We start from the raw sequence: 57,671 nt of genomic DNA, 5'->3' as shown, positions 1-57,671 counted from the left end.
GATCATGCTCGACGACAATTACGGTATTGCCCTTATCGCGCAGCTTTTGCAGCAGCTCATTTAGCCGGTGAACATCGCGCGGGTGCAGGCCGACGCTGGGCTCATCGAAGATGTAAGTGACATCCACCAGACTGCCGCTCAGGTGCTTCACCATCTTGACGCGCTGAGACTCGCCGCCGGACAACGTATCCGTCTCACGGTCCAACGTCAAGTAGTCGAGTCCGATATCGACCAGATGCTGTAACCGCTCCGTCAGCGACTTGACGATCGGCGCGGCGATTGCGTCGTCAATTTCTCGAATGACGCGGATGAGCTGTCCGACCTCCATCGAGGACAGCTCCGCAATGTTGAATCCATTGATCCTGCAGCTAAGCGCTGCCTGACTAAGTCTCGCGCCGCGGCAGCTGGAGCAGGGTCCCTCGGAAATGAACGGCGCGACAGCTTTTTGTGTGCGCTCGGACTTCGTCTTCACATCCTGCTTAATGTATTTGTTGGTAAACTTCTCAATAACGCCTTCCACTGTAATGTTTATAGTCTTCCCCCCGAACTGCGTCGCCACTTTTCTTGCTTTCGCATACAGCAGCTGCTCCAGTTCCTCATCCGAAAAATCGCTCAGCTTCTTGTCGAGATCAAAGTCCCCCGACTGTACGATCATGTTCCATTCCCAGCCGTTCACCGAATAGTCCGGCAGCATAATTGCCCCTTCATTCAACGACTTTGACATGTCCAGCGCCTTCTTCATGTCGACGCCCAGCCTGCGGCCGATTCCGTTGCACTCGGGACACATGCCTTGCGGATCGTTGAAGGAAAACATGTGGGCTTGTCCAACATAGGGCTTACCTACTCGGGAGAAAAGAAGACGGAGAATCGGAGAGATATCGGTAATCGTGCCCATTGTGGAATGTGAACCGCCGCCAAGCCGCTTCTGGTCCACGATAACAGCCATGCTCAAGTTTTCGATCGCGTCCGTATCCGGCTGCGGAACGCGGGGCAAGAAATTGCGAACGAACATGCTGAAGTTCTCATTCAGTAATCTAGTAGATTCTGCGGCGATCGTATCGAAGACGATGGACGACTTACCGGATCCGGAAACTCCGGTGAAGATCGTAATCTTCCGCTTTGGAACGCGCAGTGACACGTTCTTGAGATTGTTTTCCCTCGCACCCGAGATTACGATATACTCCTGATTAGATTCGCTCATGCGTAACATCCTTCCGATTGTAAATTTATTCTTATTTTCACATTGTACCATTCATTGTGTTTAGAATGTGTTCGAAGCAGTAATAAACCGGCTGCAACATGCAGCCGGTTTGTGTTGATTCGGGTCAAGCGGATGGGGATTTCCACCCGCTTTTTAAACCCGGACTTCTTCTTCTTAAATACAATTGCATTCTCTTCGTATTTAATACAGGCCTGAATTTGTCTTTGAAAAGTCTTAAACCCGAAGCGCCTTCTTTACTTCTTACGCCGGAGTCGCTACCAAGGTTAATAAGCTCGGCTTTCGGATTAAGCCGGTTGACCTCCTTTGCGATCTCAAGATACATGATTGTGCTAACGCCCTCATAATCATCCAAATATTTCATGATCGCTGCCCATCCTTGACCGCTTGGAGTGAGGCCCCCGGTCCCCAAAGCGACAATTTTTCCATCAACCTCGAGCACCTGAATGAAATGATTCAGCTGTTCGTGGTATTTAAGAATCTTTTGGTAAAACAGTTCATCCCAAATTCCCTTATACTTTTCTCCGGATGAACGGTTCCACTCCCGCTTTAAGTCAAGCAGCGGCTGTAAATCCTCGCTGCTCATAGGTCTAACTAGCGCGCTGGGATAATTTCTATAAAATTTATTTCGTGTATATCGGATCGGACGGAAAGCTTCCCCCGGCAAGGTAAGAAGATTTTGAACGGAAACGTGCCGATCCATCCCTTCAAGGACTTTAATTCGGATATGTTTACGAAACAGATAAGATTTTCTGAGGAACTCATACTGCAGCTCGTCGATCACACGAACGCCCACTATATTCCTCTTGTTCCATTCGCGACAAAAACTCAAAGCCTTAATCAGTACAGATGCAACTTGCTCCGGCGACCCTTTTCCTAAGGGAAGGATAGGAAGAGTTAAGGTTTGGGATTTACTGTTGTATTTAAAAACGGCAAGCATTCCATCCATTTCTCTCCATATGGCGAAATTTCGATGACCCGAATTTCCCCAAATAAAATCGAAATGAGAACTAAATACAGTGGTAGGATATTCGGATTCCATGACGTATCTCGAGTACATTTCCTTATCGGAAAGAACCAGACGTTGAAATGTCCACCCCCCGATCGTTATTTGCCGCAGTTCATCTTTGCTTTGCATCCGATCACCACCACATTACATTTCAGACTGATAACATCATATGTCTGCGAATATGGACAGAGTGTTGGGTAATTGCTGAAAGTGAGGCGGAAACAGACCTCTGTCTAAACCGTCCCATACGATTTACATATAATAAATGTATCCCTAAGCAGAATGGAGGTTAGTAGAATGAGTGACCGTCTATCCCTCATCGGCCCCGCGATTGATGTGTTGATCCCTGTAATTGATAAGGATGTACGAACGCTTCCGTATGTTATAGACAGTGTTCGCACGTATGTGATGCACCCGATACGTGATATTGTAATCGTTGCCCCCGAAAGTGAACTCATTCGTGCGGTATGTATCCAAAAAAATTGTAAATTCGTATTGGAAGACACCGTGCTGCCAATCACGAAGCAGCACATTAATTATCGATCCGGGAATTTGGAGCGCTCCGGCTGGCTCTACCAACAGCTGCTCAAATTGAGCGGAGATACGATATGTGAACGAGACTTTCTTGTAGTGGACGCTGATACCGTCTTTATTCGCCCTCTTCATTTCCGCATTGGGGACAAATATGTTTTCTATTGGAAACACTTCAGTGTGCCTGAATATTTTTTAACTTACGAAAAATTGCTGGGTCAAGAGAAATCCGCCCCTCGTTTCCTGGTTACTCATTCCATGTTTTTTGAAAAATCTCAATTAGAGCGGCTCAAGCTAACCATTGAAGCACGAAACGGCAAGCCGTGGTACCGAGCCATCATTGAAAGCATAAACACAGAAGATCCAAGAGCCTTCTCTGAATATGAAACTTATGCTAACTTCGTCTATGGACAAAATCCGTCCAAATACATCTTGAAACCGGCGCGAAATAAACTGATGAGAACCGATCCCACAAAGATATCTTCCCAGAGCGTAAGACGTCTGGCTAAACAATATCGCTCCCTTTCTTTTCACCAACGTCATGCATATCTTCTAACTGTTTCCGTTCAGTCACCTGATTCATGAGGGGGGTATTCTTTGCACATCATTCTATTGTCCGGCGGATCCGGTAAAAGACTATGGCCTCTCTCCAATGGGGTTCGCACGAAAGTGTTTCTCCGGCTCCTTGAGGGTCCGGACGGCCATGCGGAATCGATGATAGAAAGAGTTTTCCGCCAGTTAGATGCCGCCGGTTTACTGACATCGGCAGTTGTCGTTTCTCATCACAGCCAAACTGAAATGACGCGAAATCATATCGGTGACCGGATTCCGATCATCAGCGAGCCCTTTCGACGGGGGACGTTTCCTGCAGTCTCACTTGCAGCCGTATACCTACATTCCATTACAAATGCCAACTCGGATGACATCGTCTGTTTTCTTCCGGCAGATTTGTTTGTAGATCCAAATTTCTTTGAAACGATAAAACAACTTCCCGCGATTCTCAATCACTCCGGGGCGGATTTGGCTATAATCGGAACTACGCCTCTACATCCTTCCAGTCAGTTCGGATATATTGTGCCGAAGAAAAGCGGCTATAGAAACTTTTATCGTGCCGTCTCCCAATTTATCGAGAAGCCGGATGAACAGAATGCACGTCGCCTTATTAAGAATCAAGCGTTGTGGAATTGCGGTGTGTATGCGTTTAGGCTCGATTTCCTTCTTTCGGCACTAACCAAACGTAATCTCCCGTTGCGTTATGCCGACTTCATCTTGCAAATGAAACAAATGCCTGAATTAAGCTTTGATCGGGAAATTGCCGAGCACACGCGGAACATGGTCGTCGCTCCATACGACGGGTTTTGGTACGATTTGGGCAGCTGGGAAGCTCTCACCACGAAGATCGGAAGCAACGTGATCGGCAAGGGCACTGTCTCGGAGCATTCGAACAATTCGCATCTGATCAATGAGCTTTCTATACCGATTCATGTGATCGGCGGTAAAAACCTGATCGTAGCGGCGGGTCCGGACGGCATTCTGGTAGCAAATAAAGGAATCAGCCATCTGATAAAGGATGTCCTGCATCACAAAGAGAACAACCCGCAAATCATGTATGAGGAGAAGCGGTGGGGCTCGAAGCAGGTGTTAGACCATCTCGTTGCCGGGGAAATGGAAACCCGCACGGTAAAAATCAAGATCGCTGCCGGCATGCAGACGAGTTATCACTATCATATTGAGCGGAACGAAGCTATTATCGTTCTCGATGGGTTAGGCGAAGTGGTGAAGGATGGCACTACAAGTCCAGTGATGGTCGGCGACGTTTTGGAAATTCCGCATGGCTGCAAGCACGCCATAAAGGCGATAACTGCACTCACCTGTATCCAAATCCAAAATGGCCGCCGTGTAAAGGATGACGATCATTTTCAAGTTTTTTAAAAAGTAGGCGGAACATACGTCTACTTTTTGTATTTCGGAAACAAAAAAGCATCCCCCGGATGCTTGAGATCGGATTTTACGGCATGAAGTCCTCTCGTTCAGCTTGATTCGGTTTATGGAGTATGCTCCTCCGCTTCGCTCTTTAGTCCGGGACTTCCTCTCCTTAAATACAATCGGATTCGCTTTGTACTTAAGACAGGCCTAAATTTGCTTTTGAAAATGCTTAAACCCGAAGTGCCGTCTTTATTTCTTACACCGGCGTCCGTTCCGATGTTAATAAGCTCCGCTCTCGGATTGAGCCGATGGAACTCCTTTGCAAATTCAATATACATTACCGTACTGGCACCCTCATATTCATTCAGACATTTCAAGATGCCCGCCCATCCTTGGCCGCTTGGAGTAAAGCCTCCGGTCGCCATAGCGATTAATTTTCCGTCTATCTCAATCACTAGTATTAAATGATTCAGCTGCTTATGATATTTAAGAATCTTTTGGTAAAAATAGTCATCCCATACTTTTTTATATTTGGTTCCCGCTGTACGGTTCCACTCTTTCTTTAACTCAAGCAGCGGCATGTAATCCTCATCTTTTACGGGCCTGACCAAAGCGTTCGGAAATTTTCGATAAAATTTATTTCGTGCATATCGGACATCATTGTAAGCTTTTCCCGGCAAAGCTACAGTATTTTGTACGGAAATATGCCTTTCTAATCCAGGAAGGACTTTATGCCGGATGTGATTTCGAAACATAGTAGAAAGACGGAGGAATTCATATTGCAAATCATCGATCCCGCGTACGAATGCCATATTGTTCCCCTTGTTCCATTCGCGGCACAAAGTCAAAGCCTTCACAAGCACATTTGAAATATGGTCCGGCGAGCCTTTTCCTAAAGGAAGGACCGGAAGGCTTAACGACTTGGATCTTCGGTTATAGTTGAAAACAACAAGCATCCCATCCATTTCTTTCCACAGGGCGATATCCCGAAAGCCGGAGTTTCCCCAAATAATGTCGAAGTTGGAAAAATAAAAGGTAGTGGGATATTCGGTTTCCTTAAAGTATTTGGAAAACAATTCCTTATCGGATAGAGTCAAGCGTTGAAATGTCCGGCCCCCGAGCGTTACATCCTTGTTAGACATACGATCACCTCCACATTACAAACCGGATGAGGGACGCGGCGGATTTGGCGTTTCTTTCGGCTTCTTCTTCGGTGTCGCCATTAGCGATCACATATGCGTAACGATCATACATCGAGAGAGGAGGTCTTAGCCGTCTTCCTTTAACCGAACTTACGAAAACTTGTCGTACACCGGGACATTCCCTGGCTTCAGACACTCCAATGATATCTTTGCAAAGCCCGCTTCTTGGCGCGGTAATAAACTGGTTATAGGTATGCTTGCGATGTTTGGGTGAAAGATTCGGCTTTTCTCCAAGCCATAACTTTATCGTTTCTTCCAATAAATTAATGCCATAAGCGTATTCGATCAATTGATTCATTCCGGATCCGGACATCCTGGAATTGATCTCGATCACTTTCCACTCCCCGTTCACAAGGCGAAGTTCCATATGGAAGGAGCCGTTCGCCAGTCCATGGCGTTCGACGATCGATTGAACGGTCTTCTCGGCACTTTGAAATATTTCCGAACTCCGGTCGAGGATTACGCTGTACCCGGTAATAATAAAACGACTCTGACCGTTGAATTCGACTTCCTGTCTTATAAAGGCAACAATATGTGTCTGTCCCGAATAAACGATTACTTCAACTAAATATTGGGGGCCGTCCAAATATTGTTCAACAATAACCGGATGATGCGGTTGAGGCGATATTTTGCTTATTACGGCTTCCAATTGAGCTTTGCTTGTTACTTTGAAAACATCTTTTGATCCGACGGATTTGGGCATTTTAACAACCAATGGCAATTGTTCGGCGAGCGTATTCAGGACTTGAGGATCGGAATTTGTAAGGATCGTATAGAACGGAGAATAAGGGGTGCCCGAGAGTAAATTTCTTGTCATGATTTTACTGCTCATGTGCTTATAAGCCGGTATCGATAATCGGTTTACATGGAACTCATCTGCCAGCAAGCATGCGGTATACGTATAAAACTCCACGAAGCTGATAATAGCGGCAATTTCAAACCCCTCCGATTGAAGCCTCCGAATGAGTCTTCTTAACGGGTAATATCGAATGCTGCGAATATAAATCATTTTATGGATTTGCGGAAATGGTTCTTGATATTTAGCTAAAGAGGGTATATTCGTAAATACAACGGTTGCATAACCTAATTTCGACGCGAACCGAACCGCTTCTCTCCAAGTGCCGTAACTTGTGATTCCAAGGAACACAACGGTTTTCATCCTCTCTCACCCCCTCTTACTTCAAAAACAATCTCAATCGATCGGTAAATAATACCGGTCTTAATTTGTTTTTATATAAGCTGAGCCCGTCGCCCACGCCGATATCGCTGCCGAGGTTAATGAGTTCGGATTCCGGATTCAATCTATGGATTTCATTGGCAAGTTCAATATACATCACAGTGGAAACGCCTTTATAGCTGTTGTCATATTTTAATAAATTCGCCCATCCCAAGCCGTCGGGATTGATCGCTCCGCTAATCATTGCGATGACCTTCGAATCGACTTCGATAAGCAGAACGATATGGTTTAACTCATCGAACCGGTTGATGATCCTGCGATAGTATTCGTCATCGAGAATTTTCGGATATTTGGCGCCGGCTGTTTGGTTCCATATTTGTTTTAAGGCCCAAAGCCGTTCTTCATCTCCTTTGACGGCTTTTCTGATGACGGCATTCGGATACTCTCTCATGAATCGATTGATTGTTTTTCGGATCGAGGCGAAGGGTGTTCCTGTGAGGTGAACGAGATGTTGAACGGAAACGTAAATTTCCCGCCCGACTAAAGTAATACTGCGAAAATATTTGCGATAAAGGGGAGAACTGCGAAGATAATCAAGCTGCATATTGTTGAGAACCCGTACCATCGCTTTTTTTCCGTTCCAAGCGCTGCAGAACGTTAGTGCCTTAATTAGAACTTGAATCACGTGCTCCGGCGACCCTTTACCCAATGGGAGAAAGGGGAGGTAAAGAACATTTTTTCGTCGTTCATACTTAAAGATCGTAAGCATTCCGTCGATTTCTTTCCACAACGCAAGATCGCCGACCCGTGATCGCCCCCATACAAAATCAAAGAAAGACTTTGAGTAGTTCATCGGATATTCCGTTTCCGCAACATATTTCAAGTACATTTCTTTATCGGAAAGAGCGAGCCGATGAAAAGTCCAATCCTTCAGTTGGATGGGCGGTGAAACTGCCTTGCTTTCATTCATTGTTGATCTCCCCCGCAGAGCGCAAATATTCCAACTGTTTTACGTATTGTTCCCATAATGTGCGTGCGATGGGGAATTCCGAACGTGTGAGAAGGTTGTGAATGTTATGAATCGGCGTAATACCCGCACCGGTATTTGTTATGAAGATTTCATCGGCTTTCCGCAATTGTTCCAATGTGAATATTTCCTCTCGAACGGGAAAGCCGAGGCTCTTTGCCAGCTCCATGACGTATCGCCGGGTAAGTCCGGGAAGAATCCCGGTTGAAATATCAGGTGTTATTATTTCACCTTTGTAAACCATGAAAATATTCGTATCGATCCCTTCCGCAACGACTCCTTTGGCGGTGATGAACAATCCGTCGTAAAACCTTTTGCCCCACAGCTCCCTTCTGGCTTTAACCCCGTTGGTCCGATTCACTGATTTGTAATGGACATTCGGCCGTTCATACGGGGTCTTCAATACGATGATGGATTTGGGAATCATTCGTGTCGGAGAAGCCATGTTGCGGGTAAATATAAAGAAGTTGGGCTTTGAATAAGGCGCTCGCGGCATACGCCAACCGACATTGCCGGCTGTAATGTTTAATCGGGCCACCCCGCTATTCATTCCGTTGGCACGAATCGCTCTATGGATCTCGGACTCCCAATCAATGCCGTGAGCGTGTAAGATTCCGAGATCATTCAGGGCGTAATTAATTTTCTGCAGATGATCGTCAATCAGGAAGATGTGTCCTTTGCAAATGCGCATAGTCGTATAAAAGGCGCAACCGTACAGGATGCCGTGATCATAGATGGAAATTGCTGCGCGTCGTTCATTTACCAGACTCCCGTTAAGATTCACGACTCTCATCTTGCTTCTGCCTCTCTCCCTAATAACGGCTGCATGCTCTTTTATAATATAAGTCACGCACGATCATTGCTTGGACGTCTGTCGGCCGAACCGGGCTTTACCTATGAAAAAAATTAGCGTGTCATCAACTAAACAACCGGATAACATGCGTCATCCCGGTCCGAACGGACCGGGATGATGTGTTATATCGCTACGTATTTTTTGATTCAACCGTTATTTCCAACAGACGATTGTCTCGCCGGATAATGCATCGGATTGCGGACCGACAAGAAACATCACGATGTCGGACATATCTTTAGGCTTCGCAATACGCTGCAAGCGCGAACGGCCATCTTCCTCCGGCACATTGCGTGTCGCCAGAAATCGACCGGTGTAGGTCGGCGCGGGAGAAATGCAATTGACGTTGACGTCATACGGCCGAAGCTGCTCCGCCAGGCTGCGTGTATATTGCGAAATGCCCATTTTTGCCGCTGCGTAAATAATTCCCTCCCGAACGGCAACATGTCCGGCAATTGAACCGACATTCACGATTTTGCCGGATCTTCGTTCCCGCATATGCAGACCTGCAAATTTGCAGGCGAACATCGTCGCTGTCAAATTCCGATCCACAACCGCCTGAATGTCTGCAACGGAAATGTCCAGCGCATCGTTCGGTTCGGGGCGCGGCGATTCGGCACCAATGTCGCCTCCGGCGTTGTTGACCAGAATGTCGATTGAGCCGAGCAGTTCAATCGACCGGTCAACCAACGCTTTCACTTGTAAGGGATCGCGCATCTCTGCCGCGATGAAATGTGCTTTCACACCGTACGTTTCAGCGATTTCTTGAGCTACGGCGCTTCCGGACACAGCTTCGTCAAACTGGGCCGCAGCCTCTTCGTTGATATCGTGAATAATAACGTTTACCCCCGCGGCCGCAAGATCGAAGGCATATTGCTTGCCGAGCCCTCTGCTTGAGCCGGTTACGATCGCATTTTTTCCCTTTAACTCCATTGCCGTCATTCAGATCACCTCAATGGCTTTATTGGTACTCTGTAAAGCTTCACGGATGGTTAAGATGTTTATCAAGCGTATTTCTTTATGAGAGTGGACAAAAAGGCAACTCCGCGGTTCAATTCGTCGATTTCATAAGCGGCAATTTTTTCCGGCGACTCGCCTTTCTCGTAAGGTGTCCGCCAATCCCCTTTTGTTCTTGCGCGATCTTCAACAAAACGCAGCAAACGGATGAGCTGGAGAGCGGTACGCGGCGGATATTCCGTCCAGTAATCTTCCATCAACACCCGAATATGACGGGCTTCTAAAGCGCCGTGTTCTATCGATAAGGTCAAGTCGGGATTGTGCTCTTTAAGGATGTCGAATAATAGAGGAAAATCGATGACGCCTTGGCCGATCGGGCAGCGAGCTAGCCGGTATCCTTCCTCCGACCAGAAGATGTTATAATCTTTCAGATGCGCATTTTTTACAAACGGCGCGACTCGCCGGAAGAAATCGTTCGGCTCCTCAGCGGTTGCGAGCGGATTCCCGGTGTCAAGCGTAATGCCGAAGCGATTCGATCCGATGCTTTCGCACAGCCACAGCAGTTCTTCAGAAGTTAAGTCCTGATGATTTTCAACGCCGAGGTTTGCGCCATTCGGATCCGCTGCGTCCATCACCTCCTGAAAATTCCGAAGCAGCATTTGCAGGAACGGCCGCCACTCCCCTGCCATATGCCTGCGGTCACCGCCGATTTTCGCCCCTCCGACAACCGTGCGGACTGTAATGGCACCAATACGGTTTGCAAGCTTCATTGCTTCCTTCAAATTCGCATGCTCGTAACCGCTCGCTGCGATATTGATAAACATACTTTTGCTTCGCGCATAATCGGCCGCTTCATCGGGATCGCTTTCCCTAAGTATGTCGAACGGAATTTCAACGCCTTGCAACCCGTAAGCTTCCGCCATGTCGATTTGATCTTTCGCCGTAAACCGCGAACGGTTCGAAGCCGGCGCAATGCCCATGTAATACACCGTTCCGTATGCCGTCAATCCGAACTTCATACCTTCCTCCTCCTTTTTACAGATTGATAGAATTATTCGGCGGTCCAGCCTCCATCAATCGTGATGGCGGAACCGGTCATGAAACTCGACATATCGGAGGCCAGATAAAGGATGAGTCCGGATAGCTCGCTTGGATCGCCCCATCGTTTTACCGGTAAGTGATTCATGAAATATTGATTCGCCTCCGGGTTATTAATAACAACTTTGTTAAGCTCCGTCGCGAACGGGCCTGGGCAGACGGCATTAACCGTAATGTTGTGGGCCGCCCATTCGAGAGCCATCACCTTTGTCAGCTGGATCAGGCCGCCCTTGCTCGAACAATATGCGGAACGTTCGGGCAATGCGACTTGTCCCAGCATGGAAGCAATGTTAATGATGCGGCCGTAATGCTGCTTAATCATGTAAGGGACGACCGCTTTCGCGCAGAGGAACGGCGCTTTCAGATTGGTCGTCAACACGAGATCCCAGCTCTCCTCATCATATTCCAGAATCGGCTTGCGCACGTTAATTCCGGCATTGTTGATCAATATGTCGCAACGGCCAAAAGTGCTTACGACCTGATCCGCCATCCGTCGAATACTTTCGGAATTCGTCACATCAACCTTAACCCCTAGCACTTTTCCGCCAGTTCTCCCGCTTATCGCTTCAGCCGCTTCCTTCGCCTTTCGTTCATCGCGGCTTGTAATCGCCACCTGTGCCCCGCAGAGCGCTAATTTCTCGGCGAACTCCATTCCGAGCCCCTGGCTTCCACCCGTAATTAATGCGACCTTTCCATCCAAGTTATATCCGTTCAAAGATCCATTCCCTCCGTTTACATATTTTTGGCTAATGAGTATGCGCTTACAATTACAGTCCAAGTCCTCCGTTAATGGCAAGCTCCGTTCCGGTAATCTGACTGGCTTCGTCCGAAAGTAGGAAAATCGCGCCGTATGCCATATCCTCCGGTGTTTGCATGCGTCCGGTTAACGTAGCCTTTTTGGCCAGTTCATTTAATTCGTCTTCGGATCTTCCGTAATAATTTTTGTGCAGCTCAATCTCTCCTTCCGACGCGACCCAGCCGACCGTGATCCAATTGGAGCGGATATTATCCCTTCCGTAATGAGCGGCGATATGACGATTCAGAGTCAGCATAGCTCCTTTGGAGCAAGCGTAGGCTGCAAGATCCTTGCTTCCCTTGTAGGCGTTCGTAGATCCGATCTGCACAATGGAGCCGCCGCCTGTCTTTAACATGGCTTGGATCGCATACTTGCAGCAAAAGAACGTTCCTTTCATATTCACCGCAAAAATCGAATCGAAAAGCTCTTCCGATGTATCGACCATACTGCCGCGAGGAAATATCCCGGCATTGTTTACCAGACCGTCCACCTTCCCGAATCGCGTAACGGTTTCTTCAATCAGATGCTTACAGGCCGCTTCCCGACTCACGTCGCCCTTCACGAAAAGCGCCTCCGTCCCGAATCGATCGCTGATCTCGCGAACAACCGATTCCCCGTCTTGTTCATTGCGGCCGTTTATGACTACTTTCGCTCCTTCCTGCGCTGCCCTTAAAGCAATTCCTTTACCGATCCCCTTAGTTCCGCCGGTGATGACAACCACTTTGTCCAATAAACGATTTGTCATTGCTTTCAACCTCCCAGGTTCGCATTGTATGTCAGGAAGTGTTTTTAGAAATCGCTCGTATAAAGTCTTCCAAGCCGTCAAGGTAGTTTATGCTCCATTCCCAGCCATATATGAAAACCTTGATGGGCGAAATGCCAATCAAGGTTTTCGTGCTAAGGTTTCCAGGTTATCATTAGTCCTGCTGATTCCTTACAATGAAACGCCGAGATACCCGCGTGTTAATTGGAAATCAACATTCCCCTGACGATAGAGTCGCGGAATATGGCTATGCTCGATCACTTTCTTGCAGCACTCCAATATTTGCCCGGTCCAATCGTTCGGGTTTCCGGTCAGCGACAGGTCCAATTCATGGGTATGGTTTGCTTGCATTGCGGGATCCGACGCCATCTGAATCATTGGCACGAACGGGTGCGTCTGCATCGGCCGGCGATTGACCAAAGCGATCATCAGCTCAACGCCCGTAGCCGCTAATCCCGTGACCGTTTCCACCCAATGCTCCGTCGGCGCCTCCATCATGTGGAAACCGTTGCGGCGGGCAGTTTCGCCGTAAGCCAGTGACGGCGAAACATGCGCTGTAACCAGTACATTCTCACGATATGCAGGCGTTGAAAGCAATCCGCTATTCTCGGGAATGACAACCGTCCCGCCGGCGCCGACGATCGTTCTCGTTACCTTCGCCAGCTGTTCTCCGGCCGCATCGTCAACGGGGCCGTCGCTTACTATCCCGACGCGTAAGGCTTCAAGCCCCGCTAATTCCTTCACGGCTTGAGGAACCTCCGTCAATCGGTTGGCAAACCATGCCTCCGCCTTCCGAACGACATTCTCAATCCCGCCGTCAAGTTGAATGCTGGCAAAGCCGAGACGGCTGTGGTCAATCCCCAATTGTTCCATCTCATTGCGCATGTAGTCATTATGCGTCTTTTCGCAACCGTGCTCCAACAGCAGACAAAGCTTTACCGACGGGTGGGTGACATAGCCGAGCATCGTCCTGGAAAATATACGCTGCTCTTGTCGGCCGTCCGAAATACCGCATCCTTCCGTATGGGCCAACGCCACAAACCGCGAAAGCTCCGGCTTGCCGACACCCTGATCGTTCAGTCGCCGAGCGATCATATTCGCCACCTGCCCGGAGCAGAGACTTGTGGGAAGAATGAGACCGATCCGATCGCTTGCCAGTCGGTCTTGATCCCTCGTTAACGCGAAGCGAACGCGGACTTCGGCGTCCGCCGGATCCTTGCGAATCGCAATCGGCTCCCCCGTCGGCATCGGGGCATGAAGCAACGCTTCCAGCCGGCTTCCGTCGCTCTGCCGCCAGTTCCGCCAAATTTGCACCTGCGCATGGCCCGCCTTCTCGCCTACACTGCGTTGACCGGAGGCGATTTGCAACGTCAATTCGAATGCCTGCTTGCCTAGCTCCTCCATGGATATGCCGTCTAAATATTGACCGGCATTGATGTCCATATCGTTCTTCAATAACTGATATCTTTGCGTCGTCGTCACGACCTTAATGGTCGGCACGAACGGAAAGTTGGTAATCGAGCCGTTGCCCGTTGCGAAATATATTAAATTGCAGCCTGAGGCCACCTGACCGGCAATGCTCTCTAGGTCGTTCCCGGGGCTATCCATGAAATAAAAACCGGGTTGTTTCATCGGCTCGGCGTAATCGATAGCAAAGTCAAGGCGCGTGGACGGATTTTTCTTCATGGCCGCGCCGATGGATTTTAAATATATGTTGTAAAGGCCGCGGTATTTGTTGCCGCCGGACGGATTCCCTTCCGCATTGGCGCCGTGCCAAGCCGCGCGCGTTTTGAATCGGTCGAGAAGCTCCAGAAATTTGCGGGCGGTCTCTACATCGCGGACCTTCTTTAATACATAAGGCTCGGCGCCGATCAATTCGTCGGTTTCAGCCAAATTCGCGGAACCGCCGTATCGAACGAGCTCCTGCGTCACCCAGCCGAGCAGCGGATTCGCGGAAATGCCGGAGAAGGCGTCCGAGCCGCCGCACTGCAGCCCGATCTTGAGATGGGCCAGCGATTCCGGCGTTCGCTCGAAGCGGTTGACGATCGGCAGCCACTCGTTAATGATTTCTTCTCCTTTCGCAAGATTCGGCACAAATCCGTCTTGTATCGACAGAAACCGGTGAAGCACCTCATCGATCGGAACATTATGGTCGCGCATATAAGCTTCCAGCATTCGGTTGGTCACGGGCTCGGCGCCATGGTCCACGATGAGGACCGCGCCAACGTTCGGATTTACGATGAATCCGGCCAACGTGCGCAGCAGCAATTCCAAATTGTTCGGCTGTTCGGTCCCGCCCTCGGTATGAGCCACAGGGACAATCCCGTCCACTTGTGGAAAGTTCGCCGCTTTCCCCTGCAGACGAGCGGCAAGCACCTTAACAAAGCTGCCCGTGACGGAGGACGTCCCTAACAAGACGATCATGTTGCGGGTGCCGACTCCGCGTGACGAACTTCGCCGATAGCCTTGGAAGGTGCGGGTTTCCGTATAATCGGGGATCGCCGGGGCCGGCTGGAAATCAACCTCATTCAGAACAAAAGGATGAACCCGATCCGCAAAGTTAGGCGCCGCCGGAAGTGTAAAATCCAAATGCCGGATTTTAAGCGCCTCCAGTACGGAAAGGTTGATCACATAATTGCCGGGCTGAATCGGCCGAATCGCCGTTCCGAAGGGCAGCTCCCAGGAAAGCAAGGGTTCGCCCGGAGCGATCTCCTTCACGGCAAAGCGATGCCCTTCCATGACGGCATAATCCAGTGTTAGCAATTGATTACGATAGCGAATGATCGTTCCGGCGTCCATCCGGCGAATAGCGACGGCGACGTTGTCCCCCGGCAAGGGAAGCCGGCCTACTTCGTCAAAGTCGAAAGCTGCATGCATCTGTGTTTGCATTCCCTTCCATTGAATTTACCAGCCTAAGGCTTTCTTGCCCGCTTCCAATGCCGCGACGATGCGATCGACATCATAGATGCCTCCGCGCCACGTTCCGCCGCTCACCGATTGCAGCGCCGCCCATAACCGCGTATCGTCCGGAAGCTCGGGGTCTTGCATTAGGTCCGGATGCGCCGTCCGCAGCGCTAATCGGCGCGTACCTTCTTCGGCGTCGAAACGCTCTTCGCCTTCTCCGATGAAGTCAATCCGTCCTTCCAGACTTTCCCGATTGATCTCGATGCGTATCCAGTCTCCGTCTTTCAGCTTTCCGACGGGCCCTCCCGCAAGCGCTTCGGGGCCGATATGTCCGATACATGCGCCGGTAGACACCCCGGAGAAACGGGCGTCGGTCAGAAGGGAAACATGCTTGCCGAACGGCAAATGCTTTAAGGCGGATGTCAGCTGATACGTCTCTTCCATTCCCGTTCCGCTCGGTCCTCGGCCGATCAATACCATAACGTCGCCGGCTACGATGCCGCCGGTCTTGATCGCTTGGATCGCGGCCCGCTCCGTCGTAAACACTTTCGACCGGCCGATATGGCGATACACCCCGTCTTCTCCAACGACAGCAGGATCAATGGAAGTCGACTTGATTACGGAGCCTTCCGGAGCGATGTTACCGGTCGGAAACGTAACGGTCGAGGTCAATCCGGCCGATCTCGACCTCTCGGGCGAAAAAATGACGGTGTCCGGATCGATCCCGACGGTTTCCCTCAAATGCTTCCTCATCCGATGTCTTCGTTCGGATCCTTCCCACCAATCCAGAACGGTTCCGATCGATTGTCCCGTTACGGTGAGCGATTTCTCGTCTATTACACCAAGCCCGCGAAGTTGGAGCATTACCTCGGGAACGCCGCCGGCCAAAAAGACATGCACGGTCGGATGATGGATCGGACCGTTCGGAAGGACGCTGACCAGCCTCGGCACCTGGCGATTAATATCGGTCCAATCGCTAACCGCCGGAACCGTCAACCCGGCGGCGTGAGCCACACACGGAATATGCAGCAGCAAGTTGGTGGAGCCCCCGAATGCGGCGTGAATGACCATCGCATTGCGAATGGCCGCATCCGTTACAATTTGTCCCGTGGCAAGTCCGATTTGGGCTGCATGAAGCGCGGCGCGGGCCGACTGGCGCCCGATTTGTTCCCACACGGGCTGACCTGACGGAGCTAGAGCGGCGTGCGGCACCGTTAGGCCAAGCGCCTCGGCGACGACCTGGGCCGTTCCGGCCGTACCGAGAAACTGGCAGCCTCCGCCAGGTGTCGCGCATGCGCGGCAGCCCAAATCCGCCGCATCTTGCAGCGACATTTCCCCATTCGCATATCGGGCGCCGATCGTCTGAATTTTCCCGGCATCTTCTCCGTAAGTCGGAGGAAGCGTTACGCCGCCGGGGACGATGACCCCGGGCAGACGCGTCATGCCCGCTACGGCGATCATCATTGCGGGCAGACCTTTGTCGCAGGTCGCTACCCCGATAACCGCGTTGCGAGTCGGAAGCGAACGGATGAGACGCCGCATGACGATGGCCGCGTCGTTGCGATACGGAAGCGAATCGAACATTCCCGTCGTCCCTTGCGACCGTCCGTCGCACGGATCGCTGACGTAACCGGCGAACGGGATGCCGCCGGCCTTCGTGACCTCTTCCGCAGCCGCTTGCATCAGCAGCCCGATTTCCCAATGTCCCGTATGATATCCGAGCGCGACCGGCCGTCCTTCCTCGTCACGAATGCCGCCCATCGTACCTAAGATCAATACTTCAGGGGCACCGAGGCGTTTGGGCGTAAGGCCCATGCCGACGTTCTGCGACCAGCCGAACAAATGTCCGCTCGGGGCGTTGCGAAGCAGCTCATCCGTAAGCGGCAGCGAACCGGCCGGTCCGGCCGCATGCGTACGAATGCGGAACAAATCGTCGTCATCCGGGCCCATGATGGATAACAAATCGGAGTTCACGGCATGCACCAGCCTTTCGGAAGCCAAGTTTATGGCTTAATGAATACGGTCTTAATGGAAGTAAAAAACTCGATGGCGGCCTGACCTTGCTCGCGGGAATGCGAGCTGGATTGCTTCATGCCGCCGAACGGAGCTTGCAGCTCGACCCCGGCCGTTTCCGCATTGACGCGGACAAGGCCGGCATCCATTTCCTGTACGAACGTTAACGCGTTGCCGATGTTTTTCGTGTACAACGAGGCGCTTAGACCGAAGTCGACGTCGTTGGCGAGCTCGATCGCCTCCTCTATGGATTCCGCACGGATGAGGGCCAGCACCGGTCCGAAAATTTCCTCCTGCGCGATCGACATACGTGAGGTGACGCCTTCAAATACGGCGGGCGTCACGTAGAAACCGTCTTTCAGCTGTTCCGCTTCGGGCTTCGTGCCGCCATAGATCAACCTTGCGCCTTCTTCGCCTCCCCTCCGAATATAGTCAAGAACGGAATTGTACTGGCTTTCATTCGCACAAGGACCCAGCCACGTATCCGGGTGCATTCCGTCGCCGACCTTCAGTGTCGAAACTTTATCAATCAGCTTCGCTTTGAAAAGTTCATAGACGTCTTTCACCACGATCACTCGGCTTGTCGCCGTGCACTTTTGGCCGGTCGAACGAAGACCCCCGCTGATCGTGGCGTCCACAGCCAAATCGAGATCCGCATCCGCTGCCACGATGATCGGATTTTTTCCGCCCATCTCGAGCTGGAACTTCGCTCCTCTTGCGAACGCCGCTTGCCCCACTTGTTTGCCGACTTGATTGGAGCCGGTGAAGGTAACCCCGTGAATGCCGGGATGTTCGGCAATGCCTTGTCCGATCTCCCGGCCGCTGCCTACGACCATATTCAGCACGCCGGCGGGAAAACCGGCTTCATGAAAGCATTCCGTCACCTTTGCAGCCGTAACGGCGGTTTCCGTTGCGGGCTTCCAAATAACGGTATTGCCGAAGATGAGAGCGGGAGCGATCTTCCAGATCGGAATGGCTACCGGAAAGTTCCACGGCGTAATCGCGCCGACGACACCGAGCGGCGCTCTCGTCGTGAACATGAAGGCGTCCGCATCCGTCGCCGGAATGACGTCTCCAATCTTGCGCATGCCTTCGCCTGCGTAATAACGTAATATGGCAACACCGCGTGCAGTTTCTCCTTTTGCCTCGGGGAACGTCTTCCCCATCTCCCTCGTCATCGTTTCGCCGATCTCATCGATCCGGCTTTCCAAAATATCCGCCGCTTTGAACAGCAATGCTCCGCGCTGGGAGCCGGCAAGCTTCCTCCAAGTCCGGCGCGCTTCGTTCGCCGCATCGACCGCGCGATTCAGATCGTCTCTTGTCGAAGCCGGCACCAAGCCTACGATCGTGTGGCGGTTGGCGGGACTGATGCTCGGTACGGTTTCGCCGCTGCTTGAAGGCGACCATTCCCCGTTAATGTAGTTGGCATATCGGTTTGCATCGTTCCGGTTACTCATCGAGTACAACATCCTTTCGGTTCGGGAAATAGCGATACGGTTCAAGCTACGCGACAACGTGGTTTACTAAAGTGCCGATGCCGGTAATGTCGATTTCGATCCGGTCGTTCGGCCGGAGCGTGAAATCGTTTGGCGGGACGACACAAGTTCCGGTCAGCAGCACCGTGCCGTCAAACAACAGGTTGTCGCGTTTCAAGTAAGCTACAAGCTCTTCCAGCTTTCGTTTCAGCTGTCCGGTGCTCCCGCGTTCCTCCACGACGGCCGCTCCGTCACGGTATATTCGAAGCGCGATTTCAAGCGAATAAGGATCGGGCGTCGTTTCCGCGAGTCTGACGGCCGGTCCGATGGAGCAGGATTGCTTCCACAGCTTCGCCTGGGGCAAATATAACGGATTCTCGCCTTCAATATCGCGGCAGCTCATGTCGTTGCCGATCGTATAACCGACAATACGGCCGTCTGCATCAAGCACCAGGCCGAGCTCCGGCTCCGGCACCTGCCAAGAGGAGTCGCTTCGAAGCGAGACGTCTCCGCCGGGACCGACCGTCCGTGCCGCAGTCGATTTGAAAAAAATTTCGGGTCGGTCCGCGTCGTACACTTTATCGTAAAAGGTGCTTGCATCGAGCTTTCCGGCAGTCGCTTCGTAGTTGCGCGCTTCGCGGCTTCGTTGATACGTTACCCCTGCAGCCCAAACCTCGGGCGCTTCGATCGGCACCGCCAGCTTTAATTCCCGCCAGTCCCGGGTCAGCCTTGAAGCTTCAGCGATCGAGGCTTGAACCGCTGCAGAGAGCGACATCCCTTGTTCCCCTGCCCGGCGAAGAAGGGAAAACAGATCCGACTCGGGAAGCGCGTATGCAGCGTCGTCATCCGTCACTGCTGCAAGCGCGTACTCGGTTCCGTCGTTATACCGGATGATTCTCATAGACATCAGCTCCTTTGATTTATTACATGCGGAACCTGTACCGTGTATCCACTACAGGGGTATTCCCCGTCACCTGAAATCCTCGCGGGTTCCGGCCTGCTTTATTTCTTAAAGAACCGTGTCGTCCAGCTCCATATTCAGCTTTTCATACAATTTTCTGCGGCTGACTTTATCGTTCGTCAATTCCTGAAGGGCGTATTTCGCTACATCATACGCCTTTTCGATCGGTACGACTACGATCCCGTCTCCGTCGGCAACGATCACATCGCCTGGACGAACCAGCGTGCCCGCAATGTTTACAGGAATGTTGTGCGCTTGATATTCAACACGGCCCTGCACCATCGTTTGCGACACGTATCGGGAGAAAACAGGAACCTGGTTCAATATAAGTTCATCGGTGTCGCGGGCTCCGCCGTTCGTTACGATCCCGCGGCAGCCCTGACTTTTGTATTCCAGCCCGTTATTTGAGCCGATGATGCCTACATCGGTGTTGCTTGCATCTAGCACCAACACGTCGTCCTCGCCGATTTCTTTTCCCCAATGGTAAGTGGCAATGTTTCCGTACCAATGATTCGAGAAGTTCGTATATTCATCTCCCGACATATGAGGGATGATCTTTTCCGTCGGAACAAAACGAACGGTTTTGGCGAATCCGCAAAACCGCGTGCGGTATAACGGCGTAATTCCCGAAGAGATCGTAATGCTGCCTCTATGATGCATCATGTTCCAATCCATTCCGTCACGCACGTCCGCTACACGGAGCTTGCCGTACATTTCCATCAGTTCTTTTCTGTTTACCTCGGTCATCCTTATCATCACCTCTATATGTTTTTCCGACTTTTACCACCTCATTATACAAGAATCGCCGAGGCGATTGGAAGCGATTTCACCAATTTGATTGCAGGTGAAAGGATACAAAAACAAACTCCCGGATTTCTAATGGAAACCCAGAAGTTTGTTAGATAACTTTATTATCTTACAATACCGTGCGGGTCGATAACGTACTTCCGGGATGCTCCTCGATCGAACGCATGGTAGGCATCCGGCGCCTGATCCAACGAGATGACCGTTGCATTCACGGCCTTCGCAATTTGCGCTCTACCGCTCAAAATGGCGGACATAAGGTCTCGGTGATACCTCATTACCGGTGTTTGGCCGGTGACGAATGTGTGCGCTTTCGCCCACCCAAGTCCGATCCGAATCTTCAAAGTACCGATTTTAGCCTCCTCATCGATCGCGCCGGGATCGCCCGTTACGTAAAGTCCGGGAATGCCAAGCCGGCCTCCCGCGCGCGTGACCTGCATTATCGAATTCAATACGGCAGCCGGCGCTTCACCTTGATCCGCTCCATGGCCGCTTGCCTCAAACCCAACGCAATCAATGGCGCAGTCCACTTCAGGAACACCAAGTATTTGTTCGATTTGCTCGGACAAGTTCGGATGCTCCCTTAGGTTCACGGTTTCGCACCCGAAGCTTCTGGCTTGCGCCAATCTCTCGCTGTTTAAATCCCCAACAATGACAACTGAGGCGCCGAGCAATTGCGCGGAATGGGCGGCAGCTAGCCCGACCGGTCCGGCCCCCGCGACGTAAACGGCGGCGCCCGGTTTCACGCCCGCACTTACGGCTCCGTGGTAACCGGTCGGGAAAATATCTGAAAGCATGGTCAAATCCTTGATTTTCTCCATTGCTTGATCTTTGTCGGGGAACTTGAGAAGCTGGAAATCGGCATAAGGGACCATGACGTATTCCGATTGTCCGCCGACCCATCCGCCCATGTCTACATAACCGTAAGCGGAGCCGGGCCGGTCCGGATTTACATGTAAACAAATGTGCGTGTTTTGTTCTTTACAATTGCGGCAGCGACCGCAAGCTATATTAAAGGGAACGGAAACGAGATCGCCTTTTTTTATAAATTCTACGTCTCTTCCTACTTCAATGACCTCTCCGGTTATTTCGTGCCCCAAAACGAGACCGCTTGGAGCTGTTGTGCGCCCTCTTACCATATGCTGGTCGCTGCCGCAAATATTGGTCGTGACCACCTTCAATATTACGCCGTGCTCGCACTTTCTTCCGACATTCAACGGATTGACTCCCGGTCCGTCTCGAAGTATTAAATCAGGATAATCAATGTCTCGGACTTCTACTTTTCCCGGGGCGACATACACAACCGCGCGATTTCCCGCCATACGCATCAACCTGCCTTCATTCTTATGTGGTAAGAGTCATCCTATGATAGCTGCGATCAAAGTCCCTTTTACAAAGTATTTCTGTAAAAACAGGTATATGCAAATAATCGGCAGTATGCAAAAAAACAGGCCGATCATGGCGGTATCCGACCATAATCAACCTGTTTGATGTAACGTTTTTCAAACCGCCAACTGTTTATTCAGCCATGCGTTCAGCTCGCGAAAGCCGTCTAACGAAAATTGAATTTTTTGCGGTTCCAGCCCTTCGCAGTTCATCTCCACTACAAATTTGTTTTCATCCTCTGTAACTACAACCGAATAAGTCGTTTTCTGGCCATGAATCTCTTCCTTCCAATTACACATGTAACTCGTTACAAAGACCGGTCTATTCAATTTTTGGACAGCCTCTTCCAATGGTGCTTCCTCCTTAATAACTACTTTTTCCGTTTCCGATTCATCTTCCGTTTCTTCTTCCATTACCGTTGCCGCAACTTCTCGTTGTGCATCGGATTCCGATATTCCATCCGGATCGGCGTCGCGTTCATCGTCTACCAAGTACGGAAGCGCATCTTTGGTTATGACTTCATTCAACTGCTCCGCATTGAACGGTTTTAGTACGTACCCTTTCGCGCCGGCGTCCAATGCTTCAAAGATAAGATCTTGCTGATTGCTTGCAGAACAGACGATGATTACGGCTTCCGGATCCAAGTCTATAATCTCCTTAATCGCTTCGACCCCGTTCATCTCGGGCATCGTCAAATCCATCATGACGACGTCCGGTCGTAAACTTTTATACTGAAGGACGGCTTCCCGGCCGTTCGCCGCCTCGCCTACTACAAGGTGTCCATACTGTGTTACATAATCGGAAGCCATCTTTCGCATGAAATGGGTATCGTCAACGATCAAAATGGTGATTGGCATCTTTTTCTCGTCCCTTCTTTAGGTTAAAACCTCTTCCAGTGTGGTGATTCCGTTCCTTGCTTTGATCAAACCGTCGTGGAGCAGCGTTTTATGACCGATCTGCTTCAAATACGTTTCATATTCGTCAATACTCCGGTTTTGAGCAATCAGGCTCCGCAGCGTATCGTCGATCGAAAGCACTTCATAAATCCCGACTTGTCCGCGGTAGCCGGTATGGTTGCAAAGTCTGCAGCCGCTCCCCCGAATGACGGTCGGCTTTCCATGAAAATGCGCGCTGACAAAGGTGCGGAAATTCCCCAATACCGTATTTTGATTTTCCGGCTGAAGCAGTTCATGTTTCCCGTAGACCTCCGTTTCATCGGCAGTCATCGGCGTGTTCTGCGCGCACTGGGCGCATACCCGACGCACCGTGCGCTGATGAATTACGCAAGTCAAGGATAAAGCAAGAAGTGGCGAATCTATCCCTAAGTTTTGCAATTGCTTTATGGTTTTAACGGCGCTTGTCCCCTGCACGCCCGCTATCACTAAACAATCTGTCAGTGAAGCTTTTACCGCCGCCTCGGCCGTATCGACGTCCTTTGTTTCTCCAACCATTACGACATTAGGGTTTTGCCGTAAAATAGCGCGAAGTCCATGTGCGAAAGTTAACCCGAGTCCGTCGTTCACCTCCACCTGCGATACGCCTTCTACGATGTGTTCTACCGGATCTTCAATCGTAGCGATATGAATATCGTCTTTCATCACATGCTTAACAAGGGAGTATAACGTTGCGGTTCGGCTGCTTCCGTTCTCGTCGGCAACCAAGACCAATCCTTTCGAACGTTGAACGGCGGCTTCCACATGCTGAAGATGGCTATCCGTAAATCCGATTTCGGATAATGTCACGATGCTCTCATTACGTTTCGTAATCTTTATAAACAATTGTTCTCCCCGCGTAATCGGAAGCGTTGAAACTCGAATGTTATACATTTCATTATCTAACGTTTTCGTGAATCGACCGTCTTGAGGCAAACGGCGTTCGTTCGTAATCATGCCGGCGCTTCTCTTGATGAAGTTAACGAATGCCTTTTGTTTGTCTGTCGGAACGGTTCGTTGTGTCTTCAGGACGTTCTCGATTCGGTATTTCACAAGTAAGCCGTTTTCTTGAGGGTCAAAGTAAATTCCGTTAGATTTATTTTGAAGGCATAGCGTTATGATTTCGGTAAATTGTTGATGGCGCTCCGCTTCGCCATAGTGAAGCTTCCGCACCCGTTCCAGCTCTGAACGTAAGGCAATCAGAGGCTGGACCGTCATGCCGGTCGCTGCTTGAATTTCTTGGATTCCTTCTTTATTCAGCGGATCCGCCATGGCCAATCTCAGCTTTCCGGCCCTTCGTTCCACCGGCATCACGTTCAGCCGTATAGCCATTTCCTCGTCAACAAGCTGAATCATCTCTTGTTCAACGGTTGCCTCGTTTAGTTTCACCACGGGAATGCCAAGTTGAAATTCAAGCGCCTCCGCCAATTGAATTTCGGTGACCACTCCTTGCTCCATTAAGATTTCACCGAGTTTTTGGGAGGAATGTAGCTGTTGATGCAAAGCATGCTCCAGCTGTTCTTGTGTGATCAGACCGTTCATGATCAAAAGTTCGCCGATTTTCACTCACGAGGTGCCTCCTCAAACATCATTTGAACAGCAAAAAGCCAAAGCTTCGAGCAACCCGGCGATCGTGCTGCCCTTGCGGCAGTGTAGACCCGTGGCTTTGCGTCCCTGACTTTCGAACAGGTTTGCCTTTTATCCATTTACTTTGGCATGATTCAAGATTCCCATTATTTACACTATTAATATTACAGCAATACAAAATGCTAGAGAAATAGGCATAAAGAATGGAGTTGATAACGCGTCTAAATAACTATAAAAACAGGAATTTTCAATTAGAGGGACAGGCACAATTTACCATGCGAATAAAATAAAGAGCGCTTATCATCATACATAAGCGCTCTTCGTTCACTTATTTAATTATTGTCGAAGTAAACGGTTTTTCCGGTTTCTGCCGATCGATATACCGCTTCTAAAATTTGCGAAACGACCATAGCTTCTTTCGGTTTCACCAACGGTTCGGTATCGTTCACGATGCTGTGAATCCATTGCTTGGCTTCATACTCGAAATCGGTCATCGGTTCGCCGCGGAACAATTGCCTTGCATTCGGATTCACATCGATTTTGTTTAGAAACAAGCTCCCATCTCTTTCGCCATTAATCCGCAGTTCATTTTTAGCAAAATCCGCCCCGCCTTTCGTCCCGCACAGCAAGCTGCCTCCGCTTTCCGCAAAGTTGAGAGCCCAGCTGCTTTCAATGATGACCGTGGCCCCATTTTTAAACTTTACATAGCCGAACGCCGAATCTTCCACCTCGAATTCGTCCGGATTCCAAGAACCCCACTCGTTTGCGGCATTTTCGGTATGCTTCAGTTTATGAAAGACGCTTCCGACCACGCTCTCCGGCTCGTAATTGTCCATCAGCCATAAGACCAGATCCAGAGAATGCGTCCCGATATCGATCATCGGACCGCCTCCTTGTTTCTCCTTATCCAAAAACACACCCCATGTGGGCACGCCTCTCCTTCGGGTGGCGACCGCTTTCGCGAAATAAATTTCTCCAAGCTCCCCGTCGTCGATCATCTTCTTTAGCAGCTGGTTTCTGGCGTTGGAACGATTTTGATACCCGATGGTCAGCTTCTTGCCGGTACGCAAGTGGGCTTCGTACATTGCCTTGGCCTCTGCGCCGGTTTTCGCCATCGGCTTTTCGCACATCACATGCTTGCCGCTTTCAAGCGCATCGATTGAAATCGGCGCATGCGAGCTGTTCGGCGTTAAAACATGTACAACCTCAATATCCTCCATTGCAAGCAGATCCTTATAGTCCGTAAACACTTTTGCGTCGGGCACCCCGTACTTTTTCGCGGCTTCCTCGGCTCTTTCGATCTTCAGGTCGCAGAACGCCACCATCTGAACGTTATCCAATTTGGCCAAACTCGGCATATGTTTGCCGTTAGCGATCATTCCGCAACCGATGATTCCTACTTTTACGGTACGCATAAACATCACCCCTTACCGTTATTTGAACTCTACCGTCCGGTTTTCCTTATGAGCGATATAAGCCGCTTCCAACAATTCCGTCAGCTTCGTTCCGTCTTCCAATCCGAAGGGCATAGGCTGATCTTGAAGCAATGCATCCGCCCATTGGATAATCGGGAGCGGCTGCTCGTTAGGAAGTTGATTCGGCGAAATCCATCCGGGGAAAGGCAAATCAAAGTTCTTAGAGATGACCCTGACGTTATTGTCCGAGATCATCAAAGTTCCCTCCGTACCGTAAATCTCAAGAGCGGAAGGCGTTCTGTATGTAACCAGGCTCGTTTCGACCAGTGCGACCGCGTTATTCGCGAACTCGATGGAACATTGCGCATTGTCTTCCACGGCCCTGTTGGTGAAATAAGAAAACATGGATGTAATTTTTTTTGGTTTTCCCAACATCCAGCTGGCTAAATACATCGGGTGGCACCCCAAATCCATCATGGCTCCGCCCCCCGTTTGCTTCTCGTCGTACCAGTAATCCGGCAGCCAATTGTTCAAAGCTCCGTCGTGCCCGTTACGAATGCGCAATAACGTGACGTCCCCTAGCAAACGGTCATCCAGCAGCTGCTTCGCAAACAACTGATGCGGCCTGGTGCGAGCGGGAAACGAAATGCAAAACTTAACGCCGGCTTTCCGTACGGCCGCTGAAATTTTGTCGCATTCTTCAACGGTAAGAGCCATCGCCTTCTCGGTGAAAATATGCTTGCCGGCCTCCGCCGCCGCTACCATGACGTCCGCGTGCATGCTGGTGGGGGCATCAACCACGACGCCGTCTATGTCGTCCCGTTGTAAAAGCGTATCCAGGTCCGCTTCAAAGTCAGCTCCTAAGCTTGCTGCCCATTCGCGTCCGCGCTCGGCTTGTTCGTCCCAAACTGCCGTGATGTTAACGTTTCCGTGAGATTTCAGTTGTCTTGCATATCCTTCCGCATGCACATGCCATTTGCTTAACATCGCTACGTTCAACATGCTTATCCCTCCGTAATCGTTACTTCAATGCATCGTTCCTTACAACGGTTCAACGATCTTCAAAAGGCATTTATGGGATGGCAGCAGACACCATCCCATAAATGATATTCCTCTTTTCCTAGAACCCTATATCATCTCTTTCTGCAGCTTTTTGCGCCACAAATTCCGTCATTTCTTCCACTCCGGCAGCTCTATATTTATCCTGGATATTATGAAGTATTTTTAGAGCTTCCTCATCCGATTTCGCGAAGATCGCTTTCTCAAATTCGTCACCGAAATTCAGACTGGCGGTGGCATCCCTATATTGCTGGTATTTCGGCCACTCTCTTTCTAGATACGTGGCGCTTACTTTGTCGATAATTTTAATAGGCATTCTCGCCGAGAAGCTTTCCTCGAGCTTTTGCCACTCTGTTTTTTGATCTTCAGGAGTCGGCCAGGTGACATCCGCGGAGAAGCCGCCGATGAAGCTGTCGCTGAGATATCGGATCCCCGCATCCCGTTTCAGGTCCGGATTGTCGTCAAATTGCTTTTTCACTTCCGGGATCCATTGCGGCTTCCCGTCTACCATGTTGTAATGCGTCCCTTCGATCCCCCAGTACGCAAGCAAACGGCCTTCATCGCTGCTAATATAGTCAAGGAAGCGCAGTGCGGCGTCGGGATATTTGATCTTCGCGCTCAAGAATACGACCGGGAAACCGGAACGTCCGGGCTTTTCCACCTGGGTTCTAATATTTCCGCTCTTATTCTTCATCGGTCCGAGCAGCTCATATTGCATCTCCGGATTCGTCTTATAGAGCGTATTTTGCAATTTCCCCATCATGCTTTGAGCTCCGAATACGGCAAGCTTGCCCGTAGTAAGCTTTTCCGTCGCTGTCGTATCGGTATTGCTGAACGCTTCAAGATCGAATAATCCGTCTGCAATCAGCTTTCTCATGTATGCCAATCTGGCTTCATAGTCTTTGGAAAGCGCCCAGAATGTAAGCTTTCCGTCCTCCATCCGGAAGTCCGAAATATTGTAATCCGTCCAACCGGCCAGGAATTGGCCGTAATCCCATCCGTCATGCATGGTGCCGGCAGGAATGACCGGCTTGCCGCCGATATCTTTGAAATTGCCGTTTTTGATCTTTACCAACAGATCGTACAGCTCTTCTTGCGTATCGATATCCGCCGCATTTACATTCAAAGCCTTCAAAATATCTCCGCGGGCATAGAGGCCATAATTCCAGTTATGGATGCTTTCCGGAGTGCCGTCCGGCGTCTGCATCGGAATGACATACGTTTTGCCTCCGAAATCCGGACTGTTCAGTTCGAATTCGGCAAAATCTTTCGCAACACCGGTCGTCAGAAGCTTTTTCACATTCGGATATTTATCGAGATAAGGGGTTAAATCCAGCAACTGGCCTTCCAAGGCCGCCTTCTTGATGACTTGTCCTTCACCGCCGGTAGTGGACCAGAACGGCGCGTTCACAATATCCGGAACCGTATCGGAAGCAAAGATCGTATTCAGCTTTTCTACTTCGCTTGTTGTGATGGATTCCATCTTTAACGTCACGCCGGTTTTCTCCCGAACCCGTTGGGCTACGGGGTTATTTACCTGGTCTTGCGGGAATCCGCCCCCGCCGCCGTTCCAGGCGCTCAAGAACGTCAACGTGACTTGCTCCAATTCGTCCTTGCCCGAACCATCTTTATTACCCGTATTCGTTTCTTGTTGCCCGTCGTTACCCGTATTCGGTTCATTTCCCCCGCCTGTTCCCGTGCATGCCGTCATTGTCACGAAAAGCAACACTAGAGCCATGCTAAGAACACTTTTCAGCCTGATCTTCCTCACTGTACAATCCCCCTTCATGGGATAATTTTTTTTATATAAAAGGCTTAGCCTTTTATACACGATTACTCCTTAAGAGAACCGACCAAAACACCTTTAACGAAATATTTCTGAAGGAACGGATACACACAGACAATCGGAGTCGTAATAATGATTACAAAAGTCATTCGTAACGCTTCCGGGGTCACACCCCTCAGCTCCATCTGAGCCTGATTCATGTTTTGAATCGCCGAACCGCTGTTTGACGACGCATTCGTCATCGACTGAAAAGACGCTTCGCTGATCATCTTGTTTAGGAACGTGGCCGCAGGCTGCAGTTTTTCATTCTGGATGAAAAACTGCCCGGTAAACCAGTCATTCCACACGCCCACCCCGACAAACAAGGCGATGGTGGCGAGCACAGGCAACGAAAGAGGCAGTATAATTCTTGAAAATACCCCCAACTCGCTTGCTCCGTCTATTCGAGCCGATTCGGATAAACTTGTGGGGATTCCGTCGAAAAAGGTTTTCATAATAATCGCATTGAAAAAGTTGTAAAGCGACGGCAGTACGAGCACCCAAAACGTATTGAGGATATGCAATTGCCGGAACAAGATAAATGTAGGAATAAGTCCCCCGCTGAACAAAGTGGTAAAGAAAAAGAAGAATACGATATACTTCCTGCCGGGCAACCCTTTGCGCGAAAGCGCGTAGGCTAATAATGCCGTCAAAAATACGGAAAGTGTCGTTACCACAAACGTTCGGGAAACGGATATGAAAAACGAATTTAAGATCAGAGGATTTGTAAATGCCTTAGCATAGTTTTCTAATGTAAATACTCTAGGAAAAAAGTAAATGCTGCCCTTCATAGCATCGTAGCCGTCATTAAATGAGAGGGCCAGAAAATAAATAAATGGATAGAGTGCCGTAATGCAAAATAATAACAGCGCCAAGTAGTTCACGGACATATAAATTCGATCGGCTGCCGATAACCTTCCCACACCCATACCCACACCTCCTTGCGTTCATCGATTGCCCGATTTACCATAACGATACTTCGCTAATGCGTCTGGAAATGTTGTTTACGATAACAATGAGAAGAAGCGAGATGATAGACTTGAATAATCCGATGGCCGTGGAATACGCAAATTGTCCTTGTTGGAGGCCTGTTTTCAAAACATAAGTGTCCAATATTTCCGAGACGCCTAATGTAGCCGGAGTTTGCATCAGCCATATTTGGTCGAAGCCGGCGTTCAGTATTCCGCTTAGGGAGAATATGAGCAGTATTCCGATTGTAGGCGTTAGGCATGGAAGCGTGATTTTAAACAGCTTGCTCCATCGTCCCGCGCCGTCGATTTCAGCGGCTTCGTAAAGGTGAGGATCGATGTTGGTCAGGGCAGCTAAATAAATGATCGATCCCCAGCCCACACCCTTCCAGATGTCGGATATGACAACGAGCGGATAAAATAATTCCGGCATACCCATGAAAAATATAGGCTCCAAACCCATTTGGTAACGGATGTCATTGATCAGCCCTACGTTCGGGGAAAGAATTTTTTGAAGCAAGGTAACGACAACGACCCATGAAACAAAGTGAGGAAGATAAGATATCGTTTGGAAAATTCTTTTGATTTTTTCGTGCATGACCGCATTGAGCATGAGTGCCAAAATCAACGGAGCGGGAAAGCCGAAAATCAGCTTTAACGCGCTGATTGACAGCGTGTTGCGGAGCACTTCGTAAAAGCTGGAATCGTTTAGAAACTGTTCGAAATATTTAAAGCCTACCCATGGACTCCCCAAGATTCCCATATTGTATTTGAAGTCTTTGAACGCAATCAAAATGCCGTACATCGGATAGTAAGCAAAAATCAGATACCAAATGATGGCCGGAACCATGAATAAGTAGATATGCCTGAAGTACCATATTTTCGTCATCGTTTTGTTCTTTTTTAATTGCTCCAATGAAGGAAAGACTGCAATTTTTGAAGACATTTTCCCAGAACACCTCCTACATTCAATTGAATAGAGCTGTAAGTCTAAGAGTCTTAATTTCGAAAGGGGTGAACGAAAGATTCAGTGTATGTTCGTTACTATGCAGTTGTTGGACACGCTCTTCCATTAAATCGGCCAACCAAGCTTCAGACATCCGAAAGCCTGTGTGCAGGTCGGTCCGGACTCGGGTTCCCGCCGTCTCGTATAGTCTGACGATGACATCGTTGCCGTCCTCCGCACGTTTCACCGTTTCGATCATTACGTTAGGATGGTCAAGCTTCAGGAACGAAGCCGGCTTACTCGCGGAACCGATCGTATTCGAATATTCGATCGTTCGGAGCGGGACATTCAATTCATAGCCGCGCTTATACACTTCTGCTTGGACATGGTCTCCGCTATGCGGATAAATCGAGTATGTGAACGTATGCTTCGCGCGGTCCGCCTCGGGATCCGGGTAACTCGGACTGCGTAACAGGTTTATGTCAAGAACGTTCTGTTCGGCGCGGTGGCCGTATTTGCAATCGTTGAGCAGCGCCACTCCGTAATCCGGTTCGGAGATATCGATCCAATGATGGGCGCATATTTCGTCTTTGGCAAAGTCCCACATCGTATTGCGGTGAGTCGGGCGCTTGATATGCCCGAATTGAATCTCGCAGTTGACGGTGTCCGAACGGACATTTACCGGGAACGATGTACGAAGCATAGTTCCCGCTTCCTTCCAATCCGCCTCCGTTACAAAATCGATTGTTCGGCTTCCGGCGGTAAGCACGACCTTCTGCGTCAGACTGGACAGCCCGTACTTGTAGCGGATCAACAAACCGGTTGTCGGACCCTCGGCGAACGATTGCATTTCCTCAACCAGGAGCGGCGTTCCGCCGGAAAGCCGGTAGGCGGGCTCGAAATCCCAGGCATCTCCTTCATCGTGGTAAACGCGAAGGTCATTGCCGATTTGTCCGGGTAGGATGACTTCCCTCTCCTGTTCCTTATCCCATATGGAAGTTATTCCGCCGTCCGGGCTGAACGTAACCTTCAGTAGCTCGTTTTCCGCAATTCGCTCGGTTATTGAGACATTCAATTCATGAAACGGCGTATCTTTCCTAACGGTGGACAGGGTTTGGGGCTCCAACGTGACGAAGCCCATGGGCGGGACGCGGAGCAGCAGCCATTCCACGTCCAGCTTAAGCCATTGTTCCCGCTCCCAAGGCAATGAATTAAATACCGCAACGCCGGGTTCTTTCCGATCTCCTGCGCCCGCCGCGCCGGCCGCCGATCGATAGCTCGTTTCGATCATTCGTTCGACTTGCTCAAGCAAAGCCGCATATCGATCCAATGATTCGTCATAAACGCGTTTGATGGAGGAGCCAGGAAGTATGTCATGGAACTGGTAAAGCAGCACTTCCTTCCAAATAACCTCCAGCTCCTCCGAAGGATACGGTTTTTCGTCTGCCAGCCATGCGAGTACGGAGGCGAATTCGAGCTCCCGCAACGCTTTTTCCAATTTTCGATTGAATCGTTTGTTTCGGGCCTGGCTCGTTAACGTTCCTTGATGTTTCTCCAAATAAAGCTCCCCGCGCCAAGCTTGATAGCGGTCGGCGTTTTCGGCCAGCCTTTCAAAGAAACGATCCGAAGGTTCCTGTACTACCGGACATAATCCGAGCAGGTTTTTCTCCCGGCTGAGCCGTTCGAGATGTTCTTCTCCCGGCCCCCCGCCTCCGTCGCCGATCCCGAACAGCATGAGGCACCGATCGGAAACGCTTTTATCCAAATATTCGGTTTCCGCTTTTATAATGGAGCGAGGTGCGGCCGGGCTGTTATATGTATCTTCCGGAGGCATATGTGTGAGAACTTTGGAGCCGTCGATCCCTTCCCAGAAGAACGTATGATGAGGGTGGCGATTGTACATGTTCCACGAAAGCTTCTGGGTCATCATATAATCCACGCCGGATTTCTTTAAAATTTGGGGAAGGCTGGCGGAGTACCCGAACACATCGGGCATCCATAACGTCTTCATGTCTCGGCCGAATTCCTGCAGGAAATACCGTTTCCCGTATAATATTTGCCGTACAAGCGATTCGCCGCCGGGCACATTCGTATCCGATTCGACCCACATGGCCCCTTGAGGCTCCCAACGTCCTTCCTTGATTTTTTGTTTGACCTCCGCGTACAGCTTCGGATAGTATTTCTTAATCCAATCGTATAGCTGGGGCTGACTGGCGCCGAACACATAATCCGGATAACGTTCCATCATTCTTAATGCCGTCGAGAACGTTCTCGCTCCTTTGCGAATCGTCTCCCGGATCGGCCAAAGCCACGCGAGATCAATATGCGCATGGCCGATGGCGCTGATCGTCAGGACCGGATCCCCGCCGCGCATCGCCAGTTGTTTACCGAGTATGCGGCGCGCTTCGGCGATTCGTTGATCGGTCAGCTCCGTTAATAGCAGCGAAGCATCGGACAACGCACAGAATATTCGTTCCTTCCGCGCGGAGCCGGACGGCAGCTGCTCGGCTGTTTCGAGGAGCACTTCCGCGTCATAATACAACTGTCTGACTTGCTCGCGGCAAATGGCGATTACCGCTTCCTTCAACGTACCGCTCCGAAACCGGCCGAACAAGTCATTGCAGCCGGCGTCGCCCCACAGGTCGATCGTCTCCTCTCCCGTAGACGACTCGCAAACATGTACGACGCGTTTCCCCGGAAGTCCGAGCGAGTAATCAAATTCCGAATTAATATTCGTTAGCCCTTGTCTCGGAGTACCATCATGATCCACTAGGCATAATTCGCCGTTTACGTCGATCAGCAGAACTACTTTAGCTCCAACCGCTTCTTTAGGCACGCTGCCTGTAAAATGAAACCAGCCGCAGTCCCAAAGCTCGCCCCATCGATCGCCGGCTTGAAGCTCTGCTCGTCGCCCTGAATACCTCTCTGAGAAAGGAGTCGGCTCCGGCGTGACCCAAACCGTAACCTTCAAATCCGAAAGAGGAACATAAATAGACTCCTGCAAGCGTCTGACCATGGATTTCAAAGATTCCGGTCTCACTTTATCGTATGGCATACCCCGATACCTCCTCACTGACATTTGAAAACGGTTACAATTGCATATTAATAATATAATATATTCAATATATATAATCAATATTTTTTTTGAAAAAAATAAAATATAATCCTTTATAAGGGTCAAATGGAAATAGACCCTATTTCGGCGCATCGAAACAGGGTCTATTTCCGCATTTTATTTGAAGAGTTCATTACACGCTATTATTGCTTCGCACCGCAAAAGCATGCTCCCGTCGTCTTGCCGATGACCAGCTCCGGCTCCACTAGCGTTTTGTAGTATTTGCCGTTTCGCCCGACATCGCCGTTCATGACCTCCAGCAGCGTATAAGCTGCCCGATAGCCCATATCTCGTTCAAACTGTTTGATATGGGTGTAAGTGCTATACCCTTCTAGAATTGAAGTAGGATCGTCAAAGCTAATGATGGATATGTCATCGGGCACCTTTAATCCGGCTTGACGCGCCATCTCGTAAATTTGCACCCCGAGCTTTCCGTTCAGCGAAATGTAGGCAGTTGCCATCCGATTCCGAATATAACGATACAACGGATGCGCTTCCGATTTGTCTAAGCTTACATATTCAAACCCGATTAAAATGTGGGCCGGGTTGATGAGCGCACCTTTATCCTTCAAGGCATTCATGTATCCGTCGATTCGCTCCTGCACGGTAACGGTTTGAAGGGGCGAATCGGAGCATATCGCAATTTCCCGGTGCCCTAGCTCCCACAAGTAATTCACGGCTAGATTGACGCCAAGCCTGCCGTCGGAAGCGATATAATGAGTATCTATTCCCGGAAGGTAGCGGTCGATCAGCACGAACGGAAAACCGGCAAATTTCATGCTTAATATTTCCTCGTTGAACAATTCCTCGTCAACCGGGAAAATCAGCAATCCTTCCACTCCGATTTTTTTGCATAATTTAATGGCTTCTTTTTCCTTATCGATATTGCCTTCGGATAAATGGATGACGCAGCTGTAGTTATTTTCACGAAGCGCCTGTTGAATGCCTTGTACAAGCCGAATAGTAAAATAGTCGTAAATGCTGGGCAGGATAAGGCCGATCAACCGGGACCGGTTTTCTCCGCTCGGTCGAACGACATCATGTAAAGAGGTTTTCAATGGTTCCGGAGAGGCTTCAGGTTCGGGATCGTTCACGAAACTTCCCTTTCCGGGCACTCTCGTTATAATTTTTTCGTTGACCAATCCGGACAAGGCGTTAACAACGGTGATCTTGCTAACACCGAAGCGCTCCATTAACTCCTTTTCCGTCGGAATTCGGTCACCGATTTTTAATTCCTGCGATGTAATCAAGTCGCGTATGTAATCTTGAACTTTCTGATATAAAGGCGTTCTGTCCGTTGAGTTCATCCGTAGTCACCAATTTTCCGTACAAAATTTGGTTATTATTATAACATAATATTAAAATTTGCAATCGGTTTTCTTGAATTATCGTATATTATTAAATATATTAAATATAAAAAATACCGTCAGTGATAGCCTCCGCCTGACGGTATCCCTTAGGACGGGGCTGCAGAAAGATTATTTTGTTGCTGAAACAAAAAAACGCCTTATAATTTTTGTTATAAAGCGTTCTTCTCTATATTTGCTGCTACGGATTGTTAAAACCGGCCAGCTTTTTCATATACAACAAATTTTCCTTTACGATCTCGTAATATAGCTTTCGATTTTTTGCATCCAGAACGATCGTATGGTCACCCAGACCGTTGACTTCGATAAGCCATATTTTTCCGTTTTTTTCAACGCCGATATCCAATGATAGATCGCCATAGGAAACTCCGAATGCTTGTTCCATGGCAATTGCCAAATCCAGTGCCGCGCGATTTATGCGCTGTCTCAACCCGATGACCCGCGCATTAGATAGCTTCCAAACCTTTTTGAGCGTGTTCCTCCCCATTTCAGCTTTGCCGCCGGAGGATACGTTGCTTACAATACTTCCCGGTATTCCGTATTTTCCGATAAACGCGCAAACCTGCCACCGGCCGTGCCTGTTCTTCAAAAGGATCGCTCGAAAATCAATAAGCCGTTCCTTTTCCTTCATAAGCGGTATCCCTTGCTGGACGATATATCTCTCCTCGTGAACATTTCGGCGCAAGAAGGCGAGCAGTTCCGAGTCCTCCATCCGGGAGCTCTTGACACGTCTCCTTCCTTCTCTCCATTCAATCAGACAGTGATTCGATTGTATTCTCGATAGCTTAATGATTCCTCTTCCGGACAAGCCGGAAATCGGTTTGATATAAACGGTGCCGTGTCGATCAAGGAAGTTTAACGTCTTCTCCGCATCCTGAAACAGGACCGATTCGGGCAAATAGGTTGTCACGGTCGGTATCGAAAGTAACCGTTCATGTACCAACCATTTGTCAAATCCCCTTTGATTCACGATTTTATCCCCGTATATGGTGAATAAAGGGTGTTTCCATGGAATCGAAATTTTTCTTAGTACGACAGCCGGATACGGAAAATGACGCTTCATCCATTGTTTCGTTTCGTCATCATACATTAGGCCTACTATGTTATCGCTCCGTAACCCGTTAACATGGAATGCAACGAGCATTCCGCCCAAATGCGCATAGTTTCGTGAGAAATTGTGCAAAGAGAAGTTTCTTCCGGTCAGGATTCCGATAAAGGGTCCAATTACGATCGCATTATTTTGAACGGCGAGCTCATAAAGATGGCTAAGGGATACGCCTAGCTCGGAAAGAAGCTCCCTTGAGAGAGAGAGTTGCTGTTCCCCGATGCAATCATTCATTGCAAGCTTATACGGCATGCTTCGCAGACCGAACCAAAGCGTTCCCCGGGAAGGGATTTGACACGCTTTCGCCGTTCTTGGGTGGATCAAGACACAGTCTTTCTCACGGTCGTGGGGCACAAGTTTGTAGCGCAATTCTTACATCCCCCCATACAAGTCGCAAGGCGGAATCATAAATCCTATTTATTATTGTATGAAAATGTAAGCATCAAGATAGAACCAAATGACCCGCAGCATGTAACCAGATCCGAAACAAAAGCGCATAGACGACGAGTTACCCGTTGCCGAGCAGATGCTTGGCTAACCGCTTGGCCAATGCCAATACGGTGAATGTCGGCGGCAGCCCCCACTCCGTCGGAATAACCGATGCGTCGCAGACGAATAAGTTCTCGTACTCCGTTGCCAGATTGGAATCTACCAGATCGCCGATGCGAACGGAGCCGCCGGGATGTGCCGCCGTCCAGCGAGTAGTGTAAATATGTTTGGCACCCGCCGCAGTAAGAATTGATTTCGCTCTTTCGTATCCCCGCTTCATTTTTCGCCGGTCCTCATCTGTAAAGTCTCTAATCGGCTTACCTTCCCGAGTGATCACGCCGCCGATACTGTCCTTGATCTTCACCATTATAGCCAACGTCTTCGCGTGCTGATGAATGCGATGGAATCGTAGCGCCTGCGCGGTAAAGAGCTGGTAGACCAGCTTCGGCACCGTAAGATCCGTCAGCATGTATCCATCCTCCGGCACATGGATTCCTGCGGCCATCGGAATCTCGTTCCCGGCCCGAATGCCGTCCGCTACCCCTTGCACAATAACTAACGGATCGCAGAAGAAGCCGTCTCCGGCTCGCTCAATGCCGCTTCTGCGCAGAATCGCCGGCGAGCCGATCCCGCCTGCCGAGAGAACAATCCGAGGTGCGTACGCGGCAACGCTTTTATGATTGACCGTGTACTCCACGCCAACCGCTTTCCTTTCTTGTACGAGCACCTTATTGACCGCCGCTCCGTTCATCAGAACGGCGCCGGAATCGAGAGCCTCTTGAACGAACTTCGCCGCATTCCATTGTGCTTCAAAGGGGATATGCCCGGGCGTACACATCGATTGATCGATGAATTTATTCAGCTTCTTCCAAGGGAGATGAAGATGCTCGGCGCTCTCCATTATGGTTCGAGCCGCCGGGCCGATCAGTTCATCGCGCAGCGGAGCAATCGGGAGCTCTTTCTTAAGCTCTTCCGTTTCTTTGGCCAATGAGACGCCGTACCGTTCGAAATAGTGCTCCGGCGGCTCGTGTGCCGTTCCGTAATAAAGAACCGAGCTGCCACCGGTACGGATTCCTCTCACAAGCGTGCGGCCTTTGTTCATGAACAGCATTTCTCGGTTTCGAAGCATCTTCGGAATGTGTATAGTCGTGTCCCAACCGCCTTGTTCCAGGATCAGGACTTTCTTTTTCCTGCGGGCCAGATCCCTAGCAACCGTTGCGCCACCCGGTCCCGTTCCGACCACAATCACATCATATTCGTTCATTGTCTCTACCTGCCTGTTCGCTTGGAAAACCATTTGATTGACAAGAAACGCTAAGATCGAATGTCTATGTACGACTGACAATCTTATTGTATTGTTACATACGCGTAGAATAAAGGAGAAAATTCCTATCTTTCCGTTATCGGAAGCGAAAAAGACCGGTCCCTCTCGGAATCGGTCTTTCCTGCCATCCTTTTCTTTCAGCTTCTGCTCTTCTCGATCGGGTTTTAATCCTTCACGGCTCCCGCCGCGATATCGGAGATGAATTGCTTGCTGATGAACAGAAACATTGCGATCAACGGCAGTACGGCGAGAAGCGTACCGGCGATGACCATGGCGTAATCCGTATTATAGATGCCGTTAAGCTGCGAAAGAGCGATCTGAAGCGTGAATTTCTTGGCATCCGTCAAGACGATGAGCGGCCATAAGTAATCGTTCCAGACGCCGATGAACGTGAACGCGCCGAGAAACGCGAACGCGGGGCGCAGGATCGGCAGTGCGACGTGAAAATACAGGCGGAAAAATCCGCACCCGTCGATTCGTCCCGCATCCAGAAGCTCGCTCGGAACGGCCCCAACCGTATACTGCCGAATCCAGAAAATGCCGAATGCGTTCACCATGCCCGGAACGATGAGCGCCTTGAAGGAACCGACCCAGCCGAACTCGGCCATAATGACGAATGACGGCACTAAAGAAAGCTGAGACGGCACCATCATCGTAGCGAGAAGCAAAATAAACAGCCATTTCTTCCCCGGAAATTCGAACTTGGCGAATGCGAATCCCGCAAGCGAGTCGAAAAACAGTACCAGCAAGGTTACCGTAACGGATACGAACAACGTATTAAGCAGCGCGTCGAAAAAATGGATCTGCTGCATGACGCGCGTGACGTTGTTCATGAATTCCCCGCCAAACCACAGCTTAGGCGGAAAGCTATAGATGTCCGAGGTCGTCCGTGTCGACATAACGACGAGCCAATAAAACGGAAACATGGACATAAGCATGCCAATCAGCAGGCCCGCGTACAATACGAACGACTTCACGGATTTGTGAACCATGCGTAACACTCCTTTCCGTCACATTAGTCTTTGCGCTGCAGCAGCTTCCAGTTCAGAATCGAAAAGAGAGCGATAATGATGAACATCCCCCAGCCGACGGCCGCGCCGTAGCCGAAGTAATTTTTGATGAACGACTCCCGGTATAAGTAAAGGACGATAGTCATTCCGCTGCTGCCGGTCCCCCCGTCGTTGCCTACCAACACTTGCGGTTCCGTAAACAGTTGCATGCCTCCGATCGTCGAAGTGATGACGGTAAACAGGATGACCGGCCGAAGGAGCGGGATCGTGATTCGGAAGAACGATTGCATGACCGAAGCGCCGTCGATTTTCGCCGCTTCGTACAGCACCTGCGGAATGCTTTGCAAGCCGGCCAAATAAATGATCGCGTTATAGCCGGTCCACCTCCAAATCACCATAGTGGAGATTGCGATCTGAATCCCCCACGGCACGTTGAGCCATTGAACGGCGGACAGTCCGAACAGCTTTAGCAAGTAGTTGAGAAACCCGAATTCATTCGCGAAAAGCGCGCCGAAGATAATTGCGACGGCGACGATCGACGTCACGTTCGGGAGAAAGTACCCGACTCGAAACAAAGTGCGAAACCTAACGAATGGAGCGTGCAGCAGGAACGCGATAATTAACGCGAAGAACAGCATAGGGATAGTGGAGTATATCCAAATGACGAACGTGTTGCCGACGGCCTGCCAAAATTCGCCGTCCGTGAACATGTACCGAAAGTTGTTGATTCCGTTAAAGGTCATCTCCCCGATGCCGTCCCAACGATGGAATGCCAAATAAAGCGAGAACCCGATCGGAAATATGCCGAATACGGCGAACAAAATATAGAAAGGCGAGATCGCCAAGTAGACGGATCGCTGCTTCCAGATCTCCGCCCAAACGGACGTCATACCCCGCGTGTGCATAAAGGACCCTCCCTCACAAGTATGGTGGTCATCTTACCGTTGAAGCTCGCGCTCAACTCGTTTTATCGCATCCGACCACGATTGGTCCGGATCCAGGTTCTGATTCGCGATGTTACTTAAATAACGGGTCATAATGCCGTGGATTGAAGGGTACCGCTCGCCGAAATAGGCGACTTTCACGTTCCGGGCGGATTCGGCGAAGATGTTTCCGGTTGCCTGGTTTCCGAAAAATTGTTCTTCGCGCTGCATGGACGAATCTTCGAACACGCCTGGCGTCGAAGGGAACAGGTTCATCGTTTGGAAGGCGGTCAGTTGGTTTTCCGGATTTTGCAGCCATTCGATCACATCATAAGCTTCCTGCGGATGCTTGCTTGATTTCAATATGGATAAGAACGATCCGCCGTTATTGCCGTCGCCTCCCGGGGCGCGTGCGACACGCCATTTCCCTGCGGTATCCGGCGCGGCTTCCTGCAATACTTGCTTCATCCAGACCGCTCCGATAAAAGACGCGATTTTTCCGTTGTTCATAGCTGCGTTCCATTCCGGCGACCAGCCCGGGGCATCCGCCAACAAGTCTTTCTCGTGCATGTCGACCGCGATGTTCCAAGCCTTCTTGACTTGCTCGGAACGGTCGCCGATATATTGGCCTTCTCTTGTAAAATAAAGATCGGTTCCTTGCGCCATCACTTGGTTGTAAACGCTTCCGATGTTGTCGGTTAAAAATACTTTGCCGGCGAACGCCTGTTTCAGCTTTTCGCCCGCAGCGATGTAATCGTCCCACGTCGCGATAGTTTCGCCGACCTCCTCAGGGTCCGTCGGCAAGCCGGCTTGTTCGAACAAGTCCGCTCTATAGAACAGCGCCGTGGGTCCGGTATCCATCGGAAATCCGATCATCTTGCCTTCCGGCGTGACGCCCTGCTTCCACTTCCACTCCAGGTACCTGCTTTCCACATCTCCCGCTCCTAACTCATACAAGTTATAAAAGCGGTCCGCACTGGTGAACAGCTCCATAATCCAGTCGTTCAAGGCAACAATGTCCGGTTCTCCGGATTTCGCGGCGAGCGTCGTCTTCAGCTTCGCTTTGAAGTCGCCTCCGACCTTTTGCGCGTGTAACTCGATGTTCGGAAATTGCTTTTCTACTTGTGCGATGAGGTTGTCGTCGATCGATCGATTCCAGTACCATAGAGTGAGCGTAATTTTGTTCGATTGCGAAGCGTCTTCGCCCGCGAACAACAGACCACAGCCGCTGAGCGTCACAATCATCGCTAGACATAATGCGAGCCATCCGTATCGGTTCAAGTGCATATACCCTCCTCCGGTATAAATTTGCTCCAAGCGACAGCATAGGCTGCATATCCGTACTAATGTATGAGCGAGCTGCAAACATGTATGAGTAAATTCCCGAAAAGCTGTAAGAAAAGGCGATAAAGACCAAAAGGCGATGAAATAGGAATTGCTGCGAGAAAAACAAAAATAACCCGCTAAATAGCGGGTTAATAGATTGAAAGATTCGATTAGTGATTTAATAAAAATCAAGCCTCTCCTGACGGAACCGGAAGTACCCGATCGTGCGGCACCGGTACTCCGAAGTTTGGCTCGCCTTCCGCCGTCCAGGTGAATTTCTGCATTCTAACGTCCCGCATGGCGCTTCCGCCCCCGGAAACCGGTATTGCGTGATATACGATCCAATCTTCCGTGCCGTCCGGCGATACGGTAAAGCTGTTATGTCCCGGACCGAATACGCCATTTTCCTCCGATTTCCGAAAAACCGGGGTTTCACGTTTGGTCCAGGAGTCCGGGTCCAACAGATCGCTGTCCTCCGATGCGCTCAGCATACCTAATGCATAATCATCGGACCAGCAAGTGCTGGCCGAATAAATCAGGAACACTTTGCCGAACCTTTTCAGGAAACAAGGACCTTCGTTAATCGCCATCCCTCCTTGATGCTCCCATTCGTACTCCGGTTTCGTAAGCAGCACATTCTCGCCTTTCAGCGTCCAAGGATTTTCCATCCTGGCGGCATATACGGCTGAGCCGTATTCCGGGAAACGGCCGTATCCTGCATACATAAAAATAAGTTTCCCGCGATGTTCCAGGATGCTGCCGTCCAGACCGGGGAATGCGGTGTTTACGGCGCCTTTCTCGGTCCACTCCCCTTCCAGCGGATCGTCATTCGCGTTTTCCAGCACGTAAATTCGGCGCGTATCGTCCCCGCCCCCGTCATTGGCCGTGAAGTAAATATACCACTTCCCGTTAACATGATGGATTTCCGGTGCCCATAAATTACGGCTGTTCATTCCGGTTGCCGGAGGAAGCCAGACGGTTTTACATCTGCCTTCCTGGATTCGGCTCATCGATTCGGATGACCATAAATCAAGACGATCCCCTCTTGTTACCATGAAGTAATAGTTGCCGTCCGTATGCTTATACATCCACGGATCAGCCCCTTTAGCCATGATCGGGTTTTTAAACGTGCTTCGGATTACATTTTCCATATGGCGTCTCACCTCTCTTAAGTTCCGTTCCGTACTCCCTAGAATTGTTCGCTCAATCGCCGTTGATCGAACAGTTCAAACTTGCTCCCGTTCCATATATATAAATCCGACTGCCATAACGCTGCACTGATTCTATGAGAGAAATAAAGGCCAGTTAAGCCCTCTTCATTAAAAACACCAACTTGCTGAGGAGCCGATTCGATACCGGACTCCTTCAGATCTACCGCTACTAACCGGTCACCTGTCCATTCGTATAATGCATAGCTTGGATATTCCCCTGCATCCGTAACAAAAATTTCCTTGCCGCTTCCCGTTATGATATCCGCAGACTCTATGAGCAAATAAAGCAACGGCTTGAAGATTTCCGTTTCCGACTTTAAAACCCACTTGGAATCGTTCCTTTGATATACGCCGAGCACATATTTTGCATCCGTATCCGTCAATACCTCCCGTGCGAACAACAACTCTTCAACCCCATCTCCATCCAGATCGGAGCGAGCAGTCCAATTTTTATTGTCAGCCGCTGGTTTAGCGGTGTTTATTGCGATCGTTCGGGATTTCCCGTCCCAAATCACCGATGCTCCAAGCGCTTCGCTAAAAAAACGCAAAGGAACCACAGCCGCTCCGTCAATTATACGTCCGGGTACGGGTAATTTTTTGCTTTCGCCATTCATCATTGCAAAGGAAGCGCCGATTTTATATTGAATGATGGTAAAGTCCTTTATTGCAGTGGCGGTACGAGTGGAAGCCTCCCATTCCAGTTGCGCTCCGAGCGATTCGAAGAGGCTGCGCATCGGGACTAACGTGTGGCCTTCAATACTGATCGAAGGAATTTCAAGCTCCATTTTTAGACCGTTAAGGAATACTACCGGCGTTTTATCGGCTGCAACCGTCCCTGAAGCGGTTGGGGTTAAGAATGCGGACATGCTTAACAACATGGCGATCGTTGCCGAAACAATTGCCGATTTCATCGCAGCCACCTCCTTTTATTCATTACTTACCGATATCATATATTAGTTATTTCAATTTTGGAAGCGTTTACCTATTTTCAGATTGGCAGGCATATCTTTTGAATCCGGTACGTTATCTGATATAGTTTTTTATAAAAGCTTGATTATAGCAATAAGGGGAGTGAACCAATGAGCGGTTCTTATGAATTGGCGACGTTCGCCGGCGGCTGTTTTTGGTGTATGGTGAAGCCGTTCGACGAGCAGCCCGGCATCGTTTCGGTCGTTTCCGGATATACCGGTGGTCATGTGGAACATCCGACTTATGAGCAAGTATGCTCCGATACGACGGGACATTACGAGGCGGTGCAAATTACGTTCGATCCGTCCGTTTATCCTTATGAACGTCTGCTTGAACTATTTTGGCGGCAAATTGATCCGACAGATCCCGGAGGACAGTTTGCCGATCGCGGTTCCTCCTATCGAACCGCCATTTTCGTGCACAACGAAGAACAGCGCAAGCTCGCGGAGCAGTCGAAACGCGAGCTTGCCGAGAGCGGCCGCTTTGAGAAACCGATCGTGACGCCGATCCTCCCTGCCTCCCCGTTCTATCCGGCTGAAGACTATCACCAACATTATTACAAACATAACCCGGTGCGTTATAAGGCGTACTTCGCGGGTTCGGGGAGAGAGCGTTTCATTCGGGAAGCATGGAAGGACCCGAACAAGGAGGCGGAGCTTAGACAACGGCTAACGCCGCTGCAATACGAGGTGACGCAGAACAACGGAACGGAGCCGCCGTTCCGCAACGAATATTGGGACCATAAAGAAGAAGGCATCTATGTGGATATCGTCTCGGGCGAACCGCTGTTCAGCTCGCTGGATAAATTCGACGCTCATTGCGGCTGGCCTTCCTTCACGAAGCCGATTGAGCAAGGTCGTGTGACGGAACAGATCGACGTGAGCCACAATATGATTCGGGTGGAAATTCGCAGCAAAGAAGGAGATTCGCATCTCGGCCATCTGTTCGATGACGGTCCGCAGCCGACGGGAATGCGTTACTGCATTAACTCGGCCTCCCTTCGCTTTATTCCGAAGCATAAGCTGGAAGAGGAAGGGTACGGACAATTTTTGGCCCTATTCGACAAGTAACCCCAATGCAACAAGCAGGGACGTAACCTATAAGGTAACGTCCCTTATCCGTTTCAGCTCCGCAATCCGAATTGCGTTCCGATAATCGTCGGGCGTGTCGACATCCGCAATGGCCCCTAAGTCTCCGACATGGACTTGAATGCGGCGTTCGGCATATTTGAAAAGAGGCTTGGCCCCTTGATCCCCGCTTAATTCATGAACGTGAGCGAATAGTGCGGACGGTATGAAAACAGGGTGTCCCGGCCGTCCTCGGTAAACGGTCTGTATCACGCACCGAGAAGCGCCGTCGCCTAGGTCTCGAATTGCATCCACCACCGTACCGATCGTCTGTTTCGTAAGAAGCGGCTGATCGCCCAGAACAACCAGCAGGCCGGCGGACGACTCGTTATTGCATTGTTTTACCGCTTCGATCACGGATGTGCTCATGCCGTCGCGGTAATGATCGTTAGATATCCACCGAAACCGGGCATCCGAAATGCATACCTTTGCCCTGATCTCCTCTCCTCGATCACCCACTACCGCCATAATGCTTTCAAACGGGAACGGCAGCAATTTTTGTATGACGGCCTGCAGCATCGGAACGCCTAGAAAGGGGATCAGCTGCTTCGGCTTCCCCATTCTTGAGGATATTCCGGCACTTAAAACAACGGCTGTGACGGACATGTTTTCTTCCATGCCTTTTCACCTCATGAGCCGTTCCGAAGGTTCGGCTGAAGGCGGTTTCCGGGTTCGGACGCTTTTCTATGAATCGGGCCGTTTCGATGCTTTAAAGATGTTCCGGTGGAGCCATTGACATGCATCATAATTTCGGACAAAATGCTGATCGCGATTTCTTCCGGCGTTTCCGCTCCGATATCAAGGCCGACAGGAGAATGGAGCGCTTCTCCCTGCTGCCCTGGCGGTACGGCTCCGCTCTCTAACATCCGGTTCGTTCGATGCTTTGGGCCAAGAATTCCTACATATGATAGCCGGAACGTAAGCAAATGGCGCAAATACAATGTGTCCTGTTCGAAATGATGCGTCATGATTACCGCATAATCATCATCGCGGATCGTAAGCTGCTCCGGCAACTTCCCGGGCTCGGAAACGATCAGTTCGTCCGCCTCCGGAAACCGCGCTTTGTTGGCATATGCCGGTCTATGGTCAACGACGGTTACGTGCCAATTCAACAGCTTTGCGCCGCGTGCCAGCGGGACGGCATCCGATCCCGCTCCGAATATGATAAGTCGCGGGATCCGCTTTAGCTTTTCAAAATATACCTCTACCTGTGCATCGCCGCATTCTACTGCATATAAGCCCGATGCGCCCGGGGCTTCTCTCAGCAATGCCGGTTGAGCTTGCCCTTGAATATATTTCTTGCCCTTCGGATAGCGATCGGGCCGGTCGGAGCATATGACGGTCCACGACGGAAGCTGCTCCCGGTAAATGGATAACATTTCAAACGCGCTTTCGTATCGGTTCCGGGGGTCGAACGGCTCGATCCAAATTTTCAACGCTCCGTTGCAGCCTGTGCCTAATCCCCAAGGTTCCTTGCCGTCGGCGTAAAAATCATACTCAATGATCCGAGGAATCAGCGTCTCCATGACTTGTGCGGCATGCTCCCACAGATCCGCTTCCACGCATCCGCCGCTTAACGTTCCATATATCGTTCCGTCTGGCAAAATAACCCCCTTCGCTCCAACCGCCCGATATGTTGAACCGGAAGTATGAACGATCGTTGCAATTGCGGCCGTTCTTCCCGAATCCCACAATTGTTCCAGTAAGCGTAAAATATCCAGCATACGTGCACCCCCTAAGCCCCTATTTATAAATAGTTGAAGGCGGGCGTCCCAACACCGAGACGACGGCATTATGAATTTCTTCATAACTTGTACATCGGCAAATGTTCGATTGCAGCCAGTCCGTAATCGTCTTCGGATCGGCATCGAGATGCGAACGGGCAAGCGCGTAAATATTCATGATAAACCCCGGCGTACAGTAGCCGCACTGAAAGCGAATTTGTTTATAAACTCGGTTTGAACCGGCGTATCGTAAAGACCTTCTATTGTAGTGATCTTTTTTCCCGCGGCTTCGACGGCCAGCATCAAACAAGCTTTCATGGGAGAATCGTCCACAAGCACCGTACACGTCCCGCAGTCTCCATTGCGGCAGCCGGGCTTGGCGCCGGTGAGACCTAAGGAATCGCGAAGTACATCGAGCAGTAAATCCGCGGGGCGGGCGGCGGCCGACCGCATCTCGTCATTCACGTTAAGATTCAACATGAGCATCAACCGTTGGGTATCCGCCACATCATTCCCCTCCCAGCTCTCTGATCATATCTTCCAGCGTTATTTTGAGCACAAGTTCCCGATACGGCGCCGAGCCTTTGCTGTCGTTCAGGATCGGGGCGGGAAGCGCCCCGAGCATTCGATTGATTCTATCCTCCAGCGGAATATCTCTGCGGTTCAGTATGGCTTCGACAGCTTGGGAACGAAAAGGGAAATCGATTAGTCCGCTGAAAGCGGCACGGATTTCATCGTCTGTGCGAATGGCGGCCACGGTGAAGAGCGGATAATCGATCGCAGCAACTTTCCGCCGCTTCACGGTCGCATACGGCATTCTCGTATAACGTTGATCCGTAACGGTTTGAACGAGAAATTCCCCTCTTTGAAGCTGTAATTCCTTGTCGAACAATTGAAGGATCGGAGCTTGCTTCAAGCCGGCCGGTCCGGCGATCAACACTTTGCTGTCGGTCAGCAGAAGAGGCAGCACCGCTTCGCGAAATACAATGCGTCCGCAAATATTGCCGCCTAGAGTAATCTTATTGCGGGAGGTCCGATCGGCAACGCCGGCTCCTGTGTCTCCAAGCAGCGGAAACACTCGGGAATCGTGAAGCTCGGACAGCGTCAAAGCGGAACCGAGAGTCAGGCTCCCTTCGCGAACGGACATCGTACGGCATTCCGGAATGTGCTTTAGATCGATTACAGCTTCGGTGTACACATGGTTGAGTCTTGCCATTGTAATAATTTCGGTGCCGCCGGAAAAGTAAAGAGGCCGTTTCCGCTGGGCATCCAAATGCTGATATAAGGTGACGGCTTCGTGAACGGTGGCGGGCTGATAATATTCGAAGTTAAACGGAATCATTCGGATGCCCCCATTTTTGCTCTCCAAATCGTTTCAGGGAACAGGGGCAGCCGGTTCAGCTGTACCCCGGCGGCACGCGACAATGCGCTTGCTAACGCCGCCGGCATCCCGATCACGCCGAATTCCCCTAGCGCGCGAGCGCCGTACGGGGCGTCCAAGCACGGATTCTCGATGAATTCCACAATATATTCGGGGTTTTCGCCATATCTGAATAGATTGTAAGTTCGTAAGTTCCAATTGGAGATAACACCTTGCTCATTAAAGTAAAACGTTTCCCGGTTAGCGAATCCGAGTCCCATGATCATCCCGCCCATCACTTGGCCTAATGCTCCCATAGGATTCATTACCTTCCCGGCATCATTGACGGAAATCGCCTTGAGAATCTTGTAGGAATAGTCCCGCGTATCCAGCTCGATCTCTACGGCCTGCGCCGCTACGTTCCATTCCGGGCCGGGCGTGCCTTCCCCGGTTTCGGGATCCAGATAGTTCATTCGGCGCTGAGTATAATTGCCGCGTCCGATAATTTGGCCGCCGATCGTATTTCCGTTCGGGTACGTATAACCGTAGCAAATGTCTTTTACGGATACGAAGACGGACGGATCAGCCCGTACGTACACTCTCTCCCACCCGAGCTCCAAATCGTCCGGGTCCGCCCTCAGCACGCACGCAGCGATATCGATCAGCTGCCGGATCGCATCTTCCGCCGCCTTCAGCGCCGCTCGGCCGGCCAGAAATACGCCGCGGCTTGCCACCGTTTTCCAATGCTCCGGCGTCGTTTCGGTATTGATTTGGAACTTTACGTATATGTTGTCCGGGTTCATCTTCATTCGCTCGGCAACGATTTGAGCGAGAACCGTTTTCGTGCCGGTCCCGATTTCCACAACCCCGGTATCCAAATTCAAGCTGCCGTCCGGATTGAAGGTAATAATCGCGCCAGAAGTGGCGTTGGGATCCATCGAGGAATTTTTCCAAAAGCAGCTGATTCCTTTAGCCCGAACCTTGTTGTTTCCCGGCTGCAGCACCTGCCACTCGTCCCAGCCGGTAAGCGCGCGCAATCGGTGCATGCAGGTCTTCAAATCCCCCAAGCTGCTTGGGGTGAGGACATCCTTCGTCGGAGCGGTATCGCCCGGCACGGCAATATTCCGCATCCGAAGCTCCCACGGATCCATCCCCAGCCGCTCCGCCAGAGCATCCACCGCTCTCTCCATCGCAAACGTCAGCTCGGCGTGCCCGTATCCCCGGTATGCCGAAGCGTACGGATGGTTCGTGTACACCGTCAGACAGTCGCAGTGCAAATGGTTAATCGCATACGGCCCGGAGCAGTCCCCCGCTGCGGCACGGGCAATATCGCTGGATTTGTCGTTGTATGCGCCTCCGTCGAATCGGTATACGATTTCCGCCGCGGTAATTTCCCCTTCCCTCGTACTGCCCAGTTTGACGGTTGCGTCAAGTCCGATATGCACGGGGGAGGTGATCATATCTTCTTCCCGCGGATTGACGAATTTGACCGTACGGCCGCCTACCGCCATGGAAGCGACATAGGCGATGAGCTCCTGCTGAATCGCCGCCTTGCCGCCGTAACCGCCCCCGACGAACGGCGTCGTCACGATAATACGGCCGGGATCGATATTGAAATACTTGCCCAAATACCTTTTCACAGCGAACGGGGCCTGTGTCGATGTTTTGATGTGAATGCGGCCGTCCGGCTCGATTTCCGCAATGGCGCTTCGCGTTTCCATCGCCGCATGGTCCGACGGCGCGAATGAAATTGAATTTTCGACGACGACCTCGCTCAAGCTCCAGCCAACGTTCATGTCGCCTTTGCGGATTTTGATCACGCTGGCGATATTGGTGCCGGGAATCGGAATGACGCCCGGGCCCGTCTCATATTCGCCGAGCCTTTCATGAATGAGCGGTGCGTTCTCAAGCAGAGCTTCTGTAGGCGAGTTCACGACGGGCAACGGTTCGTACCGTATCCGGATTGCATCCGCCGCACGTTTGGCCGCCGCTTCGGTATCGGCGACGACAATCGCAACGGTTTCCCCGTAAAACCGCACCCGATCTTTGGCGATAATCGGCCTGTCTCGTATTTCTTCACCGGTGAGCACATCGACGCTATCGCCCGTCAATACGGCGCGGACCCCCTTCACCAGCCAAGCTTCGGACGTGTCTATATCAACAATTTTTGCATGAGCATATGGACTTATTGCAATGCGGGCGTGAAGCATACGCGCATCCGAATAATCGCCGGTATAAAGCGCGAACCCCGTCACCTTACCCATAGACTCTTTCTTCGGAATACTTCTTCCTACCGCCTCGATTGTCGATCGCTCCTTTCTTCGGACATCCGTAACCTTCAGCCGTTCCTGCTAATCGTTTCATTATACGGATTGCGCTCAACGGTTATGACGTAAGGGAAGAAAAGAAAAAAGACACCCGTCCTAACCGGGTGTCTTCAAGGCGTGGTTTGAAGATGATTTACAAAAGCGGCGGTCGCCGTATGCATGGCGTCCGAGTAATGAGGCTGATCGATCGGCATTACTTTCATCGATGACGGATCCGGAATAGGCTGTCCGGACGAAGTATGTCTCGGATCCCTCCAGTATGCCCCGATCAAGCGGAGCTGTTCCGCCCACCGGTTCCGCTCGTCGCCCGACAATGTTCCGCTGGAGTGCCAATCGGTGAACATGTTCGTCGTATTTTCCAAATACGCCGCCCCGTGCTTCACCAAACTCATTCGACGCTTGTTGTCTTGAAGCATGGAACGGCTTGATCTCGCGAATATATTGAGCTTCAAGCTTTCCGCCGCCGTCTCCAGTCTTTTTTCCGCTTTAAACAGCATTTGTTGAAAAGCTTGCTCCGCCGCATGCAGCGCCGATTTCTGTTCCTCAGGGCATCCGGACCTAATCCAATCGGCGGTCATCATAAATCGATCCGCTAATAGGCCCATCAGGTCCAAAACCGTTCTTTGCGCGGGCTTCATTAAGTTCGGAGGAGTAACGATCATATGGACGGCGAGCGCCACCGCAATGCCGATGACGGTATCCCGAATGCGGTCCAAGCCGTAATGGCCGGATTCCTTCTGCAATGAAAAAACAAGCAGCACGCTTAAGGCCACTTCGTGAATGACGATTTCTTTTCTCCCGAACAGCAATGAGAATCCGGAAACCAGCATCAGAAGGAACGCTAGCGTCCATCCGTTTAAGGATAATGCGTCGGCGACCCAGACGGTTGCCGTAACGCCGATTACGGTTCCGATTAACCGATGCAGCGCATATTTGGCTGATGTCATAACCGTCGTTTGAACACACAAAATTACAGACAGCGGCGCCAGGAACGGATGCTTCGAACCGGCCAGCTTAGCCAGCTCCCATGCGATTCCGGACGCTGCGGACATTTTGATAATAAATAAGACCAGCCTTCCAAGGTTTCTTTCCTGAGCCTTTAATGAAATGTACAATGCCGCTTTCCTCCATGATTGACCATATCCGGTCGAATGTAGAATGCGGCTTCCGCACGCTTTTTATTCGTCAAATCGTCATTGGATTCTCACCTTTACGACAACCTTCCGAATAGGCTCGGGCGATCCGGCGCAGCAGCCCGGACGATGAATTTCCCCCGGCATAAAGAATGCGAACATTCCCGGATGCAGCTCCAAGAACGTCTCCTCGGACACTTCGCTGTAAAGCAGCAGATCCTGATCCTTCAGAGCATCCCGGCTGACTTTCGAAGGCAAAGGAGACCCCGTAAACCCGATACGTTCCCTTCCTTGAAGCAGATAATGAATATCTGCATACACTTCGTGAGATTCGCCGGCGGTTTCATGCGGGTGCCGCGTCGTAAGCTCGGAAACGGCGGCATATAAATCCGAGCCGTCCATTTCGAGCTTTCCGTTATCGAGCTTCGCGAAATCGGTGCTTTGCAGAAAATCTATAGCCGTCTTCAATGCTCCCGAGCAAAAGGGCGCCATCCGGCGCCAATCTTTCATGCTTCCAAACATCATGAGAAAGTGTCCTCCTTAAAAGAGCCGCCTGACTCGGCGGCTCTTGCTTCATGAATTTAAGATTTTAACCAATCCAGCGTAAAGGTGCCGAACCGGATATCCATGTTGTTCCAATCCGAGTAATCGTATACTCGCTCATAGAGGACCCCGATTTCTCCGGTTTGCAATACGGTCAGGCAGGAGTAGCCATAGTAGCCGTCGTCAATCACCTTGCTGTAAGGCCATGTTTTTCCGCCGTCTTCGCTCAAGCGGACCGTTCCTCTGATTCTTGTTTTCTCATCGGCCGGGTTGGAGAACAGAACGCGAACCTTCCCGTCTCCCTGATCCGGATAAACAATGACGCTCGATTGGCAGATCGGGTCGACGAGCGTATTGTCGAACGTCACCTCGCCCCATGACTCGCCGCCGTCGGCGCTTGCAGTGACCGCGGTTCGTTGCAGCCCGTAATGATTTCGTAAGTAATACTTCAGTTCGCCCGTCGGCAGCTCAATGACCTGCGATTCCGTCAAATAGTGCTTTTGTTCGGAAATCGTCTTTGCGGTTAGCACCTTGCCGTCCACCTCTCTGCCGTCGTTCGGGGACGCTCCGCGCTTCCAAGTCGCTCCATGATCGTCGCTGTATATGCAAGCGCAAGAGAGATGGCCCGCTTCATTCGAGAAATAGATCGGGAAAACCAAACGGCCGGCTTTCTCTCCATACTTTAATTGAATGCCGCGGCCGGGGCCGGAGCCGATGAAGCGCATCCATTCTTCCTTCACCATTAAGTTAAGTTCTCTCGGCTTGGACCAAGTCAGCCCGTCGTCATCGCTTTGGATTATCTGCAAGAAGGAGGTTCTCGCTTCAAGCAAGCTTTCTTGCGGGTGAATCCCTTTCTTGTAATATATATTTCCTCGGGGTTTGCCGGATTGGAATACATACCCTTCGGCATCCACCGTATAATCGGTTGCATTCCCTTGCGCATCCGCTACCTCTCCGCTGCCGTTCAGGAAATATAAATTTCCTTGCGGATCGAACAGCTTCCTGCGGCCGTCCGAATCGAATCCGATCCCCGGCTCGCTTGCCCAAAGACCGATTCCGCCGGGAGTGTGGCAATAGAGCATGAAGATCGTGCCCGTTATCTCATCCTGCAGCAGGGCGGTATCGATAGCAGCCGCTCCGTCCAGCCCTTCTCCGGCAAAGGAAACGAGCTTTTGAACATCTCCCCACGTCTTCCCGTGGTCAACGCTTCGCCGGATGGAAGCGTCGATTTGGTTCGGGTTATCCGTCTGATCCGCAATTCTTGCATCGATTCCGGCAATCACGGTCCCTTGGACAGTCGTAATCATCGATGGAATTCGGTAAGCCTTAGAACCGTACAAATTCGGATAAAACACTGCTTGCGTTTCAATATTCGGCATATGGCAAAACTCCCGTCCCGTGTTTATTTGTTATTTAATAGGTCGGCGACCTTCGGCGCTTTCTCCAGCTCGGCGAGCATTTCCTTTCCGCCGTTATTCATCCAGTTCTTCACATATTTGTCCCATTCTTTATCAATATCGATTTCCCCGACGATTGCTTTCATGCGGAATTCGTCGACGATCGTGTTCAACTGGCCGCTGTAACGCTTCGTAAGCTCCTGTTGTTTCGTTTCGTTTAAGAGATCCCATTTGTACGGACGAATCAGCATCTTCTCTTTGACATCGTCCCGGGCGTAAAACTCTTCTTTTAACTTCAGCGTATACTCGGATGTGAACCATTTGACTCTTTCCTTGCTGTACGTACGGAAGTTGTAAGCCCAGAACCCAGAATTGCCCTCTTCTGCGGCAAATTCCGGACGCACCTTCAGCGCAGACTTCTCCGGCTCTCCTTCCCAATCGGAATGGACGCCGACTTCGCCGTATAAAGTCCATCTTGCTTCATCGTCATGGTTTATATAATCGAAGATTTGCAAAATCCGCGCCAGCTCTTCATCGGTCACATCTTTCGAGACGTAGAAAGCGTCGGCCAAATTTGTAACCGGTAGATAAGCGCCTTCCCCTTGCCGGCCGTCCGGTCCGATTTCCGGAGCCAATGCCAGCAGCTTTGCTTTCGAATCCGGGTTTTCTACAATGTTTTGCGGAGCTCTTCCTTTCGCCCAATCGTCCATTGCGATGTATGCAGGCTGCGCGATATAATAGCCGATTTTTCCTTGCTTGTACTTTTCCCAGCCGAGCTTTTCGTCCAATGTCGTGAATTCGGGGTCGATCAGGCCCATAGCATACCATTTCGCCATGAGCTTCAGGAAGTCCTTATATTTTTGCGAAATTTCCGTAACGACGAGCTGATCGTTTTCCATAAAATTATAGCCCTTGGCGATGCCGAAGGCGCCCATCAACGTCGTCGCCCAGTTCAAGTTGTTATTGGCCGGCAGCAGCCCGTAAGTGTCATCCTTTCCGTTGCCGTCCGGATCGTCGAAAGTAAAGGCTTTCAAGATTTCCTCTAATTGTTCCAACGTGTATGCGCCTTCCGAAAAGAATATCTTTTCGCTGCCGCCGCTCGGTCCGACCTGCTTCAGCTCGCCGGGCGGTTCGATGCCTAATTTTTCGAGCCAATCGAGGCGGAGTGTCGGCCCCCAAGCCAGTCCGTCGACGTGCGAATATTGGCCGATTAATTGCAAGTACTCGTTATCCGTGCCTTTCTTCAAGTTCATGACCGGGCCGGGAGGATTCTCGGACAGCATCTTCATGTAACGCGGGGCATATTTTTCAAGCATTTCCTTAGGGATCGTTCTCGTTAAACCGGAATCAAACAATTCCTGCGCTGTCTTACCGCCTGTCGTAAACGCAAACGTATCGGGCAAGTCGCCGGAAGCAACCATTAAATTGACTTGGTCGGCGTTCCAGGTGTCTACTTTCGTATTTTCGATCGAAATGTTAAATTGCTCTTCCAAACGCTTTTGCACATAGCTTCCGTCTTCGGCCTTCCCTTTCGTAAGGGAACCGGATAGCTGGAGTGTCAGATGCTTCGAAAAATCCCCCGGTTCCGGCAGCTTTGCAAGATCGACTTCCCCGCCGGCTTGCTGTCCGGCTCCGGAGCCGCAACCGGCAATCACAATTGCTGCGGATAAGAAGGCTGCTGCGACATGACGTTTCCCTTTTTTCATTTTGTTCTCCTCCTTGTTTAGTTACCCCTTGAGTGAACCGACCATTATGCCTTTAATGAAATATTTCTGAACGTATGGGTATACCATAACGATCGGCCCGATGGAAATCATGACGGTTGCCGCACGCACATTGCTGAGCAGCAATTCCTTGTTCGCTCCCCCGCCTCCGCCAATGGCGCCTGCGTTGGCGGATTGGGACATATCCATGGCGGTTAACATGTCCCTGACAATAATTTGAAGCACGGTCTTGGAGTCGTCTTGAATGTAAACCAATGCGTGAAACCATTCGTTCCAGTGGTACACGGCAGCCCATAAAGCAATGGTTGCAAGCACGGGCTTGGATAGCGGCAAAATGATTTTGCTAAGTATCGTAAAGTAGCCGGCCCCGTCCACGACCGCAGATTCTTCAATCCCTTTATCAATCGTCATGAAATAATTTCTCATAATAATGATGTAGAACACGTTTACTGCCGTAGGCAAAATGAGCGCCCACCTCGTATCCAGCAGCCCCAAGTTTTTCACCAGCAAGTAGTCCGGAATAATGCCTCCGGAGAAAAACATGGCGATTAAGAAAAAGATGGTGATCGTGTTTCGAAACGGCAAATCCTTCTTTGCAAGGGGGTATGCCGCCAACACGGTAAAAGCGACAATCAAGAACGTCCCGGACACCGTACGAACAATCGTATTTGCATACGCTTGCATAATATCCCCATAGCCGAATACGAACCGATAAGCGTCAGGGGTCCATTGCTCAGGCCACAAATTCGTGCCTAGACTTGATGTTTGGCTTGGGTCCGAGAAAGAAATCACGAACGTCTGCCAGAAGGGATACAATACGAGCATCGAAAACACAATGAATCCGATGATGAGTACCCCTTCGAAGAGCGAGAATCTTTTTGTGCCAACCCCCATATTGCTTCCTCCTCTACCAGATTCCATGCTCGCTTTTTCTCCGAATAATCGCGTTTGCGCCTAAGATGAAGATCACTCCGATTATATTTTTGAATAATCCGACCGCGGTGGCGTAATCGAACTGGAACTGCTCCAAGCCGCTGCGGTACACATACGTATCGATAATATCCGCGACTTCGTATACGAGCGGGTTGTACAAGTTCAAGATTTGGTCGAACCCGGCATTCAGAATCCCGCCTAACCGAAGAATGAACATAATGATGACCATCGGCATAATCGACGGCAACGTAATATGAACCATCTTTCTGAACCTGCTGGCTCCGTCCATATCGGCCGCTTCATACAATGACGGATCGACGGAAGAGATCGCCGCCAAATAAATAATGGCTCCATACCCTATTTCCTTCCAAATATCGGTCAGAATAACGACGGGAATAAAGAAGATTTTGCTTGATAAAAAATTGATCGGGTCACCGCCGAAGGAAGTAATAATAAAGTTGATGATCCCTCTTTGCGGCGAGAACACTTCGATAACCATGGCCGATAAAATGACCCACGACATAAAGTGAGGCAAGTATGAAATCGACTGCGTAACCTTCAGAAATTTTTGACTCCGGATTTCATTCAGCAGCAATGCGAACACGATCGGCGCCGGAAACGCAATGACGATTTTTAGAATACTGATCACGAGGGTGTTTTTTAACGCCCTAAGAAACAAGAAATCGGAGAACAGCCTTGAGAAGTGTTCGAAGTGATTCCACGGACTGCCCCAGATTCCAAGGCCCGGAGAAAAATTTTTAAAGGCGATGAGAATCCCGTACATGGGAAGATAATTAAAGATAAATAACATGACGGCTGGAAATAATAGCATTACATAAAGCAATTTCATTTTTTTCACTTGCTGCCATGTCGACTTCTTCTGGTTGTTTACTTGTAATGCATCGCGTTGTGCTAACACGGCTTTGTTCGACATCGTTCCACCCCTTTATCGGACATGATTGCCGGCGTAATACTTTGTCAGGCTCTCAATTTCTTCGTTAAGCTGTTTGAGCTGCTCCGCGTGCTCCTTCCCGACCGGCAATAATGGCAATCTGGGTAAACCCGTCTCTATCCCTCGCATACTTAGAATTGCTTTACATGCTCCGTATAAGGAAGGGAAGGCTAACAGCCTGGTAATGATCGCGTTAATTTGATGCTGCAGCTGCTGAGCTTCTTGAACGGCTCCCTGACGAATAAAACTTTCCAGCCGGCAAAATAATTCGGGCATGACGCCGTACGTTCCGCCGATCCCACCGTCGGCTCCCATTATTCTGCCGCCTGCATACTGTTCGTCCGGACCGTTATAAACGAGAAAATCTTTTCCGGCATTGACTTTAAACTGTTGAAGTTCAAAGACGCTTTCCCCCGACATTTTGATTCCGATGACTTTATCCTGGGCGGCCATTCGCTTGAACAACGACTGGGTCAAGTTGAAGCCGGTCGTTTGCGGAATATGATAAATAATGAACGGTAATGCGGAGCTGTCGATCATCACCTGCCAATGCTTCTCGACAGCGCTTTCAGAAAGCCTATAATAAATCGCCGGTACGGCCGAGACGGCATCGGCGCCGCATTGCTCGGCATGGACCGCCAATTTGGCGCTTTCCCTCGTTGAGCTTGCCCCAACATGAACGATTACCGTCAGCTCCTTGCCCACTTCCTCCATGACGGCTTCCAGTACCTTTTTTCTTTCCTCCGTCGTTTGAAGCATGCCTTCGCCGGAGCTGCCGCCGA

Annotated in this window: 46 protein-coding genes, 1 pseudogene and 1 riboswitch (2 of these 48 cut by a window edge); of the genes and pseudogenes, 3 read left to right on the top strand and 44 right to left on the bottom strand. The window is 50.5% G+C overall.

What is annotated here, in order from left to right; genetic code table 11:
* Both PT964_RS09850 and PT964_RS09845 read right to left on the bottom strand, forming a co-directional pair.
* Positions 1 to 1,201 carry the 5' portion of an excinuclease ABC subunit UvrA gene (locus PT964_RS09850; RefSeq protein ID WP_274363189.1) on the bottom strand. It extends 1,055 nt beyond the left edge of the window, so 1,201 of the gene's 2,256 nt are visible here — the first part of the coding sequence; it begins with the start codon at positions 1,199 to 1,201; its stop codon lies beyond the left edge, outside the window.
* 124 nt (positions 1,202 to 1,325) lie between these two features.
* The gene (locus PT964_RS09845; RefSeq protein ID WP_274363188.1) at positions 1,326 to 2,357 is read right to left on the bottom strand and encodes a phosphatidylglycerol lysyltransferase domain-containing protein; all 1,032 of its coding nucleotides are present in this window, start codon (positions 2,355 to 2,357) and stop codon (positions 1,326 to 1,328) included.
* 168 nt (positions 2,358 to 2,525) lie between these two features.
* Here PT964_RS09845 and PT964_RS09840 point away from each other — a divergent pair, with 168 nt between their 5' ends.
* Positions 2,526 to 3,344, top strand: a complete 819-nt coding sequence (locus tag PT964_RS09840; RefSeq protein ID WP_274363187.1) for a DUF6492 family protein — start codon at positions 2,526 to 2,528, stop codon at positions 3,342 to 3,344.
* A 12-nt stretch (positions 3,345 to 3,356) separates the two neighbouring features.
* Positions 3,357 to 4,691, top strand: coding sequence for a sugar phosphate nucleotidyltransferase (locus PT964_RS09835; protein WP_274363186.1), 1,335 nt, complete (start codon positions 3,357 to 3,359; stop codon positions 4,689 to 4,691).
* A gap of 113 nt (positions 4,692 to 4,804) precedes the next feature.
* Here PT964_RS09835 and PT964_RS09830 read toward each other — a convergent pair whose 3' ends face one another.
* From PT964_RS09830 to PT964_RS09685, 30 genes are all read right to left on the bottom strand, one after another.
* Complete coding sequence (locus tag PT964_RS09830; protein WP_274363185.1) at positions 4,805 to 5,827, bottom strand: phosphatidylglycerol lysyltransferase domain-containing protein; 1,023 nt, start codon at positions 5,825 to 5,827, stop codon at positions 4,805 to 4,807.
* Positions 5,828 to 5,831: 4 nt separating this feature from the next.
* A complete protein-coding gene (locus PT964_RS09825) occupies positions 5,832 to 6,704 on the bottom strand; it encodes an ATP-grasp domain-containing protein (protein WP_274363184.1) in 873 nt (290 codons plus the stop codon).
* Positions 6,705 to 7,062: 358 nt separating this feature from the next.
* Positions 7,063 to 8,034, bottom strand: coding sequence for a phosphatidylglycerol lysyltransferase domain-containing protein (locus PT964_RS09820; RefSeq protein WP_274363183.1), 972 nt, complete (start codon positions 8,032 to 8,034; stop codon positions 7,063 to 7,065).
* Positions 8,027 to 8,884, bottom strand: a complete 858-nt coding sequence (locus PT964_RS09815; protein WP_274363182.1) for an aminotransferase class IV — start codon at positions 8,882 to 8,884, stop codon at positions 8,027 to 8,029. The genes PT964_RS09820 and PT964_RS09815 overlap by 8 nt, the downstream gene beginning before the upstream one ends.
* Positions 8,885 to 9,097: 213 nt before the next feature.
* Entirely contained in the window at positions 9,098 to 9,883 is a 786-nt protein-coding gene (locus PT964_RS09810; protein WP_274363181.1) for an SDR family NAD(P)-dependent oxidoreductase, read from the bottom strand.
* Positions 9,884 to 9,945: 62 nt separating this feature from the next.
* The gene (locus PT964_RS09805) at positions 9,946 to 10,917 is read right to left on the bottom strand and encodes a sugar phosphate isomerase/epimerase family protein (RefSeq protein WP_274363180.1); all 972 of its coding nucleotides are present in this window, start codon (positions 10,915 to 10,917) and stop codon (positions 9,946 to 9,948) included.
* Positions 10,918 to 10,949: 32 nt separating this feature from the next.
* Positions 10,950 to 11,711: an SDR family NAD(P)-dependent oxidoreductase gene (locus PT964_RS09800; RefSeq protein WP_274363179.1), complete on the bottom strand. Its 762-nt coding sequence runs from the start codon at positions 11,709 to 11,711 to the stop codon at positions 10,950 to 10,952.
* Positions 11,712 to 11,763: 52 nt separating this feature from the next.
* Complete coding sequence (locus tag PT964_RS09795) at positions 11,764 to 12,537, bottom strand: SDR family NAD(P)-dependent oxidoreductase (protein ID WP_274363178.1); 774 nt, start codon at positions 12,535 to 12,537, stop codon at positions 11,764 to 11,766.
* A gap of 189 nt (positions 12,538 to 12,726) precedes the next feature.
* On the bottom strand, positions 12,727 to 15,444 hold the full coding sequence (locus tag PT964_RS09790) for a UxaA family hydrolase (RefSeq protein WP_274363177.1): 2,718 nt from the start codon (positions 15,442 to 15,444) through the stop codon (positions 12,727 to 12,729).
* Positions 15,445 to 15,459: 15 nt separating this feature from the next.
* Positions 15,460 to 17,409, bottom strand: a complete 1,950-nt coding sequence (locus PT964_RS09785) for a YjhG/YagF family D-xylonate dehydratase (RefSeq protein WP_425262698.1) — start codon at positions 17,407 to 17,409, stop codon at positions 15,460 to 15,462.
* Positions 17,410 to 17,462: 53 nt separating this feature from the next.
* Positions 17,463 to 18,929 (bottom strand): alpha-ketoglutaric semialdehyde dehydrogenase GucD, encoded by a 1,467-nt coding sequence (gene gucD, locus PT964_RS09780; protein ID WP_274363175.1) that lies wholly within the window; start codon positions 18,927 to 18,929, stop codon positions 17,463 to 17,465.
* Between the two features lie 46 nt (positions 18,930 to 18,975).
* On the bottom strand, positions 18,976 to 19,848 hold the full coding sequence (locus tag PT964_RS09775; protein ID WP_274363174.1) for a fumarylacetoacetate hydrolase family protein: 873 nt from the start codon (positions 19,846 to 19,848) through the stop codon (positions 18,976 to 18,978).
* 108 nt (positions 19,849 to 19,956) lie between these two features.
* The gene (locus PT964_RS09770) at positions 19,957 to 20,655 is read right to left on the bottom strand and encodes an RraA family protein (protein WP_274363173.1); all 699 of its coding nucleotides are present in this window, start codon (positions 20,653 to 20,655) and stop codon (positions 19,957 to 19,959) included.
* A gap of 164 nt (positions 20,656 to 20,819) precedes the next feature.
* On the bottom strand, positions 20,820 to 22,034 hold the full coding sequence (gene fdhA / locus PT964_RS09765; protein ID WP_274363172.1) for a formaldehyde dehydrogenase, glutathione-independent: 1,215 nt from the start codon (positions 22,032 to 22,034) through the stop codon (positions 20,820 to 20,822).
* 180 nt (positions 22,035 to 22,214) lie between these two features.
* Positions 22,215 to 22,955: a response regulator gene (locus tag PT964_RS26510; protein WP_425262694.1), complete on the bottom strand. Its 741-nt coding sequence runs from the start codon at positions 22,953 to 22,955 to the stop codon at positions 22,215 to 22,217.
* An 18-nt stretch (positions 22,956 to 22,973) separates the two neighbouring features.
* Positions 22,974 to 24,596: a GspE/PulE family protein gene (locus PT964_RS09755; protein WP_274363171.1), complete on the bottom strand. Its 1,623-nt coding sequence runs from the start codon at positions 24,594 to 24,596 to the stop codon at positions 22,974 to 22,976.
* A gap of 49 nt (positions 24,597 to 24,645) precedes the next feature.
* Positions 24,646 to 24,736, bottom strand: a riboswitch (cyclic di-GMP riboswitch).
* Positions 24,737 to 24,949: 213 nt separating this feature from the next.
* Entirely contained in the window at positions 24,950 to 26,032 is a 1,083-nt protein-coding gene (locus tag PT964_RS09750) for a Gfo/Idh/MocA family protein (protein WP_274363170.1), read from the bottom strand.
* An 18-nt stretch (positions 26,033 to 26,050) separates the two neighbouring features.
* Positions 26,051 to 27,034: a Gfo/Idh/MocA family protein gene (locus tag PT964_RS09745; RefSeq protein ID WP_274363169.1), complete on the bottom strand. Its 984-nt coding sequence runs from the start codon at positions 27,032 to 27,034 to the stop codon at positions 26,051 to 26,053.
* 118 nt (positions 27,035 to 27,152) lie between these two features.
* Entirely contained in the window at positions 27,153 to 28,862 is a 1,710-nt protein-coding gene (locus PT964_RS09740; RefSeq protein ID WP_274363168.1) for an extracellular solute-binding protein, read from the bottom strand.
* A 62-nt stretch (positions 28,863 to 28,924) separates the two neighbouring features.
* Positions 28,925 to 29,845, bottom strand: a complete 921-nt coding sequence (locus PT964_RS09735) for a carbohydrate ABC transporter permease (protein ID WP_274363167.1) — start codon at positions 29,843 to 29,845, stop codon at positions 28,925 to 28,927.
* A 34-nt stretch (positions 29,846 to 29,879) separates the two neighbouring features.
* Positions 29,880 to 30,830, bottom strand: coding sequence for an ABC transporter permease (locus PT964_RS09730; protein ID WP_274363166.1), 951 nt, complete (start codon positions 30,828 to 30,830; stop codon positions 29,880 to 29,882).
* A 22-nt stretch (positions 30,831 to 30,852) separates the two neighbouring features.
* Positions 30,853 to 33,885: an alpha-mannosidase gene (locus PT964_RS09725; RefSeq protein ID WP_274363165.1), complete on the bottom strand. Its 3,033-nt coding sequence runs from the start codon at positions 33,883 to 33,885 to the stop codon at positions 30,853 to 30,855.
* A gap of 203 nt (positions 33,886 to 34,088) precedes the next feature.
* The gene (locus tag PT964_RS09720; RefSeq protein WP_274363164.1) at positions 34,089 to 35,252 is read right to left on the bottom strand and encodes a GntR family transcriptional regulator; all 1,164 of its coding nucleotides are present in this window, start codon (positions 35,250 to 35,252) and stop codon (positions 34,089 to 34,091) included.
* Positions 35,253 to 35,493: 241 nt separating this feature from the next.
* Positions 35,494 to 36,282, bottom strand: coding sequence for a YheC/YheD family protein (locus tag PT964_RS09715; RefSeq protein ID WP_274363163.1), 789 nt, complete (start codon positions 36,280 to 36,282; stop codon positions 35,494 to 35,496).
* 643 nt (positions 36,283 to 36,925) lie between these two features.
* Complete coding sequence (locus PT964_RS09710) at positions 36,926 to 38,170, bottom strand: FAD-dependent oxidoreductase (protein WP_274363162.1); 1,245 nt, start codon at positions 38,168 to 38,170, stop codon at positions 36,926 to 36,928.
* Positions 38,171 to 38,394: 224 nt separating this feature from the next.
* Positions 38,395 to 39,222: a carbohydrate ABC transporter permease gene (locus PT964_RS09705; RefSeq protein ID WP_274363161.1), complete on the bottom strand. Its 828-nt coding sequence runs from the start codon at positions 39,220 to 39,222 to the stop codon at positions 38,395 to 38,397.
* A gap of 23 nt (positions 39,223 to 39,245) precedes the next feature.
* Positions 39,246 to 40,145: a carbohydrate ABC transporter permease gene (locus PT964_RS09700; RefSeq protein WP_274363160.1), complete on the bottom strand. Its 900-nt coding sequence runs from the start codon at positions 40,143 to 40,145 to the stop codon at positions 39,246 to 39,248.
* A 33-nt stretch (positions 40,146 to 40,178) separates the two neighbouring features.
* Positions 40,179 to 41,450 (bottom strand): ABC transporter substrate-binding protein, encoded by a 1,272-nt coding sequence (locus PT964_RS09695; protein WP_274363159.1) that lies wholly within the window; start codon positions 41,448 to 41,450, stop codon positions 40,179 to 40,181.
* Positions 41,451 to 41,677: 227 nt separating this feature from the next.
* Positions 41,678 to 42,640, bottom strand: coding sequence for a glycoside hydrolase family 43 protein (locus PT964_RS09690; RefSeq protein ID WP_274363158.1), 963 nt, complete (start codon positions 42,638 to 42,640; stop codon positions 41,678 to 41,680).
* 38 nt (positions 42,641 to 42,678) lie between these two features.
* Complete coding sequence (locus tag PT964_RS09685; RefSeq protein WP_274363227.1) at positions 42,679 to 43,611, bottom strand: copper amine oxidase N-terminal domain-containing protein; 933 nt, start codon at positions 43,609 to 43,611, stop codon at positions 42,679 to 42,681.
* 168 nt (positions 43,612 to 43,779) lie between these two features.
* On the opposite strand from PT964_RS09685, the gene msrA reads away from it, so the two are divergent.
* Positions 43,780 to 44,739, top strand: coding sequence for a peptide-methionine (S)-S-oxide reductase MsrA (gene msrA / locus PT964_RS09680; protein WP_274363157.1), 960 nt, complete (start codon positions 43,780 to 43,782; stop codon positions 44,737 to 44,739).
* A gap of 27 nt (positions 44,740 to 44,766) precedes the next feature.
* Here msrA and PT964_RS09675 read toward each other — a convergent pair whose 3' ends face one another.
* From PT964_RS09675 to PT964_RS09620, 12 genes and pseudogenes are all read right to left on the bottom strand, one after another.
* On the bottom strand, positions 44,767 to 45,414 hold the full coding sequence (locus PT964_RS09675) for a nucleotidyltransferase family protein (protein WP_274363156.1): 648 nt from the start codon (positions 45,412 to 45,414) through the stop codon (positions 44,767 to 44,769).
* An 11-nt stretch (positions 45,415 to 45,425) separates the two neighbouring features.
* The gene (locus tag PT964_RS09670; protein ID WP_274363155.1) at positions 45,426 to 46,520 is read right to left on the bottom strand and encodes an XdhC family protein; all 1,095 of its coding nucleotides are present in this window, start codon (positions 46,518 to 46,520) and stop codon (positions 45,426 to 45,428) included.
* Between the two features lie 19 nt (positions 46,521 to 46,539).
* Positions 46,540 to 47,006 (bottom strand): annotated as a pseudogene (locus tag PT964_RS09665) ((2Fe-2S)-binding protein).
* 22 nt (positions 47,007 to 47,028) lie between these two features.
* Entirely contained in the window at positions 47,029 to 47,862 is an 834-nt protein-coding gene (locus tag PT964_RS09660) for an FAD binding domain-containing protein (RefSeq protein ID WP_274363154.1), read from the bottom strand.
* On the bottom strand, positions 47,859 to 50,144 hold the full coding sequence (locus PT964_RS09655; RefSeq protein WP_274363153.1) for a xanthine dehydrogenase family protein molybdopterin-binding subunit: 2,286 nt from the start codon (positions 50,142 to 50,144) through the stop codon (positions 47,859 to 47,861). The genes PT964_RS09660 and PT964_RS09655 overlap by 4 nt, the downstream gene beginning before the upstream one ends.
* Before the next feature lie 173 nt (positions 50,145 to 50,317).
* A complete protein-coding gene (locus PT964_RS09650; protein WP_274363152.1) occupies positions 50,318 to 51,322 on the bottom strand; it encodes an FUSC family protein in 1,005 nt (334 codons plus the stop codon).
* A gap of 78 nt (positions 51,323 to 51,400) precedes the next feature.
* Positions 51,401 to 51,865 (bottom strand): NanQ anomerase/TabA/YiaL family protein, encoded by a 465-nt coding sequence (locus PT964_RS09645; protein WP_274363151.1) that lies wholly within the window; start codon positions 51,863 to 51,865, stop codon positions 51,401 to 51,403.
* A gap of 56 nt (positions 51,866 to 51,921) precedes the next feature.
* A complete protein-coding gene (locus PT964_RS09640) occupies positions 51,922 to 53,262 on the bottom strand; it encodes a sialidase family protein (RefSeq protein ID WP_274363150.1) in 1,341 nt (446 codons plus the stop codon).
* 23 nt (positions 53,263 to 53,285) lie between these two features.
* Positions 53,286 to 54,986: a type 2 periplasmic-binding domain-containing protein gene (locus tag PT964_RS09635; protein ID WP_274363149.1), complete on the bottom strand. Its 1,701-nt coding sequence runs from the start codon at positions 54,984 to 54,986 to the stop codon at positions 53,286 to 53,288.
* 21 nt (positions 54,987 to 55,007) lie between these two features.
* A complete protein-coding gene (locus PT964_RS09630) occupies positions 55,008 to 55,898 on the bottom strand; it encodes a carbohydrate ABC transporter permease (RefSeq protein ID WP_274363148.1) in 891 nt (296 codons plus the stop codon).
* Positions 55,899 to 55,911: 13 nt separating this feature from the next.
* Positions 55,912 to 56,871 (bottom strand): ABC transporter permease, encoded by a 960-nt coding sequence (locus tag PT964_RS09625; protein WP_274363147.1) that lies wholly within the window; start codon positions 56,869 to 56,871, stop codon positions 55,912 to 55,914.
* Between the two features lie 12 nt (positions 56,872 to 56,883).
* On the bottom strand, positions 56,884 to 57,671 hold the 3' portion of the coding sequence (locus PT964_RS09620) for a dihydrodipicolinate synthase family protein (RefSeq protein WP_274363146.1). It continues 142 nt past the right edge of the window; the window shows 788 of its 930 coding nt (coding positions 143-930); its start codon lies off the right edge, out of view — the gene reads right to left on this strand; it ends in the stop codon at positions 56,884 to 56,886.

This window comes from Paenibacillus thermotolerans (assembly GCF_028745515.1).
GTDB lineage: Bacteria > Bacillota > Bacilli > Paenibacillales > YIM-B00363 > Paenibacillus_AE > Paenibacillus_AE thermotolerans.
This window is presented reverse-complemented; position numbering and strand designations above follow the sequence as displayed.

Excerpts from the sequence above, each read along its gene's own strand:
- PT964_RS09770 (WP_274363173.1), bottom strand. The coding sequence starts at position 20,655 with ATGACCGAGGTAAACAGAAAAGAACTGATGGAAATGTACGGCAAGCTC.
- PT964_RS09815 (WP_274363182.1), bottom strand. The coding sequence starts at position 8,884 with ATGAGAGTCGTGAATCTTAACGGGAGTCTGGTAAATGAACGACGCGCA.
- PT964_RS09790 (WP_274363177.1), bottom strand. The coding sequence starts at position 15,444 with ATGCAAACACAGATGCATGCAGCTTTCGACTTTGACGAAGTAGGCCGG.
- PT964_RS09645 (WP_274363151.1), bottom strand. The coding sequence starts at position 51,865 with ATGATGTTTGGAAGCATGAAAGATTGGCGCCGGATGGCGCCCTTTTGC.
- PT964_RS09805 (WP_274363180.1), bottom strand. The coding sequence starts at position 10,917 with ATGAAGTTCGGATTGACGGCATACGGAACGGTGTATTACATGGGCATT.
- PT964_RS09695 (WP_274363159.1), bottom strand. The coding sequence starts at position 41,450 with ATGCACTTGAACCGATACGGATGGCTCGCATTATGTCTAGCGATGATT.
- PT964_RS09820 (WP_274363183.1), bottom strand. The coding sequence starts at position 8,034 with ATGAATGAAAGCAAGGCAGTTTCACCGCCCATCCAACTGAAGGATTGG.
- PT964_RS09660 (WP_274363154.1), bottom strand. The coding sequence starts at position 47,862 with ATGATTCCGTTTAACTTCGAATATTATCAGCCCGCCACCGTTCACGAA.
- PT964_RS09630 (WP_274363148.1), bottom strand. The coding sequence starts at position 55,898 with ATGGGGGTTGGCACAAAAAGATTCTCGCTCTTCGAAGGGGTACTCATC.
- PT964_RS09840 (WP_274363187.1), top strand. The coding sequence starts at position 2,526 with ATGAGTGACCGTCTATCCCTCATCGGCCCCGCGATTGATGTGTTGATC.
- PT964_RS09730 (WP_274363166.1), bottom strand. The coding sequence starts at position 30,830 with ATGTCTTCAAAAATTGCAGTCTTTCCTTCATTGGAGCAATTAAAAAAG.
- PT964_RS09775 (WP_274363174.1), bottom strand. The coding sequence starts at position 19,848 with ATGAGAATCATCCGGTATAACGACGGAACCGAGTACGCGCTTGCAGCA.
- PT964_RS09745 (WP_274363169.1), bottom strand. The coding sequence starts at position 27,034 with ATGTTGAACGTAGCGATGTTAAGCAAATGGCATGTGCATGCGGAAGGA.
- PT964_RS09845 (WP_274363188.1), bottom strand. The coding sequence starts at position 2,357 with ATGCAAAGCAAAGATGAACTGCGGCAAATAACGATCGGGGGGTGGACA.
- fdhA (WP_274363172.1), bottom strand. The coding sequence starts at position 22,034 with ATGGCGGGAAATCGCGCGGTTGTGTATGTCGCCCCGGGAAAAGTAGAA.
- PT964_RS09685 (WP_274363227.1), bottom strand. The coding sequence starts at position 43,611 with ATGAAATCGGCAATTGTTTCGGCAACGATCGCCATGTTGTTAAGCATG.
- PT964_RS09670 (WP_274363155.1), bottom strand. The coding sequence starts at position 46,520 with ATGCTGGATATTTTACGCTTACTGGAACAATTGTGGGATTCGGGAAGA.
- PT964_RS09625 (WP_274363147.1), bottom strand. The coding sequence starts at position 56,871 with ATGTCGAACAAAGCCGTGTTAGCACAACGCGATGCATTACAAGTAAAC.
- PT964_RS09675 (WP_274363156.1), bottom strand. The coding sequence starts at position 45,414 with ATGGAAGAAAACATGTCCGTCACAGCCGTTGTTTTAAGTGCCGGAATA.
- PT964_RS09710 (WP_274363162.1), bottom strand. The coding sequence starts at position 38,170 with ATGAACGAATATGATGTGATTGTGGTCGGAACGGGACCGGGTGGCGCA.
- gucD (WP_274363175.1), bottom strand. The coding sequence starts at position 18,929 with ATGAGTAACCGGAACGATGCAAACCGATATGCCAACTACATTAACGGG.
- PT964_RS09690 (WP_274363158.1), bottom strand. The coding sequence starts at position 42,640 with ATGGAAAATGTAATCCGAAGCACGTTTAAAAACCCGATCATGGCTAAA.
- PT964_RS09700 (WP_274363160.1), bottom strand. The coding sequence starts at position 40,145 with ATGCACACGCGGGGTATGACGTCCGTTTGGGCGGAGATCTGGAAGCAG.
- PT964_RS09750 (WP_274363170.1), bottom strand. The coding sequence starts at position 26,032 with ATGCGTACCGTAAAAGTAGGAATCATCGGTTGCGGAATGATCGCTAAC.
- PT964_RS09825 (WP_274363184.1), bottom strand. The coding sequence starts at position 6,704 with ATGACAAGAAATTTACTCTCGGGCACCCCTTATTCTCCGTTCTATACG.
- PT964_RS09830 (WP_274363185.1), bottom strand. The coding sequence starts at position 5,827 with ATGTCTAACAAGGATGTAACGCTCGGGGGCCGGACATTTCAACGCTTG.
- PT964_RS09720 (WP_274363164.1), bottom strand. The coding sequence starts at position 35,252 with ATGAACTCAACGGACAGAACGCCTTTATATCAGAAAGTTCAAGATTAC.
- PT964_RS26510 (WP_425262694.1), bottom strand. The coding sequence starts at position 22,955 with ATGCCAATCACCATTTTGATCGTTGACGATACCCATTTCATGCGAAAG.
- PT964_RS09735 (WP_274363167.1), bottom strand. The coding sequence starts at position 29,845 with ATGGGTGTGGGAAGGTTATCGGCAGCCGATCGAATTTATATGTCCGTG.
- PT964_RS09795 (WP_274363178.1), bottom strand. The coding sequence starts at position 12,537 with ATGACAAATCGTTTATTGGACAAAGTGGTTGTCATCACCGGCGGAACT.
- msrA (WP_274363157.1), top strand. The coding sequence starts at position 43,780 with ATGAGCGGTTCTTATGAATTGGCGACGTTCGCCGGCGGCTGTTTTTGG.
- PT964_RS09725 (WP_274363165.1), bottom strand. The coding sequence starts at position 33,885 with ATGCCATACGATAAAGTGAGACCGGAATCTTTGAAATCCATGGTCAGA.
- PT964_RS09640 (WP_274363150.1), bottom strand. The coding sequence starts at position 53,262 with ATGCCGAATATTGAAACGCAAGCAGTGTTTTATCCGAATTTGTACGGT.
- PT964_RS09810 (WP_274363181.1), bottom strand. The coding sequence starts at position 9,883 with ATGACGGCAATGGAGTTAAAGGGAAAAAATGCGATCGTAACCGGCTCA.
- PT964_RS09785 (WP_425262698.1), bottom strand. The coding sequence starts at position 17,409 with ATGGGCCCGGATGACGACGATTTGTTCCGCATTCGTACGCATGCGGCC.
- PT964_RS09705 (WP_274363161.1), bottom strand. The coding sequence starts at position 39,222 with ATGGTTCACAAATCCGTGAAGTCGTTCGTATTGTACGCGGGCCTGCTG.
- PT964_RS09635 (WP_274363149.1), bottom strand. The coding sequence starts at position 54,986 with ATGAAAAAAGGGAAACGTCATGTCGCAGCAGCCTTCTTATCCGCAGCA.
- PT964_RS09655 (WP_274363153.1), bottom strand. The coding sequence starts at position 50,144 with ATGGGTAAGGTGACGGGGTTCGCGCTTTATACCGGCGATTATTCGGAT.